Below are 56,752 nucleotides of genomic sequence, written 5' to 3'. Positions count from 1 at the left end.
GCCAGTACGTGGTGCGCTTCAAGAACCTGGACACCGGCGAGGTCTACGCCGACCGCGTGCCGGGCGTCTCCCCCGAGGTGGTCTGGGCCGACGACAACCAGACCCTGTTCTACGTCGAGAACGACCCGGAAACGCTGCTCACCGTGCGGGTCAAGAAGCACGTGCTGGGCACGCCGGCCGCGCAGGACGCGTTGGTCTACGAGGAAAAGGACGACAGTTTCTACATGGGCCTGGGCCGCACCCGCGACGACAAGTACATCGTCATCGGCCTGGAAAGCACGGTGTCCTCGGAGCAGCGCTACGCGCCGGCCGCCGATCCGCGGCATTTCACCGTGCTGGCGCCGCGCGAGCGCGACGTCGAGTACGGCGCCGACCACTTCGACGGGCGCTGGGTGATCCGCACCAACTGGAAGGCCAAGAACTACGCGCTGATGACCGCGCCCGACGGCGCCACCGCGCGTGCGCAATGGCAACCCTGGCTGCCCTACGACGAAACGGTGTTCATCGACGGCTTCGAACTGTTCGACGGCTTCACCGCGATCGCCGAGCGTTCCGATGGCCTGGAGCGGATCCGCCTGCACTTCGCCGACGGCAAGGAGGAGTACGTCAAGGCCGACGAGCCGGCGTATTCGATGGGCCTGTCGGTCAATCCCGAGCCGGACACGCCGTGGCTGCGCTACGGCTACACCTCCCTGACCACGCCGGCCACCACCTATGAACTCAATACCGGCACCGGCGAGCGCCGGCTGCTCAAGCAGCAGCCGGTGCTCGGCTACGACGCCGGCAAGTACCGGACCGAGCGCGTGTGGGTGACTACGCGCGATGGGGTCAAGGTGCCGGTGTCGCTGGTGTACAGGAAGGGCTTCAAGAAGGACGGCACCGCGGCGCTGTACCAGTACGCCTACGGCAGTTACGGCATGTCCACCGATCCCAACTTCAACCTGCCGGTGGTCAGCCTGCTCGACCGCGGCGTGGTCTACGCCATCGCGCACATCCGCGGCGGCCAGGAGATGGGCCGCGACTGGTACGACCGGGGCAAACTGCTCCACAAGAAGAACACCTTCACCGACTTCATCGACGTGACCCGCGGCTTGGTCGCGCAGGGCTATGCGGCGGCGGATCGCATCGCCGCGGCCGGCGGCAGCGCCGGCGGGCTGCTGATGGGCGCGGTGGCGAACATGGCGCCGCAGGACTACCGGGTGCTGGTGGCGCAGGTGCCGTTCGTCGACGTGGTCACCACCATGCTCGATCCGAGCATCCCGCTGACCACCAACGAATACGACGAGTGGGGCAATCCGGAGCAGAAGAAGTACTACGACTACATGCTCGGCTATTCGCCGTACGACAACGTGGCGCGCCAGGCCTACCCGGCGCTGTTCGTCGGCACCGGCCTGTGGGATTCGCAGGTGCAGTACTGGGAGCCGGCGAAGTGGGTGGCCAAGCTGCGCGACGCCAACACCGGCAACCGGCCGATCGTGTTCCGGGTCAACATGGAAGCCGGCCACGGCGGCAAGTCCGGGCGCTTCCGCCGCTACCGCGAGCAGGCCGAGTCGTACGCGTTCGTGCTGGACCAGCTGGGCGTTCAGCACGCGGCGGAGTAGGCGCTGTCCGCGGGCGGCTGCGCTCCCGGTGATGGCGGCGCCGGTCGGCGGGGGAGGGTGGGGGGAGGCGGTCGCGGCCGAAGCCGCTCCTACAGGGGGGGCTGCATCGCCGCGTCGGGGTTCGCCCTCGGCTTTATGATGCGCCGATGGAATCGCCTTCCCGTTTCCGCTGGGCCTGGTGGCTGTTGGCCTACGTCAGCCTGGCGACGGGCATCGTCGGCATCTTCGTGCCGGGCTTGCCGACCACGGTGTTCGTGCTGATCTCGGCCTATGCCGCCTCGCGTGGCTCCGAGCGCCTGCGCCGTCGGCTGCTGGAAGACCCGCGCTTCGGCGCCAGCATCCGCGACTGGGAAGCGCACGGCGCGGTCAGTCGCCGCGGCAAGTGGATGGCCACGTTGACCATGGCGGTGTGCGCGCTGCTCCTGCTGCTGCTCGTGCACAGATTGTGGGTGCAGGTGCTGGCGATCGGCTGCATGAGCGGCGTGGCGCTGTGGCTGTGGCTGCGCCCGGAGCCGCCGCCGCGCGGGTGAAGGCGCGCTCGACGCGCCGCGCGGCGCCGCATGCGGCACAGCCGGTTCATGGCCTTATACTTCGGCGCATGAGCACATCGTCCCGTCATCCGATCCGTATCGCCCTGTTCGGCGCCGCCCTGCTGGCGCTGGCCGGGTGCGGCAACAAAGGTCCGCTGGTGATGCCGCAGAAGCCGGTTCCGGTGGAAGCCGCGCCCGACGCGACGCCGCCGGCCAGCACCGATCCCGCCGGCCAGGCGCAGCCGGTCCATGGCCGGCAGCAGCCGGTCGACGACACCACGCCCGCGCCCACCGATGGGAACGAGTGAGGCCAACGCCGCGTCGCGCCTGCGTTTTTCCAAGATGCAGGGCGCGGGCAACGATTTCGTGGTGCTCGACCTGCGCGACGGCGGCTCGCCCCCGGACGCCGGCCTGGCGGTGCGCCTGGCCGACCGCCATTTCGGCGTCGGTTGCGACCAGATCTTGACCATCGAGGCGCCGCGCAGCGCGGACGCGGTGGCCAGCTATCGCATCTGGAATACCGACGGCAGCCTGGCCGGGCAGTGCGGCAACGGCGCGCGCTGCGTCGCCGCGTGGCTGGTGCGCGACGGCGCCGCCGGCGGCGACGCGTTCACCGTCGACAGTCCGTTCGCGTCGCATCGTGTCGAGCGCGGCGTCGACGGCCAGTTCGCGGTGGCGATGGGCGTGCCGCGCTTCGCCCCGCAGCAGGTGCCGCTGGTCGGCTTCCCGCACGCGCGCGCCGAGTACCTGCTGCCGCTGCAGGGCGAGAGCGTGCGCTTCGGCGCGGTGTCGATGGGCAATCCGCATGCGGTGCTGGAAGTGGGCCTGGTCGACGCGGCGCCGGTCGAGCGGCTGGGGCCGCTGCTGCAGCAGCACGCATCGTTTCCCGATTCGGTCAACGTCGGCTTCGCTCAGGTGATCGACCGCGGCCGGCTGCGTCTGCGCGTGTACGAGCGCGGCGTCGGCGAGACCCTGGCGTGCGGCAGCGGCGCCTGCGCGGCCGCGGCGGTGCTGATGCAGCGCGGCCGCGTGGATCGCGACGTGCGCGTGTTGCTGCCCGGCGGCGCGCTGCGCATCCGCTGGCCGCACGATCAGGCGCAGTTGGTGATGTCCGGGCCGGCCGCGTTCGTTTTCGATGGGGAGTGGATCCGATGAGCGAGACCCAGGAAAAGATCGGCGCGCACGAGATCGCCGCATGGCTGCGCCGCCACCCGGCGTTCCTGAAGCAGTTTCCCGATCTGGCGCTGACCCTGGTGGTACCGCGCGACGACGGCCCGACCGCGTCGCTGGCGAGCTACCAGCTGGAAGTGCTGCGCGACAAGAACCGCGAACTGTCGCGGCGCCTGTCGGACCTGGCGGCCAACGCCCAGGTCAACGAGCGCCTGGCGGTGCGCACCCACCAATTGACCCTGGCGCTGATGCGGCAGACCAGCGCCGCCGACAGCGTGCGCGCGATGGCCGCCTCGCTGCAGGAGGATTTCCAGGGCGATCTGGTCAGCATCGTGCTGCTGCGGCCGCTGCCCGGGCTGGAACAGGCGCGATGGCTGCAGATCCTGGCGCAGGACGATCCGCAGCTGGCCCCGTTCCGCGACTGCCTGAAGGACGGCGAGCCGATCTGCGGCCGCCTGCAGCCGGAAAAGCAGGCGTTGCTGTACGCCGGCCGCGTCGAAGAGGTGCAGTCCAGCGCCCTGCTGCCGCTGCCGGGCCTGGGCCTGATCGCGGTCGGCAGCCGCGATCCGAACCGTTTCTATCCCGGCATGGGTACCTTGTTCCTGCGCATGATGGGCGAGTCGCTGACGGTGGCGCTGCAACGATGAACGCGAAGGTCGGGACGCGGGACGCGGGACGTGTGACTCGAAAAGCGCAGTCCGGCGCGTCGGTCGATGCCGCCGGTGTTGAAACCGCGTCCCGCGTCCCGGGTCCTGCGTCCCGTTTCCTGGACTACCTGCAGGTCGAGCGGCGCATGTCCGCGCATACCCTCGACGCGTACCGCCGCGACCTGAGCGCGTTGTCGGCCTGGGCGGCGGACAACGCGGGCGGCGAGATAGTGGCGCTCGGCGCCGAACAGCTGCGCCGTTTCATTGCGGCCGAGCACCGTCGCGGCCTGTCGCCGAAGAGCCTGCAGCGACGCCTGTCGGCGTGCCGCAGTTTCTATGCGTGGTTGCTCCGGCATGGCCGCATCGGCGCCAGCCCGGCGGCCGCGCTGCGCGCGCCGAAGGCGCCGCGCAAGCTGCCGCAGGTGCTGGACGCGGATGAGGCGGTGCGCCTGGTCGAGGTCCCCACCGACGCGCCGCTGGGCCTGCGCGACCGCGCGCTGCTGGAACTGTTCTATTCCTCCGGGCTGCGCCTGAGCGAGCTGTGCGCCTTGCGCTGGCGCGATCTGGATGTCGCCGGCGGCCTGGTCCGCGTGCTCGGCAAGGGCAACCGGCAGCGCCTGGTGCCGGTCGGCGCGCATGCGCGCAAGGCGTTGCTGGAATGGCACGCGCAGACCGCGGCCGCCGCCGCGGCGCCAGTGTTTCCGGGACGCGGCGGCGCGCCGATCGGGGCGCGCGCGGTGCAGATCCGGATCAAGCAGCTGGCCGCGCGCCAGGGCTTGTTCAAGCATGTGCATCCGCACATGCTGCGGCACAGTTTCGCCAGCCACATCCTCGAATCCTCCGGCGACCTGCGCGGCGTGCAGGAGTTGCTCGGCCACGCCGACATCGCCACCACGCAGATCTACACCCACCTGGATTTCCAGCACTTGGCCAAGGTCTACGACGCCGCGCATCCGCGCGCCAAGCGCAACCGCTGACGCCTGAACGGGCGCGGGACCGCCGCCCGGTCCGCGCCTGCGCTGCCTTCGGTCGGCCGCGCCGCGGACGCCGCCGCGGGCACGCGGTGGACGTTCTGAATGCGGCAATGGCTGGCGCGCGCCATGCACCCGCCGCCGCCGCAGGACGAGGACCGCTGCGCGGCCTTGGGCATCCATGCGAACGGCGAGCGGCCGGCCGGCGGCGCTTGAACGGGTCGCGGCCTGCCCCCACACCTGAGCAATCGTCCCGGAGGCCGCATGGATCCCAGTCAGACTCCCACCGTTTTCCACGCCACCACGATCCTGTCGGTGCGCCGCAATGGCCATGTCGCCGTCGCCGGCGACGGCCAGGTGACGCTGGGCCATACCGTGATGAAGGGCAATGCGCGCAAGGTGCGCCGCCTCGGCCGCGACGGCCAGGTGCTGGCCGGTTTCGCCGGTGCCGCTGCCGACGCGTTCACCCTGTTCGAACTGTTCGAGGCCAAGTTGGAAAAGCATGGCCAGCTGACCCGCGCCGCGGTGGAACTGGCCAAGGATTGGCGCACCGAACGCCGCCTGGGCAAGCTCGAGGCGCTGCTGGCGGTGGCCGACAAGGAAACCTCGCTGATCATCAGCGGCACCGGCGACGTGATCGAACCGGAGGACGGCATCATCGCCATCGGCTCCGGCGGGTCCTACGCATTGTCGGCCGCACGCGCGCTGCTCGGCCACACTGCGCTCGACGCCAAGACCATCGCGGTCGAAGCGCTGAACATCGCCGGCGACATCTGCATCTACACCAATCGCAACGTGGTGGTCGAGGAGCTGTGATTCGGGATTGGGGATTGGGGATTCGCCAAGGCGCTCCTTTCCCTGTGCCCCGACACGCATCGATCGTTCCCATTCCGCTTCTACCAATCCCGAATCCCCAATGCCCAATCCCGACACCTCCACCATGACCCCGCGCGAGATCGTGCAGGAGCTGGACCGCCACATCGTCGGCCAGCACGACGCCAAGCGCGCGGTGGCGATCGCGCTGCGCAACCGCTGGCGGCGCATGCAGCTGCCCGACGCGCTGCGCGACGAAGTGATGCCCAAGAACATCCTGATGATCGGCCCCACCGGGGTCGGCAAGACCGAGATCGCGCGGCGCCTGGCGACGCTGGCCAACGCGCCGTTCGTCAAGGTCGAGGCCACGCGTTTCACCGAGGTCGGCTACGTCGGCAAGGACGTGGAGCAGATCGTGCGCGACCTGGCCGACACCGCGGTCAAGCTGTACCGCGAGCAGGCCAAGGTGCGCGTACGCACCCAGGCCGAGGACCGCGCCGAGGACCGCATTCTCGACGCGCTGCTGCCGCGGCGCAGCGCCGGCATCGGCTTCGATCCGGAGGCCGCGCGCAACGAGCCCTCGGCGCAGGACACCGACACCCGCAGCAAGTTCCGGCGCATGCTGCGTGCCGGCGAGCTGGACGAGCGCGAGATCGAGCTGGACCTGGCGGTCAACGTCAACATGGACATCATGACCCCGCCGGGCATGGAGGAAATGGGCCAGCAACTGCGGCAGATGTTCTCCAACCTGGGCGGCGGCAAGGCGCAAACGCGCAAGCTGGCGATCAAGGCGGCGCGGCCGCTGCTGATCGAGGAAGAGGCCGGCAAGCTGGTCAACGAGGACGAGGTGCGCGCCGCGGCGATCGAGGCCTGCGAGCAGCACGGCATCGTGTTCATCGACGAGATCGACAAGGTCGCCAAGCGCGGCGACAACGTCGGCGGAGGCGATGTCTCGCGCGAGGGCGTGCAGCGCGACCTGCTGCCGCTGGTCGAAGGTTCCAACGTCAGCACCAAGTACGGCACGGTCAAGACCGACCACATCCTGTTCATCGCCTCCGGCGCGTTTCATCTGGCCAAGCCCAGCGACCTGATCCCGGAACTGCAGGGCCGCTTCCCGATCCGGGTCGAGCTGTCGGCGCTGTCCAAGGACGATTTCATCCGCATCCTCACCGAGCCGAAGGCGGCGCTGAGCAAGCAGTACGAAGCGCTGCTGCTGACCGAAGGGGTGACCCTGAGTTTCACCGACGATGCGATCGACCGCCTCGCCGAGATCGCGTTCCTGGTCAACGAGCGCCAGGAGAACATCGGCGCGCGGCGCCTGCACACCGTGCTCGAGCGCCTGCTCGACACGCTGAGCTTCGAGGCGCCGGACCGCGACGGGCAGCGCGTCGCCGTCGACGCCGCGTACGTCGATGCGCACCTGGGCGAGTTGGTGCGGGATCCGGACCTGAGCCGCTACATCCTGTAGCAGTGGCACGGCGGCCGCCCTGCCGCGCGTGGTCACGCGCGGCAGATGCGGCTGTCGCGGCTGGTGGCCCGAGGCCACCCGGAGCCGCCCTACAGGGTTGAAGCTGCGTGCCCGGTACAGCGGCGTTCCCACTCCCACTTGGTACGCGGCCACGAACGCCTGCCAGTCCAATTGCACCTGCGCCGCGTCGTCGTAAGGCGAACTGGTGCAGTTCCGACTTCGGTCAGCCCGATCAGCAGCAGGCGCGGCAGGCGGATCGGGATCGCAGGTCTCCGGGAGCGGACAGGGTGGTCGGCCGACCATGCCGGCATGGCGCGGCGATGAAATACCGCCGCGCCGCCCGCCGCTCCGGCCCGCCCACCCATGCGGTCACAGGTAGCGCAGCCAGGCCAGGTCGCGGCGCCGCGCCTTCAGCCGCGCGAACGCAGCGGTCGGCCAGTACAGGGCCAGGCCCAGCAGCGCGGCGATCGCCCACAACGCGGCGACGCTGTCCACCCCGAACAGCGCGCCGTGATTGGCGCCCCAGTAGGCCAGCGCCGCCAGCGACAGCAGCTTCAGCATGTACAGGTGCAGCAGGTAGAAGAACATCGGCGCCGCGCCGATCGCCGCCAGCGGCGCCAGCGCCCTGGCCAGCGGCGGGGATTCGTACAGGCGCAGCAACAGCAGGCCCACGCCCAGGGTCAGCAGCAGAAACAGCAGCGACGGCGGGTACTTGGTCACGTTGAAGAAGCTCATCGCGGTATGTGCGAGGTCGGCATGCTCGCGCCATGGCGCGTCGCCGTAGCCGTTGTGCCAGCGCAGCAACTGGAACAGCACCAGCGCGCCCAGCCCGTATCCGAGCAGGCGGCGCTGCCGCTGCGCCGGCGTGGTCGCGGCGCCGTACCAGGGCCCGGCCGCGTAGCCGAGCGCGATCACCCCGATCCACGGCAGCAGCGGATAGGAGGTCCGCAGGCGCAGATGCTCGCCGAACTGCAGCCAGCCGCGCTCGTGCAGGACCGTCCAGGCCGCCGCCAGCGCGCCGTCGCCCGGCACGTGCAGCGGATCGAGCAGGTTGTGGCCGGCCACCAGCGCTGCGCCGAGCAGCGCCAGCGCCGCGCGCGGCAGCCACAGCAGCGCCGCCAGCGCGAGCATGCTCAGGCCGATCGCCCAGATCACCTGCAGGTACAGCACCTGCGGCGGAAACGCGAAGGTCCAGGCGAAGTTGACCAGGGTCAGTTCCAGCACGATCAGGAACAGTCCGCGCTTGAGCAGGAACGCTGCGGCCGCGGCGCGGCGGCGCGGCTGCCGTGCCGCATACAGCCAGGCCGACAGTCCGGTCAGGAACACGAACACGGGCGCACACAGGTGCGCCAGCGCGCGCGCCACGAACAGCGCCGGCGCGGTGGCGTCCACGTTCATCGGATCGCCGATCTGGTGGTGCAGGTAGAACGTCTCGCGCACGTGGTCGAGCAGCATCAACAGCATCACCGTGCCGCGCAGCAGATCGATCGAGGCCAGCCGCGAGGAAGCCGATGGCGGCGCCAGGCAGGCCGGAGACGCCAAGGAAGTGCGGAAAGCGGAGGGCATGCGCGACAATCCGTGCCAATATTGTAATGATATAATATTGGTTTTCAGGTGCGCGCTCCATGCCGCCACGTTCGCCGCGTCCCCTGCCCTGCGCCGTTGCACTGCTGGCCGGCCTGTGCGCCGGTCCGGCCGATGCCGATCCGGTCTCGCGTGGCGGCGCCGCGCCGCAACCGGCCGAGCTGGACGCGGTGCGCGTGGTCGGTCGCCGCGATTCGGGCCCCTATCAGGCCGACGAAGTCGAGGGCAGCAAGACCGGCCTGGACCTGCGCCACCTGCCGCAATCGGTGCGGGTGCTGCCGCGGCAGGCGATCGACGACCTCGGCGCGACCCGGCTCGACGCCACCCTGGACTACGTCGGCGGGATCTCGCGGCAGAACGGATTCGGCGGGCTGTGGGACAACTTCGCGGTGCGCGGCCTGCCCGGCAACGAGAACACCGGCAGCGCGACCCTGCTCAACGGCCTGGCCGCCAATCGCGGCTACAACGCGCCGCGCGATACCGCCAACATCGAGGCGATCGAGTTCCTGAAAGGCCCGGCGGCGGCGCTGTACGGCAGCAGCGAACCCGGTGGGACGCTCAACATCGTCAGCAAGCGCCCGCAGTGGCGGCCGGGCGCGGCGCTGGAACTGTCCGTCGGCAGCCACGACGCCTACCGCGTCGCCGCCGACGGCACCGGTCCGCTCGGCGCGGCGCTCGCGTACCGGCTCAACGTCGCGCTCGAGGACAAGCGCAGCATCCGCGCATTCGTGCGCAGCCGGCGCCGCTTCGTGGCGCCGGCGCTGGCCTGGCGCCTGGGCGAGGCGACCACGCTGCACTACGACGGGGAATGGCTGCGCCAGCGGGTGCCGCTGGATCGCGGCGTGGTCGCAGTGCGCGGCGAACTGGGTGCGATCCCGCGCTCGCGTTTTCTCGGCGAGCCGGGCGACGGCGATGTGCAGGTGGACAACCGCAATCACCAGTTGCGCCTGCAGCACGCATTCGGCGATGCCTGGCAGGGCGTCGCCGCCGCCTCGCGCCGCGACGGCGGCCTGCGCGGCTATTCCACCGAGCCCAGCGCGCTGCGCGAGGACGGCCGCACGCTGTGGCGACAACGGCGCTGGCGCGATTTCGCCTCGCACGACACGGCGCTGCAGGCCGAACTGCGCGGCCAGCTGGCCGCTGGCGCCTGGCGCCACGACCTGTTGCTCGGCGCCGAGGCCTACGACTTCGTGCTCGACCAGCGCATGTTGCGGATCCGCCCCAGCGCGGCCGCGCCTTACGCGCTGGACCTGTTCGCGCCGGTCTACGGGCAGGCGCCGCCGACGCCGCTGCCGTTCGTCGACACCCACGAGCGCCAGTGCAACCTGGCGCTGTACCTGCAGGACGCGGTGGCGCTGAACGCGCAGTGGACGCTGCTGCTCGGCCTGCGCCACGACCGCTACCGGCAGACGTTGCGCGACGCGCGCAGCGGCGGCCGCTATGCGCAGACCCCGGCCAAGACCACGCCGCGGATCGGGCTGAGCTATGCGCCGGGCGAGCAGTGGTCGTGGTACGCCAACGCGGGACGCACGTTCCGCCCCAACACCGGCTCCGACGTGTGGACCGGCACCGGCACCGCGCGCGCACCGGCGCCGGAAAGCGGCCGCGCGCTGGAACTGGGCGGCAAGTGGCAGGCGCGCGACGGCCGCCTCGGCGGCACCCTGGCGCTGTACGAGATCGTCAAGGACAACGTGCTCACCGGCGATCCGCTCAATCCGGGCAACCAGATCGCCGCCGGCCGCGTGCGCAGCCGCGGCGCCGAGGCCGACTTCTCCGGGCAGTTGGGCGCGCACTGGCGGATCAACGCCAGCGCCTCGTGGAACCGGGTACAGGTGCTGCGCGACAACACGCTGCAGGTCGGCGGCAGCCTGATCAACGTGCCCAGGCTCAACGGCAGCGTGCTGGCGGTGCACGAGACGCCGCTGCGCGGCGGCGGCCTGCTCGGCCTGGGCGGCGGCATCACCCATACCGGCGCACGGCTGGCCGAGGCCTACACCCAGGCGCAGGCCGACGCCGGCATCGCGCCGGCGCGGCTGCCGGCCTACACCGTGGCCAAACTGCTGGGGTACTGGCGCATCGACGAGCGGCTGCGTGTGTCGCTGGACGTGGACAACGTGTTTGACCGGAGCTACTACACCAGCTCGGTCGCGGCGACGCCCTGGGTGGCGGTGGGCGCGTCGCGCACGCTCACCGCCGGCGTGCAGTACCGGTTCTGAGCCGGCGGCGCGTCAGTCCTCGCCGATGTCCTCGTTCCACACGTCCGGGTTGGCCGCGATGTAGCCGCCGAGCAGGTCGATGCATTCCTGGCTGTGCAGGTCGATCACATTGACTCCATTCTCGCGCAGCCAGTCGATGCCGCCTTGGAAGGTCACCGATTCGCCGACCACCACGGTGCCGATGTTGAACTGCCGCACCAGGCCGCTGCATTACCAGCACGGCGCCAGCGTGGTGACCATGATGGTGTCCCTGTAGTGGCGCTGGCGGCCGGCCTTGCGGAACGCATCGGTCTCGCCGTGCACCGACGGGTCGCCTTCCTGCACCCGGCGGTTGTGGCCGCAGCCGAGCAGGCGGCCGTCGTTGTGGTACAGCGCCGCGCCGATCGGGATGCCGCCCTCGGCCAGGCCCTGGCGGGCCTCGGCGATGGCGGTGTCGAGCAGGACGCGGTAGTCGGGCGTGGTCGGCATGCTGGGGCCAATGGCGAACGTTGTCCCCGAGTCTGGCGCAGGCGACGGGCGGCTGTCACCCCGGCACCGCCGCGCCGCGGCCGCGGTGCCGGGCTCCGCCAGGCCGGGCCGGGACGGGGAACCACCCGCCGCGCATGGCCTGCAGCCTCCGCGCCGGCACGGCGCCAATGCCGCGGCCGCGGCCGCTTCACCGCCACGTGCCGCCCGGCAGTGCGATAATCCGGCCATGAGCGAATCCCCCTACACGTCAGGCACCACCCATTTCGGCTTCCGCGACGTCGCCGCCAAGGACAAGCAGAAGCTGGTCGGCGAGGTGTTCACCTCGGTCGCCGGCAACTACGACCTGATGAACGACCTGATGAGCCTGGGCATCCACCGGGCCTGGAAGCGCTACTTCGTGGCCACCGCGCAGGTCAAGCCGGGCGACCGCGTGCTCGACCTGGCCGGCGGCACCGGCGACATCGCCGCGCTGCTGAAGGAGCGGGTCGGCGACGAGGGCGCGGTGGTGCTGGGCGACATCAACGCCGGCATGCTGTCGGTGGGCCGCGACCGGCTGACCAACCGCGGCCTGGTCGCGGGCCTGGACTACGTGCAGTGCAATGCCGAAGCGCTGCCGTTCCCGGACCAGAGCTTCGACCTGGTCACCATCGCCTTCGGCCTGCGCAACGTCACCGACAAGGACGCGGCGCTGCGCGAGATGTACCGGGTGCTGAAGGTCGGCGGGCAGGCGCGGGTGCTGGAGTTCTCCGTAGTCACCGCCGACTGGTTCAAGCCGATCTACGATTTCCATTCGTTCAAGATACTGCCGCGGCTGGGCCGGCTGTTCGCCAAGGACGCCGACAGCTACCAGTACCTGGCCGAGAGCATCCGCAAGCATCCGCCGCAGGACGCGCTGAAAGGCATGATGGCCGAGGCCGGCTTCGCCCGCAGCCACTACAAGAACCTGACCGGCGGCATCGTCGCGATCCATTCGGGCTACAAGGTCTGAGCTCGGGATCGGTTGCCACCCGCTGCAGGCGGCTTCGCTTCGCTGCGACCCCTGCCAGGGTATTCGGGCGTGACGCCTTGCGGGGTCCGCAGCGACGGTCCGTGCGGCCATAAGCGAGCGCGATCAAGCAAGTATGCGGAGCAGGTGATCCCGTTCGCTGCGCGCCGCAACGCACCAGCCACCACCATCACCGCGCCGAGCCGAGCCGAGCCGAGCCGAGCCAGCGTCAGCCACGCGCCGCGCTTGCCGCTGCGCATGCTGCCGGCTCGAAAGCGGCCAGCCGCAAAGCAGCCGGCAGACATGATGCATTTGCAGGGAAAAAGCTGTCGCGGCGCCGACGAATTCGATGGGGTCGCGATTCTTGCGATGTGTGATTGCGCAGTGAAGCCGGGCGGATGCGCGACCGCCATGAATGCATGCGAAACTGAGCGGACTTTACCGGTAGGGCTCCGATATTATCGATTGCCGGCATGCCATAATCTACCGGTGCAGGTTGGTTGGCGCTGATGCTCCTGGTCCAGCGAGGATGACAGATGACATTATCTCCGGTTATGGGCATCTGCGATGTCTTCGAATGGTTGGCCGTCATGGACGTCATCAGTTTCGAGGATTTCGAATTCGCCGCTGTTCTCCATCTACTGGTGCCCCAGGTGTTCGGCATTGCGCATTCGTGCCTGCGTGAGTTCAGGCTTGCGAGCGACAAGCGTTTCTTTCTGATTCACGGAAGCGATGCAGGAGGCCACGTTCGGTTTTGCGCCGCCGATATCGCCTGCATCTATTCGTCCACGCCGCTGCTGCCTGGGGCGGCGCTGGACGATGCGGCGCGTTGCTTCAGCGCGGTGGCCGGGCAGGGCGCGCGCACCTGCCTTCTCTATACGTGCGAAGGGACCGCACTCGGCCGATCCCTCGCGGAAAAATCCGGCGCCGCCGCGTGTATCGAGTGGATGGCGCTCGGCCCGAACGCTAAGCGCCAGTGGAGAAGCGGATTGATTCTCTCTTCGAATTGGAGAGAGGGAGTTTCCGGGCACGCGATTAAGACGATTTCCAACTATATGCAAACGCATGCGCGGTCTGGGCGCGCGTCCGCACCCGAAGATCTGCGAGGAAAAGGTTGACCCAAGATGAGCACTTCCCTTCATTTGATATGGGGTCCTACGTGTAGCGGCAAGACGGCGGCATCCGTGGCCTTGGCCGAGCGAAGCGGATGGCCGGTCATTGCACTCGATCGGATCCAATGCTACCCCGAACTGGCCACCGGCAGCGGGCGGCCGCTGCTCTCCGAATTGAGAGCCACGCGCAGGATCTATATCGCCTCGCGCAGGCTGTCCGACGGAATCATTGCGGCGAATGAGGCCAACGCGTTGCTCAAACATGCCGTCGATCGGCATGGCGGCGATGGCGCCGTTATTCTCGAGGGAGGGTCGATTTCCCTGCTGAAGGAAATGATGGCCGATCCTTACTGGGCGAGCGGATTCCGCTGGAGTTCGCACAGGTTGCAGCTGAGCGACCCGGATGCCTTTCTGGACACGGCCAGACGCCGCGTCGAGCAGATGCTGTGCGCGGGCGAAGCACACCCTTCTCTGCTGGAAGAGCTGGTTGCGCTATGGCCCGACCCTGCGCTTCGCCCGATTCTCGAGGGCGTGGACGGCTACCGGCATGCAATACGCTTTGCGCGACAGTGGGGCGTGCCCGTCACCCGGTTGCCGCACATGGATGCCGACTTGAAGCATCGGCTGGTCCACGGGATCGCGCAGGAGTACCTCGGGCATGCCCAATGGCAGGAGCAGGATTTTGGCAAGCTTCCGGCGGGTTGGCAGCTGGCAACTGAGGAAATGCCTGCGTAGCAGCGCCTGCGTTCCGGTGCGGCGGACCTGCGTGGCGACCGTCTGCATTCGTGGTGCGGCCGAAGGCGCGTTGCCGGATTCGCTTTTGCGGCATCGGTAACCGCGATCTGCAGGTTGCTCTCGGCTTGGCATCGCCGGCACGGGCCGATGGCTTGCGCAACCTGCACAACGCGCTGCGCTAGAATCCCGGCTTCCCCATGATCCGGCGCCGTCCATGCGATCTCCGTTCCTGCTGCTGTCCCTTGCCGTGGCGATCGCCGTGGCCGGTTGCTCCAAAGAGTCGGCCCCGCCGGCAGCGTCCCCCGCCGCTTCAAGGCCCGCCGCCGCCGCGAAACTCGCCGACCGCAGCCACGACGAAAGCTCCTACGCCGAGCCGGACAAGGTTGTGATTAAGGATCTGGCGCTGGACCTGAAGCTGGATTTCGACAGCAAGCAGATCGGCGGCACCGCCACCTATACGCTGCACTGGAAGGACAAGGGCGCCAAGCAGCTGCTGCTGGACACGCGCGAGCTGACCATCGAGCAAGTGCAGGGCGACGACGGCAAAGGCAACCTGGCGCCGCTGCAGTACACGTTGGCGCCGGCCGACAAGATCTACGGCAGCAAGCTGACCATCCAGACGCCGAACCAGCCGCAGAAGGTCAGCATCGCCTACCACACCGCCGCGACCGCCTCGGGCCTGCAATGGCTGGAGCCGTCGATGACCGAGGGCAAGCAACTGCCCTTCATGTTCAGTCAGTCGCAGGCGATCCATGCGCGCAGTTGGGTGCCGCTACAGGACACGCCGAGCGTGCGCTTCACCTACAGCGCGCACGTGACCTCGCGTCCGGACGTGATGGTGCTGATGAGCGCCGACAACGATCCGAAGGCGGCGCGCGACGGCGACTACACGTTCAAGATGCCGCAGCCGATTCCGTCCTACCTGCTGGCCATCGCCGCCGGCGACCTGGTGTTCAAGCCAATTTCCGAGCGCTCCGGCGTGTGGGCCGAGCCGGCCATGGCCGACAAGGCGGCCAAGGAGTTCGAGGACACCGAGAAGATGATCGTCGCCGCCGAGACGCTGTACGGTCCGTACCGCTGGGGTCGCTACGACATGCTGGTGCTGCCGCCGTCGTTCCCGTTCGGCGGCATGGAGAACCCGCGCCTGACCTTCGCCACCCCGACCGTGATCGTCGGCGACAAGTCGCTGGTGTCGCTGATCGCGCACGAGCTGGCGCACAGCTGGTCCGGCAACCTGGTGACCAACGCCAGCTGGAAGGACATCTGGCTCAACGAAGGCTTCACCACCTACGTGCAGGCGCGCATCACCGAGGCGCTGTACGGCGCCGAAGCGGCGGAGATGGAGCGCGAGATCGACCAGACCGACCTGCTGGCCGAGGTCAAGGACATGCGCCCGGCCGACCAGGCGCTGGCGCTGCCGCCGCTGACCGAGCGCGATCCGGACGACGCGCTGAGCCAGGTCGCCTACGTCAAGGGCGCCTGGTTCCTGCAGTTCCTGGAGCAGCGCTTCGGCCGCGCCACCTTCGATGCGTTCCTGCGCGGCTGGTTCGACGACCATGCCTTCCAAAGCGCCAACACCGACCAGTTCGTCGCCTATCTGAAGAAGCACCTGCTGGCCAAGAAGCCCGATGCGGTCAGCGAGCAGGAATTGCACGCGTGGCTGGACGAGCCGGGCATCCCGGCATTCGCACAGAAGGCGCGTTCGCGCAATTTCGCGATGGTCGATACCGCGCGCATCGCCTGGGCCGGCAGCGGCACCCTGCCGACCAAGCAGATCACCGACGCCTGGAGCACGCAGGAGTGGGTACATTTTCTCAGCGGCCTGGGCGCCACGCTCACCCCTGCGCAGCTCAAGCAGCTCGACGCCGCGTACCGCTTCACCAGCACCGCGAACGGCGAGATCGCCATGCGCTGGTATCCGCTGGCGATCCGCAGCGGCGATGTCGGGGCGCGTCCGGCCGCCGGCGAGTTCATCGCCCGTGTCGGTCGGCGCAAGCTGATCCTGCCGATCTATGCCGAACTGGTGAAGACCCCGGACGGCCTGGCCTTCGCCAAGCAGGTCTTCGCCCAGGCCAAGCCCGGCTACCACCCGATCACCGCGGTGTCGGTGCAGGACATGCTGGCCACGGCCGACGCGGGCGCCGCCTCGCACTGAGGCCGGCACGCCATAGATGCAACACCTGTGGGAGCGAGTTCAGTCGCGACGGCTTTACCGTTACCTGATTCCCCCCATCGCGCATCCAACGTTGCGAGCCGATAGGGCCGCGGTGGAGGGTGGAGGACGGCGCAGATCGATCGTGGGACCCAGGCCGCCAGGTCCACGCGTCGGTTGAAGCGATGGCAGAACGCGCTCAGGTAGCGCTGTAGGGACTTCGGGGGCAAGGCGTGATAGGTGCCAGGCCAGGCATTCTGGATGGTGCCCAGCAGGGTGTCGACCCGGATGAGCGCCGGCTCTGTTGGCAGCGGCCGGCCCCGCGGTGTCCTCGCTCACTCCGAGCTGCCGGCGCAGCGCCAGGGCCGGGATGCCGTTCCGTGCTGGCTGAGCGAGTAGATCGCCAGGAACCAGCTGCGCAACGGCGATGTGGCATCGGCGAACAAGGTGCCGCGCGTCGAGCAGGCCTGCTGTTGGCAGCGATTGCATTGGAGCAGGTCGCGGCTGTGCAACGGGCAAGACCGCCGATGTCCACACGCTGGGCAAAAGAAGCCTTGCGGCCATCGTTGTTCAAGTACGGCTTGCCGGCATCGGGCCTGGCTCCCCTAGGACCGCAAGAGCGCCGGCAGGCCCATGCCCGCTTGGAACCGGATCGGGTGCTTCTTGGCCATCGTCGCACCGCCTCTGTCGAATCAGCGGCTTGCCGCATCGACCCTCTCCGGCCCAGCGGAGGCGACGGATGGGGAATCAGGTCCGGGAAAACCTGAGTGTCGATCCCGCGTTGCGCGTCTTTGAATTGAATACGGTGCTGCTCCCCGACTCGGCCAACACCTGGGACAGCCTGGCTAAGGCCTATGTCGTAAGGGGCGACTCAGAAAAGGCCAGCGCGTTGTACGCAAGAGCGCATCGTCTTTTCAGTTCGGCCGAAGGTGACGGAGGACGACTGATCGATGTGGCCGAAAACGGCATTCGCGCGTCTCGCCGGGGTGCACGGCGATCGATGCTCGCGCCGGCATGGGTCGACCGTTGCGAAGGCGGCCGGAGCGAAACGGCGATGGGCGCCGATGGCGCCCGCTGGGCGGCGCGTTCACGGATGTACAGCCGCTCTGGCCGCGATCGTCGGCCACGGCCCGACGGCTTGGCCGACGCCGAATACGCGCTCCATCGCGACACCGCCTCGACAGGCGGGGGCAGATAGTGGATCGCGCCACCAGGGCGGAGCGTTCCGCGGTCCGTGGCGAAGGCGCGCGTCGCCCCATCCCTTCCTTCCACCATGAGCCGCTCATGTATCCCCAGACAGCATCGCGTCGTTCCGTTGTGGCCAACGCCGTCTACGGATTGTTCAACCCCATCCCGTTCGGTTGCTTCGTGGCCGCGCTGATCTTCGACATCGTCTACGCGCGCACCGGCGTGATCCTCTGGATGAAGGCGGCGGCGTGGTTGATCGCGATCGGCCTGGTCATCGCCATCGTTCCCCGCCTGGTGAATTTGGCGCAGGTCTGGATCACGGCGAGGCGGTCCGCCGTGACTGCGGACAGGCTCGATTTCTGGCTGAACCTGTTTGCCATCGTCGCCGCCATCTTCAACGCGTTTGTGCACAGCCGCGATGCGTATGCGGTCGTCCCCGCGGGCGTCTGGCTCTCGGTCGTCACGGTCGCGTTGCTGGCGGTTGCGCATGTGGTCGTGGCCGTCCGCAACACCACCCTGGAGGGCCACGCGCATGGCTAAGCACTTTTCCAAGTCCGTCCTGGTGCTGACCTGTGCCGCGGCCTTGGCTGCATGCGGCGGCAAGGCGTCGCTCGAGCCGGCGCAGCAGTCTGGACAGTCGCCGTCGCTGCCGAGTGCGAAGGATTTTCTGGTGCCGCCGATGCAGGTCCCGCGGGGGGTGGGCTGGAAGGACGGCAAGATGCCGACGGTGGCGGCCGGCCTGAAGATCGAGAAGATCGCCGGCGACCTGATGCACCCGCGCCAGCTCTACGTCCTGCCCAACGCCGACGTGCTGGTCGTCGAATCCAACGGCCCGGGCCTGGAGCCGGTCACCACGCCCAAGCAGCTCATCGCCGGCGTGATCAAGGACCGCTCAGGCAAGGGCGGCAAGGGCGGCAACCGCATCACCCTGTTGCGCAAGGGCGCGGACGGCAAGTGGGAAAGGCACGTCTTCCTGAAGGGGCTGCACTCGCCGTTCGGCGTGCAGTTGATCGGGGATGCGCTGTATGTCGCCAACACCGACAACATCATGAAGTTCGCCTATACCCCGGGCCAAACCGAGATCACCGCGCCCGGCACGCTGTTTGCCGACCTGCCGGGCACGATCGAGCATCACTGGACCAAGGCGCTGCTGGCCAGTCCCGACGGCAGCAAGCTGTATGTCGGCGTGGGCTCCAACAGCAATATTGGCGAGAACGGCCTGGACGTGGAGTACCGCCGCGCAGCCGTCCTCGAAGTCGATGTGGCCTCCGCCAGCAGCCGCATCTTCGCTTCGGGCATCCGCAACCCGACCGGGCTGCAGTGGGAACCGCAGAGCGGCAAGCTGTGGGCGATCGCCAACGAGCGCGACGAAATCGGCGCGGACCTGGTTCCCGACTATCTGACCTCGGTACAGGAGGGCGGCTTCTACGGGTGGCCATACAGCTACTACGGGCAGAACGTGGACCGCCGGGTGAAAGAGCAACGGCCCGACCTCGTCGCCAAGGCGATCAAGCCGGATTATGCGTTGGGCTCGCATGTGGCCGCGTTGGGCCTGTGGTTTTCCCGCGGCGCTGCGCTTCCCGCCAAGTACCAGGGCGGCGCCTTCGTGGCCGAGCACGGCAGCTGGAACCGTTCGCCGCTCAGCGGCTACGAGGTGGTCTATGTGCCGTTCCAGCAGGGCAGGCCCTCAGGCCCGCCGCAAACCCTGGTGAGCGGCTTCTACTCCGAAGACCAGAAGCAGTTGTACGGTGCGCCCGTTGGCCTGGCCCAGGACAAGGACGGTGCGCTGATGATTGCCGATGACGTGGGCAATACCGTCTGGCGGGTGCGCTTTTCGCCCTGACAAGGACGCCGGACCGGCAGTCATCCAATGAGGCGGCTGCCGGTCCGCATGTGCCGGTCGATTGCGCAAGAGCGCTCGCGAACCAGGGGAATCGGCTCGACCCCGTGGCTGCGGCGCGGCATTGCGAGGGTCCACAGCAGGCCTGATGCGCCTCGGCCGCGGATTCAGGCAGCCGCGGCGGCATCCGGCATGCCGCCGCCGTTTTCGGCCCGCCTGCGATCCTTTCGGCGCCGGACTTCAGAACTGCCGCCAGTGCGCTCCGTTTTCGATGCTCGCCGCCTTGCCGGACACCGCGCGTATCGGCGCCGCGCTGCGTCTGGCTGGCCCGGCGTTCGCTTCCGCCAGCGGCGCTGCGCTGGACTTGACCAACGCCAGTGCGGCGCCGGTAGCGGCGTTGTCGAGCCTGAACAGGGCCACGGCCTCGGTGAGCTGGCCAGCCTGTTCCTCCATCGAGCGCGCCGCCGCGGTGGCTTCCTCGACCAGCGCCGCGTTCTGCTGGGTGGCCTCGTCCATCTGGGTGACGGTCTGGTTGACCTGCTCGATGCCGGCGTACTGCTCCTGCGAGGCGGCGGAGATCTCGCCCATGATGTCGGTGACGCGCTGCACCGAGGACACGATCTCCTGCATGGTGCGCCCCGCGTCGTCGACCAGCGCCGAGCCTTCGGCGACGCGGGCGACCGACTCGTCGATCAGGCCCTTGATCTCCTTGGCGGCGCCGGCTGAGCGCTGGGCCAGCGTGCGCACTTCGCTGGCGACCACGGCGAAGCCGCGGCCCTGCTCGCCGGCGCGCGCGGCCTCCACCGCGGCGTTGAGCGCCAGGATGTTGGTCTGGAAGGCGATGCCGTCGATCACCGAGATGATGTCGGCGATCCTCTTCGAGGAGGCTTCGATCCCGCTCATGGTGCTGACCACCTGACTGACCGCCTCGCCGCCCTTGGAGGCGACGGACGCGGCGCCGACCGCGAGCTGGTTGGCCTGGCGCGCATGCTCGGCGTTCTGCTTGACGGTGGAGGTCAGTTCTTCCATCGAGGCGGCGGTTTCCTCCAGGCTGGCGGCCTGCTGCTCGGTGCGCCGCGACAGGTCGTCGTTGCCGGTCGCGATCTCGGTGGCCGCGGTACTGATGCTCAGCGCCGCATGCTGGATGCGGCCGACGATGTCGGCCAGTTGTCCGGCGGTGGTGTTGGCATCGTCGCGCATCCTGGCGAAGACGCCTTGAAACTGGCCGCTCATGCGTGCGGTCAGGTCGCCGGCGGCGATGGCCTGCAGCAAGGTGGACAGGGAGTGCAGATTGCCGTCGGCGGTGGCCATCAGTTGGTTGAGGCTGTCGACCATGGCGCGGAAGTCGTACTGGAAGCATTGCGCGTCGCCGCGCACGCTGAAGTCGCCGGCCGCGGCCGCGCCGGCCAGGTGATTGATCTCGCGGTTCATCGCGCTCAGGTTCTGCTTGACCGTATCCATGGTCTCGGTCAACACCGCCTTCTCGCCGGGCAGCCGGTCCATGTCCTCGCTGAGGTCGCCGATCGCGTAGCGGCCCATGATCTGGGCGAGGCGCATGGTGACCTCGATGTGCGACGTCGCCAGCATGTTGCTGTCGTGGACCATGCGTCCGTAGTCGCCCGGGAACGCCGCCGCGTCCATGCGGTAACTGACCTGGCCTGCATCGTGGCGCCGCGCCATTTCCGCCTGGGCCGCCAGCACCGACTGCAGCTGGCGTTGCATCTTGCTCATGCACTGCAGCAGGCGGCCGGTCTCGTCGCACGCATCGCTGTCGATGGCGTTGTCGAGCTTGCCGGAGGAGATGTTTTCGGCGGCGCGGGTCGCCAACCCCAGCGGCCCGGTCAGGCTGCGGGTGATCAGCCAGGCCAGCAAACCGCTGATGAGGACCACGGCGATGCCGCCGCCGATCAGCATGCTGCGGCCACGCGACATGGCGTCGATCGCGGCGGCGTAGGCGAGCAGGCTCTGTCGGTCCTGCAACGTGACGTTCTTGCGTATCGCGGTCTGCCATGCATTCATCACCGTACCCGACTGCGCCAGCAACAGGTCCTGGGCCTGGTCGGCGTGGCCGTTCCCGACCAGGGTGATGATGTCGTCGTTGACGTGGCGCGCCACTTCCCGCCTTGCATCGATCTGCTTGCGCAGCTGCACGCCGCGCGGGCTGGCGGGCACGGTGTCGAGCGCCTTGCGCGCGTCCGCGTAGGACTTGCGGTTGTCGGAGATGGACTTCAGCGCGTCGGCGCGCTGCTGCTCGGTGTCGGCGATGGACAGATTGCGCAGCGCATTGGCAATGCCCCAGTTGGCATCCAGCATCACGTTGGAAAGCTGGATCTTCTTCAGGTTGACCTCGACGATAGCGTCTATCTGGCTGCGTGCAGTGCCCATGCTCTGCAAGCCAATGGCGATCAGGCTGCCCGACAGCAAGATCAACACGCTGAAGGCCACGGCCAAGCGGGGACCAACGTTGTAGCGCTGGAGCATCGAATTCACGGCGAGTTCTCCTAGATGATGGAGCAACAACAAGAAATTGCGTGGCAACAGCAGGTGCAAACGCCGTGGACAATGGTTGTGAACGCGTCGTTGTGTACGAGTGACTGAGGCCCTAGATAGCGGCGCGAATCAGGCAGGCTTTAGGTGGCCGTCGCGCGGCCGGCATCGCCAGCCAGTCGTGTCCATCGCATGACACTGCGTTCGCACGCGCACCCGGCGGCACCGGCGAGCGGGTCGATCGCCGCCCACGGCGAACCGTGCGTGTCCTGGTGCTCCAGCACCATCGGCACCGACCGCTCCCGTACATCCGGGGAATACTTCACTGGCTTGCTCATGACTCCATCCTCTCAACGGTTGGAGTCTCCTGGAATCCCGGGGCGGTTCATCCTGATGGGGGATGGTGGTCCGGCGTACCGGTCGGGCATCGGCCACGTGCCCGATCATGGCGGCGATGTGGTGTTGCGCCTGAGCGCCATGGCGTTGGAGCACCCGGGCCCGACAGCAAGCCGCTGGACCGGCTGCCGCGCCTGCGGCGCTCGCCGGTGGGGCAGGCGCAGGGTTGGCTGGCGCAAGTGCGCGATGAACATGGCCGCATCCCGGTCCAGGTCTGCGCGCTGAAGACGTCGCCACGGCAGTGGCGCATCTGCGAAGAGAAGCTGCAGCGCACCGCCAAGCGCAAGGGATGCAAGCGGCGGGCCCGGACCATGGAGAGAGGGCCGGCGAGGTGGTCGTGGTCGCTCCATTGTGCGCTGAGTCGCCGCAACGTTTGCTGGAGTCGTCTCGGCATCGCTGGCAGATCGAACTGGCGTTCAAACGACTGAAGTGGCTCCTGCCGTTGGGGCATCCGAAGAAGACCGACCCGGAGGGTGCCAAGGCCTGGCTGCAGGGCGAGGCGTTCGTCTCGACCCTGATCGAAAGCGTGCTCGCGGTAGGCGAGCGTTCTCCCCCCTGGGGCCGCTTCCTGCCCCGTGCCGAAGACGCCACGACGATGCCGCCGGCGCGGGACCGCGCGGATGCGCCGCCTGCTGCTGCAGGTCATCGATCCGGTCCTGTCGCGACCGCATGGCCTGCGTGGCTGGAATGGGATTGCCGCCGATCTGCGCGAACGACCTGGACGCAGACAGTATCGGCAGCACGCGCTGTTCGATATTTTCAGTTGGCGCTTATGGGATGAAGCCCCCCAGGCCGGCACCGGGCTGTCCACGGCGAACGGGCGATCGAGCCGGTTCCCGGCCGGCGATGCCGGCTGTCGGTGGTCCGGGGCATGGAGCGGCCCTTGGCCTGCCGCGCAAGCCTTCCGCGCGCCGCCACCGGGCCACGCGCTTATGACCCACCGCGTGGGCGCAGGCGCGCCGCGCCCTGACCCTGCGTGGACGGGCAGAGGGTAGGATTTCGCGCTCCATCTTGAGCGTGGCGTTCCCGGCCCGCCGGCGGGCCAACGCGCTCTCCAGGTCGGTGACCGGCGAACGGCTGGGCCAACTCAGCGAGCGACCGGCGCGCGAAGCATCCAGCCAGTTGCCTAGCGTCTTGACGGACATGTCCAACGGCCGGGCCGCCTTGGCCCGACCGACCGACTCGGCCAAGACAACGGCCTGGGCCTTGAAATCGCTGGGGAACCGACGACGGGAAAGACGTTGCATGGGAACCTCCAGGGCACGATGAAAGGATCGCTTCCTGGCGTCCGTTTCAGCGGCGCAGGGGCAACACAGCGCTTCTGATCCAGCGGCGTGGGCGCAAGGCCCGTCTTTTTTACCGGAGACGGCCATGGCACGAGGGCGCGGCAAGCGCGCTGAGGCTCGAAGTCAGGCGATGCCGAACGCGGCGCGCGGCCGGCGCCGGAGGTTGCCGGCATTGCGGCGGTGCAGCGCACGGCGAGGCCATGCCTGTCCATGCGCAAGGGGGCGATGCAGTGCAGGCGCCGTCCGCCGGGCGGTTCTGGCCAGCGGCGACGGGCCGCGCGGCATCCTGTGCGGGAACAATGCAGCGCATGCCGCGGTACGGTCGCACGGCCGCGGCGAGGCCGGCCTGCGCGGTGTGTCTAGGCCGCGGTCAGTCCCATCAGGTTTTCCGCCTGTTCGCGCCAGCCCGGCAGCTTGCCCAGGGTGCCGGTCTTGGCCAGGTAGTCCTCGTCGACCTCCGAGCCGCTGGCCAGCGCCATCGCCACGTGCACCGCACCGGTGACCCAGAAGCTGCGGGTGCTGGACCGCTGCGGCTGGCGGTGGAACGCCACCGCCTCGATGATCGGCATCGGCAGGCCCCACAGGCCGAGCAGGTAGGCGCCCGCCTCGGCATGACCGGGGCGCTCGTTGTCGCCCTCGTCGGCAACCGGCTCGCGCTCGTTGCGGATGCCCGGCAGCAGCAGGCCGATATCGGCCAGCAACGCCGCGGTCGCGCCCAGTTCGGCGCTGGAGGCGGGCAGCATCTTCGAGGCCAGCTTCGAGGCGAGCAGCGAGCGCTGCTGCAGCGCGTTGCGTTCAGCGTTGGACAGCGCCTGCACCGAGAACACTTCGCTGGCCAGGACCAGGTCGCGCAAGGTGCCGATGCCAAGCCGGGTCACCGCGGTGCGCAGGTCGGAAATCGTGCGGCTGTTGGAAAAGTACGCCGAGTTGCACAACTGCAGCACCTTGGCCGCGATCGCCGGATCGGCCGAGACCAGCTTGGCCAGGTCGGCGGCGTTGCTGCCGTCGTCCTGCTCCAGCGCATGCATCAGGTTCAGGTACAGGTGCGGCGGCGAAGGCAGCTTCTCGATGCGACCGATGCTGGCACGCAGCTTGGGATTGCCGAGCAGTTCCTGCAGTTCCTCGATGCTGGTGACCGCCTCGAGCAGCATCTCCGGCGACAGCGGCAGCGGCAGGAAGCGGTGTGCCACGCCGATGATCCGCGCCGGCGGGGCGCGCTTGCTCTGCTCGGGATCGATCAGCGCGATGCGGATGGTTTCCGGGCTCAGGGTGCGGATTTGGCCGAGCAGGGTGGCTGTGGTCAGGTCCGGCAGCGCCGATGCGGCGATCACCGCATCCAGGTGCATGGTCGCGGCGGCGGCAATGGCGGCATTGCCGTCGAGCACGGTCTGGACCTGCCAATCCTCGTCCAATTCGCGGATGTATGCGGTGACTTCGGCCGGCAGGCTCGCCTCGTCGCCGACGAACAGGATACGCAAGAGACTACCCCTCAAGAAGGACCGGTTCACGCTCGACCGGCCCGCACATTCGACCCGCAATGTACCCCAAACCCCCAGAATGTTGCACCGTTCCCGGTCGTAAAACGTGAAGCGGGTCAGTCGTGGCGGGCTGGCGCCCGCCGCGCCGACTGGTTCAGGCGCCGGCCTGATAGCGCTCGACTGCGTCGAGCAGGATCTGCTTGGCCTCGGCGGCGTTGCCCCAGCCGTCCAGCTTGACCCACTTGCCCTTCTCCAGGTCCTTGTAGTGCTCGAAGAAGTGGCCGATGCGCTCCATCCAGTGGCCGGAGACCTGGGCGATGTCCTCGATGTGGCCGTAGCCTTCGAACACCTTGGCCACCGGTACCGCCAGGATCTTCTCGTCGCTGCCGGCCTCGTCGCTCATCTTCAGCACGCCGACCGGGCGGCAGCGCACCACGCAGCCGGGCACCAGCGGCAGCGGCAGCACCACCAGCACGTCGGCCGGATCGCCGTCGCCGCACAGGGTGTTGGGCACATAGCCATAGTTGCACGGATAGCGCATCGGCGTGGACAGGATGCGGTCGACGAAGATCGCGCCGCTGGCCTTGTCCACTTCGTACTTGACCGGCTCCGAATCCTTGGGGATTTCGATGACGACGTTGATTTCTTCCGGCAGGTTCTTGCCGGAGGTGACCAGTTCCAGACCCATGCGCTAGCTCCAGTGGAGTGGCTTCTCAAAGAGGGCCGTATTCTAGTCGCTTGGCTGTTGCAATGCAGCGCGGGCGGCTAAGCCTATCCCTACAAGGTTTTCGGACTCCGTACCTGCCCGCATGGGAAGGTTTCCGATAGCGCACGGCCAGCCGCAGCGCGACGCTGTGTCCACTGTCCGTCCCAAGGAGCAAGGCGATGAAAGAAATCCGGTTTTCGATGGGCGCGCTGCTGACGGCCGCGCTGCTGGCCTGCGGCGCGCCCGCGGCGCAGGCGCAGCAGGTCTACGTGGATGCGCTCGACTATCCGACCCCGGCCGCGGGCTGGGAGGCGTTCCACGACCTGGAGCAGCGGCTGGCCGAGGATTTCGACCAGATCTGCGGCGACACCTTCTGCGAGGGCGAGTACAGCGACTACCGGCCGCTGCGCTACCGCTGCTCGGTCCGCCAGCGCGACGGGGTGCTCGGCCAGTGCGTATGGACCTTCGCCGCCAGCGAAGCCAGCGTCGACCCGGCCACCGGCCAGGTGCAGGTCGACGCGAAATTGTGGCAATGCCCCACGCCGCTGCTGCCGCAGACCCGGGTGGCGGCGCTGTACACGGCGCTGGCGGGGCCGCACCCGCTGTTCGCGCCGCTGCCGCACAGCCAGCGCAGCGTCAACGACGGCCTGATCGATTGTCTGTAGCAGCTGCATGCCGGCGCCGGCCGGCCACCAGCGCCGGCGCCGGGCCGCTCACAGCAGCGGCACCATCAGCAGCGCGACGATGTTGATGATCTTGATCAGCGGATTGATCGCCGGCCCGGCGGTGTCCTTGTACGGATCGCCGACCGTGTCGCCGGTGACCGCGGCCTTGTGCGCCTCGCTGCCCTTGCCGCCGAAGTGGCCGTCCTCGATGTACTTCTTGGCGTTGTCCCAGGCGCCGCCGCCGGTGGTCATCGAGATCGCCACGAACAGCCCGGTGACGATGGTGCCGATCAGCAGGCCGCCCAGCGCGCGCGGGCCGAGCAGCAGCCCGACCACCACCGGCACCGCCACCGGCAGCAGCGACGGCACGATCATCTCGCCGATCGCCGAGCGGGTCAGCATGTCCACCGCGCGGTCGTACTGCGGCTTGCCGGTGCCTTGCATGATGCCGGGGATCTCGCGGAACTGGCGCCGCACCTCCTCGACCACCGCGCCGGCGGCGCGGCCCACCGCTTCCATCGCCATTGCGCCGAACAGGTAGGGGATCAGGCCGCCGAGCAGCAGGCCGATGATCACCGTATGGTCGGACAGATCGAAGGCAAAGCGCTCGCCGGGATGGGCGGCGCGCAGGTTGTGCGTGTAGTCGGCGAACAGCACCAGCGCGGCCAGCGCGGCCGAACCGATCGCATAGCCCTTGGTCACCGCCTTGGTGGTGTTGCCGACCGCGTCCAGCGGGTCGGTGACCGCGCGCACCTCCGGCGGCAGCTCGGCCATCTCGGCGATGCCGCCGGCGTTGTCGGTGATCGGCCCGTAGGCGTCGAGCGCGACGATCATGCCGGCCATCGACAGCATCGCGGTGGCGGCGATGGCGATGCCGTACAGGCCCGACAGCGCGAACGCGCCCCAGATCGCCACGCACACCGCGAGCACCGGCAGCGCGGTCGATTTCATCGAGATGCCGAGCCCGGCGATGATGTTGGTGCCATGGCCGGTGGTCGATGCCTGCGCCACGTGCCGCACCGGCTTGTACTGAGTGCCGGTGTAGTACTCGGTGATCCACACGATCAAGCCGGTCAGCACCAGACCGATCAGCGCGCAGCCGTAGAGTCTGGTGGCTCCGGCGGCGGTATCGCCCATCAATTGCTGGGTCACCGGCCAGAACGCCAGCGCGGCGAGCACTGCCGACACCAGCACGCCCTTGTACAGCGCGCCCATGATCGAGCCGCCCGGTCGCACCCGTACGAACAAGGTGCCGACGATCGAGGCCACGATCGACACACCGCCGAGCACCAGCGGATACAGCACCGCGTTGCGTCCGGCCTCAGCCGCCATCAACCCGCCGAGCAGCATCGTGGCGATCACGGTGACCGCGTAGGTCTCAAACAGGTCTGCGGCCATGCCCGCGCAGTCGCCGACGTTGTCGCCCACGTTGTCGGCGATCACCGCCGGGTTGCGCGGATCGTCCTCGGGGATGCCGGCCTCGACCTTGCCGACCAGGTCCGCGCCGACGTCGGCGCCCTTGGTGAAGATGCCGCCGCCGAGCCGTGCGAAGATTGAGATCAGCGAACTGCCGAAGGCCAGGCCGACCAGCGCATGCAGGCTTTCCTCGACGCTGCGCCCCAGCCATTGCAACACGCCGTAGTAGCCGGCCACCCCGATCAGGCCGAGTCCGACCACCAACATGCCGGTGATCGCGCCGCCGCGGAACGCCACGTCCATCGCCGGCCCCAGCCCGCGCCGTGCCGCCTCGGCGGTGCGCACGTTGGCGCGCACTGACAGGTTCATGCCGATGTAGCCGGCCGCGCCCGACAGCACCGCGCCGATCGCGAAGCCGCCGGCGGTGTACCAACTCAGGAAGAACCCGACCAGCAGCAACAGCGCCACGCCGGCGACGGCGATGGTCTGGTATTGGCGGTTGAGGTAGGCGCGCGCGCCTTCCTGGATCGCATCGGCGATGTGCCGCATGCGTTCGTTGCCGGCTGGCTGCGCCAGTATCCAGCGCGTGGATACGACGCCATAGAGAATCGCCAAGACCGCGCACGCTAGTGCCACGGTGACCGCATATCGTTCCAGCATGACCCCTCCCAAGGATGTGGATGTCGCCCAAGCGGTGGGACGTACAGCGGCATCACACCGAAAGGAGTCCGACGCATGCAACGACTCCGCGGCAGCAACGCGCCAGTGGTGCGTATCGCAATGTTCGACCTGACCTGAACCGGGCCGAGTATGCGCCTGACCCCTGGCCATCGCCAGCCGCGTGCGTACCTTTGCACTCGGTTCAGTCTGCGCATGGCAGCGTTGCACATTGCTTTCAAGGAGCAAACCGATGCAATCGACGATCCCTGCGCGCGCGTTCGCTTCGGCGTTCGGCCTGTGCCTGTGCGCCTGCGCGGCACTGGCGGCCGATCCAGTGCCGGAACTGCAACGCCAGCCGGGGACCGCACAGGCGGTCGGCGTGGTGCACACGATCCGGCAGATCCCCGAGGCCTGCGTGCGCTTCGAAGGAATCTACACCGGCGATGCGGCGCAGCCATACCGGCTTTCCGCGGTCCGCAGCAGCCCCACCTGCCAGCCGCGCGCCAAGCTGGTGGAGTTCGACCAGGCCAGGCCCAGCGAAGCGGCGGGCTGGAAATTCAATGATCTGATCCGCGTGCCCAGCGCCGGATGCCCGACCCAGCAGGCGGTGGTGCGGGTCTGGCGCAAGCCGGCCGACGGCAAGCCGGCCCTGGACGGACAGGGCCAGTCGCGCATCTATCTGGAAGAGGCCAAGCGGCAGGCCATCGCCGGCAAGATCGCACAAGTGCCGATGTACGCGGTGCAGATGCAGGTGGAAGGCAAGGCCTGCCGGTAAGCCGGGCTCGGGCCCGGGCGGCCGTCCGGGCGGACCCGCCTGAAGTGGAGTCAAGTCCGAAGCAGACTCGGGAGCGTCGTGGTGCCGGCGTACCTGCGACCCTGCTTAGAACCTGTTCACGATCTTTTGAGTAGTAGTGTCAGGCATGCCAGGTGGATGAACTGCAAGCTGGTGTTGAGCTTGCGCTCGCAGTTCTTCCATAGCCTTCGGTTCTTTTCCAGCCACGCAAAGCTGCGTTCGACGCTCCAGCGCTTGGGCATGACCTTGAAGGTGTGCAGTTCGCTGCGTTTGGCGATCTGCACCGTGACTTGCTTGCCCAGGATCTCTCGTACGCCTTCGGCGAATGGTTCTCCGGTATAGCCGCTATCGCACAACAGGCTTTGCACGTGTCCCAGGTTCGGCTTGCAACGATCCAGGGATTGGAGCGCGCCTTTGCGGTCGGTCACTTCCGCCCTCGTCACCGCGACCGCATGCGGCAGGCCTTGGGTATCGACGGCGATGCGACGCTTGATCCCCGAGACCTTCTTGCCCGCGTCATAACCCTTCTGGCCGGCCGTGTCCGTGTTCTTCACGCTCTGTGCGTCCACGATCAAGAACGTGCTGCAAGCGTTGCGCCCCTGTCTCTGGCGGGCCGCGCCAACCTGATTTTTTGAGCGCCCGCTCCAGCAGGCTCACTCCTTCATCGTCTGGTTCGCTCCACTCGACGTCCCCCCGGTTTTGAGTAGCACGGCGATTTGGAGTCCAATCCCCAACGAGACGGAGATTGGACGTGAAGAAGCGCTTTTCCGAAGAGCAGATCATCGGCTTCCTGCGTGAGGCCGAAGCCGGCGTGGCGGTGAAGGACCTGTGCCGGCGGCACGGGTTCAGCGAGGCCTCCTACTACCTGTGGCGCAGCAAGTTCGGCGGCATGAGCGTGCCGGAGGCCAAGCGGCTCAAGGAGCTGGAGGCGGAGAACACGCGGCTGAAGAAGCTGCTGGCCGAGCAGCTGTTCGAGAACGACGTCATCAAGGACGCCCTGCGAAAAAAGTGGTGACCGCACCGGCGCGCAGGATGCTGGTGCGGCACCTGATGGAGCGCGGGCTCCCTGAGCGGCGGGCGCTGGCCGTGGTGCGGATGAGCGCCAGCGCGCTGCGCTACGTCCCACGTCCGGATCGCAACGTCGAGCTGCGCGAGCGGATCCTGGCGCTAGCGCAGCGGTACAAGCGCTACGGCGTCGGGATGATCTATCTGAAGCTGCGGCAGGAGCAGTGGCCGGTGAACTACAAGCGGGTGGAACGGCTGTATCAGGAGGCCAGGTTGCAGGTGCGCCGGCGCAAGCGGAAGAAGGTGCTGCTGGGCGAGCGCCAACCGTTGCTTCGGCCTGGAACCGCCAACCAGGTCTGGTCGATGGACTTCGTGTTCGACCGCACCGCCGAGGGCCGGGTGCTCAAGGCCCTGACCATCGTCGACGATGCCACGCACGAGGCGGTGGCGATCGAGGTGGAGCGGGCCATCTCCGGCCACGGCGTGGCCCGGGTGCTGGATCGGCTGGCGCTGACACGGGGTCTGCCGCAGGTGATCCGCACCGACAACGGCAAGGAGTTCTGCGGCAAGACGATGGTGACGTGGGCCCACGAGCGCGGTGTGCAGCTGCGCTTGATCCAGCCAGGCAAGCCGAACCAGAACGCCTACATCGAGAGCTTCAACGGCCGCCTGCGCGACGAATGCCTCAACGAGCACTGGTTCCCGACGCTGCTGCACGCCCGCACCGAGATCGAGACCTGGCGACGGGAATATAACGAGGAGCGACCGAAGAAGATCTTGGGCGGCCTGACCCCGGCCGCCTATGCCCAACAGCTAGCGGCCAAAGCCGCTACGATGAAACCCGGACTCTAAGGATGGTCTGAACAACTCCCTCTGATCCTGCGACAATCGTACAAAGCCCAACAGGACAACGACGATGCAATTGTCTTTCGGCGACGCGGAGTACAACGGCAAGCGCAAGCAGACGCGGCGCGAAAGGTTGCTGGCCGAGATGGATCAGGTGGTGCCGTGGAAAGACCTGCTGGCGCTGATCGCGCCGCACTATCCGAAGTCGGGCCATCCGGGCCGTCAGCCGTACCCGCTGGAGACAATGCTGCGCATCCACTTTCTGCAGCAGTGGTACGCACTGAGCGACCCGGGCGCGGAAGAAGCCTTGTACGACACGGCGTCGATGCGCCGTTTCGCCAGGATCGGCGGGTTGGATGAGGTGCCGGACGAGACCACGATCCTCAACTTCCGCCGGTTGCTGGAGACGCACGATCTGGCGCGCACGCTGTTCAACCGGGTCAACGCGCACCTATCGCGCAAGGGCCAGAGCCTGCGCGGCGGCACCATCGTGGACGCCACGATCATTGCCGCGCCCAGCTCGACCAAGAACAAGAACGGCGAGCGCGACCCGGAAATGCACCAGACCAAGAAGGGCAATCAGTACTACTTCGGGATGAAAGCGCACATCGGCGTGGACGATGAGTCCGGGCTGGTGCACCACTTGGAATGCACGGCGGCCAACGCCGCAGATATCACCCAGGCGCACAAGCTGCTGCACGGCAAGGAAGACACGGTATGCGGCGACAGCGGCTACACCGGGCTGGCCAAGCGCGAGGAGATGGCGAGCAAGCGCAAGCTGCGCTATCTGATCGCGGAGAAGCCCTCGAAGCTGAAGCAGATCAAGAGCAAGCGCGAATTGAAGTGGGCACAGCGCTGGGAGCACGCCAAGGCCAGCCTGAGGGCGAAGGTGGAGCATCCGTTCCGGGTGATCAAGCGCCAGTTTGGCTACGTCAAGGTGCGCTATCGCGGCCTGGCGAAGAACACGGCGCAAGTGCTGACGCTGTTTGCGCTGTCGAACCTGTGGCTGAAGCGAAAGCAGTTGCTGCCTGTCGTGGGGAGGGTGTGCCTGTAATCCGGGAAATACCCCGGAAATGCGCCGGAAACGGCGAAAAACCGAGGGTCTGAGCGCCGTGGGCGTGGTCGATATGGCTTGCCTCATCCTCCGACCGCGTTGATCAGACTATCCCTAAAGAGCCCCGCTACTGAAGCGGGGGGACGTCGGGGCAGCGACAGGGCGACGAACCGGTGATCTTGCATTCGGATAGAGGCAGTCAGTTTCGAAGCGGTGACTATCAGACGTATTTGCTGACCAACACCCTGGTGTGCTCGATGAGCGCCGTGGGTCACTGCGCAGACAACGCCGCATGCGAGGGCTTCTTTGGCCTGCTCAAGCGCGAACGGATCTACCGCATGACCTATCCGACACTCGATGCGGCAAGAGCCGATGTGTTCCAATACATCGAGCGGCGCCACAACCCAAGGATGCGGCGAAGGATTGACAGAGAGGATTTGAAGTTTTCCACCCTTTCACAACCGGCCGTGATTTCGGGGTAGAACCCGAACCTGGGACACGTGCAAAGCCTGTTGTGCGATAGCGGCTATACCGCAGAACCGTTCGCCGAAGGCGTACGAGAGATCCTGGGCAAGCAAGTCACGGTGCAGATCGCCAAACGCAGCGAACTGCACATCTTCAAGGTCATGCCCAAGCGCTGGAGCGTCGAACGCAGCTTTGCGTGGCTGGAAAAGAACCGAAGGCTATGGAAGAACTGCGAGCGCAAACGCAACACCAGCTTGCAGTTCATCCACCTGGCATTCCTGACACTACTACTCAAAAGATCGTGAACAGGTTCTCAGCAACCTCTCAGCCGACCTTCTCGACCAAGAAGCGGACGTCGCGGTCCGCATGTACCGCCCGCGTCAGGAGGCGCTGGTCGCCCGGCATGTCGGCGCCATCCCACTGCGCTTGTTCGCGCATCGCGCCTATATCGCGCGGCACGGTCTGCCGAGGTCCGTGGCGGATCTGTCCGACCATGCGCTGATCGGTCCGGATCGTGCGGCGGGCGATCTCTCGATCGTGGCGGCGCTCGACACGGCCTTGTCGCGCGCCAGCTTTGCGATCCGCACGGACAGCCATGCCGCCCAGGCTGCGGCGATCCGGGCCGGTCTCGGGATCGGTGTCCTGCACGCACCGATCGGGGACGCTGGCATCGATCTCGTCGCGGTGTTGCCCGATCTGACGGTCCACGCGTTCGACACCTGGATCGTGTCGCATGAGGATCTCCGTCGGACACCGCGAATCGCCACCGTCTTCGACCATCTCGTGACGGCTTTCCGCGCCTACACTGGGGGCGGGAACCCCGATGCCTGATCGCAGCGCCGACATTCGCACGCCAGCCTGCGATGTTTCCCGACCACCTTTGAAAACGTCCTCCGCCCGCGTCGACCTTGCTCCGGAAAGGAGCAAACGCCCGTGTCCGCGACGAAAATTCTCTGGGTCGCATTACCTTTGTCTTCCTGATCGTGCTCGCCTGCGTGTGGGGTACGGCCATGCGGTGATCCGGAAGCGGATCAAGGCACAGGAAGGCACCACCCAGGTGGACGCCGAGGCCAATGCGTCGCAGTGCGAGGACGCGGCCACCAACGTGGTCGATTTCATGTGGTGGTTGCAGAAGCGCCTGGGCGCCAACCGCCGCGCCCCGGCCCAGCGCGGAGTCGGTGCCGGTGGGCAAGACGGCGAAGCGGCCGGCCAGGAAAGCGACCAAGAAGGCGGCCAAGGACATGGCCAAGAAACCCGCCAAGTCCGCAGCCAAGTCCGCGGCCAAGACCAGGCCGGCCAAGGCGGCCAAGGCGGCGCGGCGCAAGGCGGGGCAGGGCGCGCCACGCGCGATCCGCAGCGGATCAGCTGGCGAACTTCTTCGCCCCGGCCACGCACAGCACCGTGCCCAGCGCCACCGCCAGCATCGCCGCGCTGACCGCCTCGTGCAGCAGCAGTGCGGCCAGGGCCAGGCCGAGAAAGGGCTGCAGCAGCTGCAGCTGTGACACCGCCGCGATACCGCCCTGGGCCAGCCCGCGATACCAGAACACGAAGCCGATCAGCATGCTGAACAGGGCCACGTAGCCCAGCCCGATCCACGCCGGTGCACCGACATGCGCGAACGAATCCGGCATGGTGAGCAGGGTGGCGGGCAGCATGACCGGCAGCGCCAGCAGCAGCGCCCAACTGATGACCTGCCAGCCGCCCAGGGTGCGCGCCAGGCGTGCGCCTTCGGCATAGCCGAGCCCGCACACCACCACGGCGGCGAGCATCAGCAGATCGCCGTGCCGCGCCGCGCCGGCGCCGTGCATGGCCGCATAGCCGGCCACCAGCCCGCTGCCGAGCAGCGAGAACAGCCAGAAACCCGCCCTGGGGCGCTCGCCGCCGCGCAGCACGCCGAACAGCGCGGTGCACAACGGCAGCAGCCCGACGAACACGATGGAATGCGCGGAGGAGACGTGCCGCAAGGCCAGCGCGGTCAGCAGCGGGAAGCCGATCACACAGCCCAGGGAGACGATCGCCAGCGCCGGCAGGTCCGCCGCCGCCGGGCGTCGCTGGCGCAGCGTGAGCAGGCAGGCCAGTCCGGCCAGGGCGGCGATGCTCGCCCGTGCGCAGGTCAGGAAGGTCGGGTCCAGGTCCATGACCGCGGCGCGCGTGGCCGGCAGCGAGCCGGCGAAGATCGCCACGCCGATGAAGCCATTGCGCCATCCGTTCCAGTGCGTTGCCATCGCCGTCTCCGTGCAGGGGGAGGACAGTAGAGCACCGGCGGCCGCGGCGGCGACAGGTACGGTCCAATACAATCGGAGATAACTGTTAGGCTTCTGCGGCCACTACAGTTGAGGTCGCCATGGCGCAGGACAGCACCCGCATCGCCGCGGTGATGGCCCAGATCCGCTCCCGCATCGCCGCCCGCAGCTACCCGCCGGGGACGCGCCTGCCGTCGGTGCGCGCGCAGGCACGGGCCATGCGGCTGTCGGTCTCGACCGTGGTCGAGGCGTACGCGCGGCTGGTGGCCGAGGGCGAGCTGGTGTCGCGCCCGGGTTCTGGCTACTACGTGACCGGGCCGGCGGCGCCGCTGGCGCTGGCGCGGCTCGGGCCGCACCTGGACCGGCAGATCGATCCATTGTGGGTGTCGCGGCAGTCGCTGGAAACCGATGCCGGCACGCTCAAGCCGGGCTGTGGCTGGCTGCCGCCAGCGTGGCTGTACGAGGACGGGATGCGCCGCGCGCTGCGCGCCCTGGCCCGCGCCGAAGCGCCGGCATTGACCGAGTACGCCACGCCGCTGGGCGATCCGCTGCTGCGCCAGCTGCTGGCCCGGCGCCTGGCGGCCAACGGCGTCGAGGCCGCGCCCGAACAGATCATGCTCGCCGAATCCGGGACCCAGGCCATCGATCTGATCTGCCGGTTCCTGCTGCAGCCCGGGGATACGGTGCTGGTGGACGATCCCTGCTACTTCAACTTCCACGCCCTGCTCAAGGCGCACCGGGCGCGGCCGATCGGCGTGCCGCACACCGCGCACGGACCCGACGTGGCGGCGTTCGCGGCCGCGTTGCAGGCGCATGCGCCCAGGCTCTACATCACCAATTCGGGCATCCACAATCCCACCGGCGCGGTGCTCTCGCCGGCGATCGCGCACCGGGTGCTGACGCTGGCCGGCAACGCCGGCCTGATCGTGGTGGAAGACGACATCTTCGCCGACTTCGAATCCACCGCGGCGCCGCGGCTGGCCGCCTTCGACGGCCTGGCGCGGGTCATCCAGATCGGCAGCTTTTCCAAGACCATCTCGGCCGCACTGCGCTGCGGCTACATCGCCGCGCGCGCCGACTGGATCGAGGGCCTGGCCGACCTCAAGATCGCGACCAGCTTCGGCGGCGGCCGCATCGCGGCCGAGCTCCTGCTGGCGGTGCTGACCGACAGCGGCTACCGCCGGCATCTGCAGACGCTGCGGCAGCGGCTGGCACAGGCGATGCCATACACCCTGGCCCGGCTCGCGCCGCTCGGGATCAGCCCCTGGCTGGTGCCGCGCTCGGGCATGTTCGTCTGGTGCCAGCTGCCGCCCGGCGTCGATGCCGCCGCGCTGGCCCGCACCTGCCTGCGCGAGGGCGTGGTGCTGGCGCCGGGCAACGCCTTCAGCCAATCCTTGCGCGCCGGCCGCTTCCTGCGCTTCAACGTCGCCCAATCCGGCGACGATCGGATCTATGCGGTGTTGGCGCGGGCGCTGGCGGCGCCGCAGGCCGTCGCGCCGTAGCGGAGCCGCTGCGGGCCAGCGCTGCGCCGCAGGCTCGCGCCCGCCGGCCAGCCGCGGCGCTCGCGCTGCATGCGCGGCACGCGCCGGCGCAGCGCGCGCGCTTTACGCGGCCGCGGCCACGCGCTCGGCCTGCGCCAGCGCGTCGCGCGAGATCGCGGCGATGGAGTCGGCGCCGGTCAGGGTCATCGCCACGCGCATTTCCTGTTCCATCAGCGCCAGCAGGTTCTCCACCCCGGCCTGGCCGGCCGCTGCCAGCGCATAGACGAAGGCGCGGCCGAGCAGCACCGCGTCGGCGCCGAGCGCGAGCATGCGCACCACGTCCAGGCCGCTGCGGATGCCGGAGTCGGCCAGGATCTTCAACTGGCCCTTGACTGCATCGGCGATGGCCGGCAGCGCGCGCGCGCTGGACAGCACGCCGTCGAGCTGGCGCCCGCCATGGTTGGAGACGATGATGCCATCGGCGCCGAAGCGCACCGCCTCGCGGGCATCGGCCGGGTCGAGGATGCCTTTGATCAGCATCGGCCCGCTCCAGAACGCGCGGATCCATTCCAGATCCTTCCACGTGATCGACGGGTCGAAGTTGGCGCCGATCCAGCCGATGTAGTCGGCCAGCGCAGTCGGGTGGCCGCGGTAGGTGGAGATGTTGCCCAGGTCGTGCGGCCGCCCCAGCAGGCCCACGTCCCAGGCCCAGCGCGGGTGGGTGGCGGCCTGCAGCAAGCGCCGCAGCGTCGCGTTGGGCCCGCTCATGCCCGAATGCGCGTCGCGGTAGCGCGCGCCGGGCGTGGGCATGTCCACGGTGAACACCAGCGTGCGCACGCCGGCGGCCTTGGCCCGCTCCAGCGCGTTGCGCATGAAGCCGCGGTCCTTGAGCACGTACAACTGGAACCATAGCGGCCGGTCGATCGCCGGCGCCACTTCCTCGATCGGGCACACCGACACCGTGGACAGGGTGAACGGCACGCCCTTGGCCGCCGCCGCGCGCGCCGCCTGCACTTCGCCGCGGCGCGCGTACATGCCGGTCAGGCCGACCGGGCCCAGCGCCAGCGGCAGCGCCAGACGCTCGCCGAACAGCTCCGTTTCCAGGTCCAGCGTGGCCATGTTGCGCAGCACCCGCTGGCGCAGCGCGATGTCGGCCAGGTCGGCGACGTTGCGCCGCAGCGTGCGCTCGGCGTAGGCGCCGCCGTCAATGTAGTGGAACAGGAACGGCGGCAGCCGGCGCTGCGCGGCGGCGCGGTAGTCGGTGGTGGAGGAGACGATCATCCGGAGGTGCCGGCAGCGGGAGAGGGAAGACGCCAGGCGCGGACGCGGCGCGCCTCGTCCTCGTCGAGCGTGCGCAGTGCGGTGTGCACGAACGCCAGGTGCGCGTGCGCGGCGTCGCGCGCGCGCTCCGGCGCACCGGCCAGGATCGCGTCGCGCAGCGCGCGGTGCTGCGCCAGCAATGGGGCGACGGTGCGCGGCGAGCGGAACAGCGTCTGCCGGCTCTGCGAAATATTGCTCTGCAGCAGGTCGAACAGGCCGCGCATCACCTGCAGCAGCACGCGGTTGTGCGCGGCCTCGGCGATGGTCAGGTGGAAGTCGGCATCGGCGCGCGTCTCGGCGGCCGCGTCGCCGCGCGCATGCGCCTGCCGCATCGCTTCGAACGCGGCGGCGATGCGCGCGCGGTCGGCGTCGGTGGCGCGCAACGCCGCATGCCAGGCGGTGGCGCCTTCCAACGCATGGCGGGTTTCCAGTACATCGAAGCGGTACTCCGGATCGCCCTGCAGCAGCGGCAGGAACGGTTGCAGCGGCGCCACCACCTGCTCCTCGGGCGTGTGCGGCCGCTGCACGTAGGTCCCGCCGCCGGCGCGTGCGCGCAGCAGTCCCTGGCTGGCGAGTTGGGCGATGGCCTCGCGCAAGGCAGTGCGCGACACGCCCAGCTCCAGGGCCAGCGCGCGCTCGGCCGGCAGGCGCGCGTCCGGCTGCAGTCCGCGCTGCGCGATCAGCACGCGCAGTTGCGCGGCGACGCGGTCGCTGAGGCCGCCGCCGCCGCGGGCGCAGGCGGCTTCCCCGGGTGCAGGAGCGGCTCGGCCGCGGGGCGAGCCGCGTCCAGGTCCGGCGAGCGGTGGTGTCGTTGAAATGGTCATACCAATTCTGGCCCAAACAAGACGACGCCGCCATTAAGCTGCGCCATGCTACCGCTTTGTCAATGCCAGGACCATCGTCGACCCGGATATTGGTCATACCAATCGCCAGCACCTGGCGCAGCCGTCGCGGCCGCACCTCACCACACGAACGGCAGCAGCCGCCAGCTGTGCGCGGCGTAATCCGGGTACTCGCGCGGGAACGCCTGGGTCAGCGCCGCTTCCTCCACGCGGATGCGGCGCAGGAACGCCCAGGTCACCGGCAGCACGATCACCGGCAGCGACAGCAGGTTGCCCAGCCCGATCGCCAGTCCGTAGAACGCCAGCAGCGCGCCGGTATAGGACGGGTGGCGCAGGCGCCGGTACGGTCCGTGGCGGATCAGCTGGTGGCCTTCCTGGATGGTCACGTCCACCGTGAACCAGCGCGCCAGCACCCGGATCGCCCACACCCGCAGCGCCAGGCCGCCGGCCAGCAGCGCGCAGCCCAGCCAGCGCGCCGGCGCCTGCAGCGCAGGCGCGTAGCGCCATATGCCGAGCAAGGACAGCAGCACCGCCACCGCCAGCGCCGCGTACAGCACGCGCCACAGCAGCTGCAGCGTGCCCTGGTCGCGGGCGCCGCCGTCGGCCGCGCGGCGGCGCCGCCCGAGCAGCAGTTCGTAGCCGCCCCAGCACGCGCCCAGCAGCATGAACAGCAGATCGGGATGGCGCAGCGTGAAATGCATCGTGGTTTCTTCGTGCAGCACCAGTGACGGTTTACGCCATCGCGCCGAAAGCCAGGTGAACGCCGCGCCGCCGCCGCCGCGCGCGCGACGGGAGCGATGTCGCGACGGCCGGCGATGGCGCCGCCGCCGGCCACGCCTGTCCGTACGATGGCGTCTGCTGCAGCGGGCCTTCTGCGCGCGGCGCGCAGACATTAAGATGCCGCGGGGGCATCTTGCCGAGAGGACACCACGTTGATCATCCACCCGAAAGTTCGCGGTTTCATCTGCATCACCACGCATCCGCTCGGCTGCGAGCGCAACGTGCTCGAGCAGATCGCCGCCACGCGCGCGCGCGGCGTACGCCGCGACGGGCCGAAAAAGGTGCTGGTGATCGGCGCGTCCAGCGGCTACGGCCTGGCCTCGCGCATCACTGCCGCGTTCGGCTTCGGCGCCGACACGCTCGGCGTGTTCTTCGAGAAGCCGGGCAGCGACAAGAAGGCCGGTACCGCCGGCTGGTACAACTCGGCCACGTTCGATAAGCACGCCAAGGCGCAGGGGCTGTACAGCAGGTCGATCAACGGCGATGCGTTCTCCGACGCCGCGCGCGCGCAGGTGATCGAACTGATCAAGGCCGAGATGGGCGGCCAGGTCGACCTGGTGGTGTATTCGCTGGCCTCGCCGGTGCGCAAGCTGCCCGACAGCGGCGAAGTGAAGCGGTCGGCGCTCAAGCCGATCGGCCGGACCTACACTGCCACCGCGATCGACACCAACAAGGACGCGATCATCGAGGCGTCGATCGAGCCGGCCACCGAGCAGGAGATCGCCGACACCGTCACCGTGATGGGCGGGCAGGACTGGGAACTGTGGATCGACGCGCTGGAAGGCGCCGGCGTGCTGGCCGCCGCTGCGCGCACCGTGGCCTTCAGCTACATCGGCACCGAGATCACCTGGCCGATCTACTGGCACGGCGCGCTGGGCAAGGCCAAGGTGGATCTGGATGAGACCGCGCAGCGCCTGGACGCGCGCCTGCGCGTCCACGGCGGCGGCGCGAACGTGGCCGTGCTCAAGTCGGTGGTCACCCAGGCCAGCGCCGCGATCCCGGTGATGCCGCTGTACATCTCCATGGTCTACAAGATCATGAAGGAGAAGGGTCTGCATGAAGGCACCATCGACCAGCTCGACCGCCTGTTCCGCGAGCGCCTGTACCGCGAGGATGGCCAGCCGGCGGCCACCGACGAGCAGAACCGCCTGCGCCTGGACGACTGGGAACTGCGCGACGACGTGCAGGACGCGTGCAAGGCGCTGTGGCCGCAGGTCACCACCGAGAACCTGTTCCAGCTCACCGACTACGCCGGCTACAAGCACGAGTTCCTCAAGCTGTTCGGCTTCGAGCGCAAGGACGTGGACTACGACGCCGAGGTCGATCCGGACGTGAAGTTCGACTGCATCGAGCTGTAGTGGGAAGGCCGGGATTGGGGATTGGCCGTGATGTCGCTGCTGCGCTTTCAGGGGATCTTGTCCTTGGCCGCCGCCGATTTTCCGGTCGCGGCTGAAGCCGCTCCGACACAAGCGCGCAATCCCTGTAGGAGCGGCTCTGGGCGGCCTCGGGCCATCAGCCGCGACCGGAATGACACGCCGACACCGCAGGCTACGCGCGGCAACCGCCGCCCCAGCGCGTTCGCCAATCCCCAATCCCGACTCCCCCATCCCCGCCCTCGACGCTTCGCATCGAACCGCGACGACCCCACGCAGGCCTGCACGTCGGTCTCGCCCAGCGGGCGGACGTTGCCCGGCACCCAATGCTTCAGGCAGCCGGCGGCCAAGCGGATCGCGGCGATGTCGTCCCAGCCGGCTCAGGCCTTGCAGCACAATGAAGCGAAGGCGGCGAGACAGGAACCGGCACCGGCATGCGCCATACGACAATCCTTGTCATGATCCGTCCCGGATCCTGGATGACGATGATCTCGACGCTCACACGCGATCCCATCGGCCTTCTGGTGCAGGTCGCAGCCAGAGACAATGCGGCTGCCATCGCTTGGCGGCGCCCAGGGCGGTAGTCGGCGCCGCAGACGGCAACCAGGGAGGGCGCCATCGGCGAGGCGTCAGCGCGCACCATCATCAATCGACCACCGCAGTCCAGCACCCCATGCCCGAACTCCCCGAAGTAGAAACCACCCGGCGCGGCCTGGAGCCGCATCTGCTCGGGCGCCGCATTCACGAGGTGATCCTGCGCCGGCCGGACCTGCGCTGGCCGATCCCGCCGGAGGTGGCGCGGCGGCTGCCGGGGCAGCGTATCGACGGTATCCGCCGCCGCGCCAAGTACCTGCTGCTGGATACCGAGGCCGGCAGCGCGCTGCTGCACCTGGGCATGTCCGGCAGCCTGCGCGTGCTGCCGGGGGACACTGCGCCGCGGGCGCACGACCATGTCGACGTCAGCCTGGAAGACGGCAGGGTGCTGCGCTTCAACGATCCGCGCCGGTTCGGCTGCCTGCTGTGGCAGCCGCCGGGCCAGACCCATCCGCTGCTTGGGGAACTCGGGCCGGAGCCGCTGTCGCCGGAATTCGACGGGGACTACCTGTTTCGGCGCAGCCGTGGCCGGAGTGCGCCGGTCAAGACGTTCCTGATGGACCAGCGCATCGTGGTCGGGGTCGGCAACATCTATGCCGCCGAGAGCCTGTTCCAGGCAGGAATCAGGCCGCTGCGCGAGGCCGGGGAGGTCACGCGGGCACGCTATGCGCGCCTGGCCGAGGCGGCCAAGGCGATCCTCGGCTATGCCATCGCCCGCGGCGGCACCACGTTGCGCGATTTCATCAGTCCCGATGGCGCGCCGGGCTATTTCGAGCAGGAACTGGCGGTCTACGGCCGCGAGGGCGAGGCCTGCAAGCGCTGTGGGCGGCCGCTGCGGCATGCCAGCATCGGCCAGCGCGCCAGCGTCTGGTGCGGGAGCTGCCAGCGCTGACGGACGCCAGCCGATGGCCACCGGCGCGCGCGATGGTCGGCGCGATTCCCGGCCTCGCCCGGCGGGCTGGAACAAACCGGCGGTCGGCGACAGCGCGCGACCGATCGCCGGCGCGCGCGCCGCACTGGGCGAACCGCGGCAGGCCGACGTACTGCGCGCAGGCGCCGCACCAAGACCGGCGACGGCCCGATCCGCCCGCGCACCGTGCCGGGCGCCGGGCGTGGGCGCGCAACCTGGGCCGGCTGGCGACGACCGAGAAGCGCACGCTGCGGCCTGCGAGGGTCGGGCGACGTTGACCGCCGTTCGCTGGGTCCGGTCCGCGCGCCGCGTCATCCTGGTCAGGTGCCACGCCCACAGGGATGGCGCGCGCCGCACTCCGGTTGACCGCACCGCACCGGTTGCACCGCTGGCGCTTTCGCGCCGCGGCGAACCGCCACCGTGCCCGGAGAGCACGGCGCCGCGCCCGCTGTCACGGATCTGGCGCAGCGGTCACAATCGCGCTTCCCTGCCCCGATCGCTGGACGCCATGCAGACACCGCGTGCAGAACGGACGGCGGCGCCCAACGTGGGGCGCCGCTCGCGCTCCTGTGCGCCTGGCCGTTGCTGGCGGCGCCCGGCGCCGCGGCGCAGGCGCCATGGGTCATGGACCGTGGCGTGCCGGCTCACGGTCATCCCGACCCTGCGCGGGCGCGTGCCGGGTTTCCAGCGCAGCGGCCGGCCGACCCTGGTCAAGATCGCCGACGCGGTACAGCGCCAGCCGGCACCGGCGGTCGATGCCGCTGCCGACGACATTGCCTATTTCGGCCACGACGTGTGGGTCGGGCCGTAGAGCGCGTGGCGGCTGCACCAGCAGGCCAACCCGGCGCGGCAGCGGCGTTTTCTGTACCGGCACGCCGCGGCGCCGGCGCTGGCGCTGGCCGGCGCCTGTACCGCGCCACAGCTCTCGCATTCAACGCCGCTTGGCTATGATGGGGTTCCTTTCCGCTTCGATCCGGCCCATGCAACGACGCGATTTCCTCAAGAACGCCGCCGCCGCCTTCGCCGCCATGGGCTTGCCTGCGATGCCGATGCTCGGCCAGGCCGCGCCTGCGGTCGGCCTGCGCCGCCTGGGCAAGCCGCAGCCTTTCGACTACGCCTGGCTCAAGGGCCATGCCCGGGCCATGGCCCAGGCGCCGTACCAGAGCCACAAGCGGGTGCTGCCGGGACCGCTGGAAGCGTTGAACTGGGACCAGTATCAGTCGATCCGCTATCGCCAGGACCATGCGCTGTGGGCGGTGGACAAGGAGTCGAAGTTCCAGGTCAAGTTCTTCCACCTGGGCCTGTACTTCAAGTCGCCGGTGCACATGTTCGACCTGGTCGACGGGCAGGCGCAGGAACTGGCCTACGACGGCGCCGCGTTCGACTACGGCAGCAGCGGCCTGCAGGGCAAGCACCTGCCCAAGGAGCTGGGCTTCGCCGGCTTCCGCCTCAACACCAAGCAGGACACCGACCGCGACTTCGCCGCGTTCCTCGGCGCCAGCTATTTCCGTGCGGTGGGCAAGGAAGGCCAGTACGGCCAGTCCGCGCGCGGCCTGGCGATCGATACCGGCACCGGCGGACCCGAGGAGTTCCCGGACTTCATCGCCTACTGGCTGGAGCAGCCCAAGGCCGGCTCGGACACGCTGGTGGTGTACGCGCTGCTGGACTCGCCGAGCGTGGCCGGCGCCTACCGTTTCGCGATCACCAACGGCGAGGTGCTGCTGATGGACATCGACAGCGCGCTGTATCCGCGCAAGGCCATCGAGCGGCTGGGCCTGGGGCCGTGCACCAGCATGTACCAGGTCGGCGAGAACGACCGCCGCGTGGACTGGGACTGGCGCCCGGAAATCCACGACACCGACGGCCTGGCGATGTGGACCGGCGGCGGCGAGTGGCTCTGGCGGCCGCTGTGCAACCCGCCGCAACTGCGCTTCAACATGTTCGTCGACGATAATCCGCGCGGCTTCGGCCTGCTGCAGCGCGACCGCAACTTCGACCACTACCAGGACGACGGCGTGTACTACGAGAAGCGCCCGTGTCTGTGGGTGGAGCCGAAGCAGGGCTGGGGCAAGGGCTCGGTGCAACTGGTGGAGATCCCCACCATCGACGAGACCTTCGACAACATCGTCGCGTTCTGGAATCCGCAGGACAAGCCGCAGCCCGGCCAGGAGCTGCTGTTCGGCTACCGCCTGTACTGGGGCGCGCAGCCGCCGGCGTCCTCGCCGCTGGCGCAGTGCGTGGCCACGCGCACCGGCCTGGGCGGCGTGGTCGGACAGAAGCGCAACCACTTCTCCTGGCGCTTCGCGGTGGACTTCGTCGGCGGCGAACTGGCCAAGCTCGGCAAGGACAAGGACGCCAAGGTCGAGGCGGTGCTGCAGCTGAGCCGCGGCCGCACCGAGATCGTCTCGGCGCGGCCGTTGCATGAGTTTTCCGGCTATCGCGCGATGTTCGACGTGGTGCCGCCGGATGAGGGCACGCAGCAGATCGACATCCGCCTGTTCCTGCGCAGCGGCGGCCGGCCGTTGACCGAGACCTGGCTGTACCAGTGGACGCCGCCGCCGGCGGCCGAGCGCAAGCTGTACTGAACGCGCCGGCGGGTGGGTTGCCTGTAGGAGGACTTCAGTCCCGACGCTTTTCCATGCACTGCGGGGCCGCCGGCTCCGCACGTCGCGGCTGATGGCCCGAGGCCGCCCGGAGCCCTCCTACAGGAAGCGTTGCGCCGCAGCGGCGGGGGCGCGGTAGGTGCCGCCGACCGCTCCGCAGCCGGGCGTGCGGCTGCGACGCGGACGGCGGCACGCCGGGCTAGCGCGGCAGCGCGGCCTGCAGCGGATCGATGCGGCCTTCGCCGCGCATGATCTTCTTGAACTCGGCGCGGCTCACCGACACGTAGCGCTCGTTGCCGCCGATCTCCACCTGCGGCCCGTCCTGCACCGCGTGGCCGTCGGCATCCACGCGCACCGTCATCGTCGCCTTGCTGCCGGTGTGGCAGATGGTCTTGATCTCCTGCAACTCGTCGGCCCAGGCCAGCAGGTACTGGCTGCCTTCGAACAGCTCGCCGCGGAAATCGGTGCGCAGGCCGTAGCACAGCACCGGAATGCGCCGCCGGTCGACCACCTCGCTGAGCTGCCAGACCTGCGCGCGGCTGAGGAACTGGGCCTCGTCCACCAGCACGCAATGCAGCGCGCCGTCGCGGGCGACGTCGTCCTGCAGCAGCGCCAGCAGGTCGGTGTCCGCCACGAAGGTGCTGCCGTCGGAGCGCAGGCCGATGCGCGAGGCGACCACGCCGCTGCCGTCGCGGTGGTCCAGGCGCGGGGCCAGGATCGCGGTGCGCATGCCGCGCTCGCGATAGTTGTGCGCCGACTGCAGCAGCGTGGTGGTCTTGCCGGCGTTCATCGCCGAATAGTAGAAATACAGTTTCGCCATGGCGCGGATTCTAGCGCGGTGGCCGGCCGCGCCGCAGGCCGGATGCGGCTGGGAAAACCCGTTCAGCGGGTGCGCCATGCCGCGGCCCTCGCCATCGGCCGACGCCGCTACAATGCGCGGCCCAGGGAAGTCTTCATGCACGGTCTCAATCCTCCCCAACGCGCCGCGGTGCTGCATTGCGAAGGCCCGTTGCTGGTGCTGGCCGGCGCCGGCAGCGGCAAGACCCGCGTGATCGTGGAGAAGATCGCGCAACTGATCGCCAGCGGCCGCTATCCGGCCAAGCGCATCGCCGCGATCACCTTCACCAACAAGTCGGCTAAGGAAATGCGCGAGCGCGTGGCCAAGCGCATCCGCGGCGACGCCGCCGACGGCCTGACCATCTGCACCTTCCATGCGCTGGGGCTGAAGTTCCTGCAGATCGAGCACGCCGCGGCCGGCCTGAAGCGCGGCTTCTCGATCTTCGACGCCGACGATGCCGCCGCGCAGATCAAGGACCTGATGCACGGCGCCAAGCCCGATGCGATCGACGACGCCAAGAACCTGATCTCGCGCGCCAAGAACGCCGGGCTGTCGCCGCAGCAGGCGATGGCCGCCGCGCGCAGCGATCGCGAGCGGGAAGCGGCCAGCCTGTACGCGCGCTACCAGGCGCGGCTGAGCACGTTCAACGCGGTGGATTTCGACGACCTGATCCGCCTGCCGGTGCAGCTGCTGGAGGAGAACGCCGACATCGTGACGGCCTGGCGCGAGCGCATCGGCTACCTGTTGGTGGACGAGAGCCAGGACACCAACGACGCGCAGTACCGGCTGCTGAAGATGCTGGCCGGCCCGCGCGGCAACTTCACCTGCGTGGGCGACGACGACCAGAGCATCTACGCCTGGCGCGGCGCCAATCCGGAAAACCTGTTGCAGATGGGGCGCGACTACCCGGCGCTGCAGATCGTCAAGCTGGAGCAGAACTACCGCTGCTCCAACCGCGTGCTGCGCGCGGCCAATGCGCTGATCGCGCACAATCCGCACGAACACCTGAAGACCCTGTGGAGCGACCAGGCCGACGGCGAGCGCATCCGCGTGTGGGAATGCCGCGACAGCGAGCACGAGGCGGAGAAGGTCGCCGCCGAGATCGCCTACCTGGGCACCGCCAAGCAGGTGCCGTGGAGCGATTTCTGCGTCCTGTTCCGCGGCAACTTCCAGTCGCGGCCGCTGGAAAAGGCCTTGCAGATGGCCGGCGTGCCGTACCACATCACCGGCGGCACCGCGTTCCTGGAACGCCAGGAGGTCAAGGACGTGCTGTCGTGGCTGCGGCTGCTGGTCAATCCCGACGACGATGCCGCGTTCCTGCGCGCGGTGCAGGCACCCAAGCGCGAAGTCGGCGCCGCCTCGCTGGCCAGGCTGGCCGAACTGGCCGCGGCCAAGCACCTGCCGATGTCGCGTGCGGCCGAGTCGCTGGGCGCGCTGCAGCAGCTGCCGCCGCGCGCGGCCAACGGCCTGAGCGACTTCGTCGACATCCTGCACGGGTTGCGCAGCGCCTCGGCCACGCTGTCCTCGGCCGAGGTGGTGCGCCGGCTCGCCGAACAGTCCGGGCTGATCCGCGAACTGCGCAGCCAGTGCAAGGACGAAGCGGGCTTCCAGCGCCGCCGCGGCAACCTGGAGGAACTGGCCAAGTGGTTCGAGGGCGGCCCGCGCGGCGCCACGGTCGGCGATCTGGCCGCGCAGCTGGCGCTGCTGTCGCGCAACGACAAGGACGACGGCGGCAACCAGGTGCGGATGATGACGATGCATGCGTCCAAGGGCCTGGAGTTCCGCTACGTGTTCATCGTCGGCTGCGAGGACGGCGTGCTGCCGCACGAGGTCAGCCTGGAGGAAGGCAACCTGCAGGAAGAGCGGCGCCTGTTGTACGTGGGCATCACCCGCGCCAAGGAGCAGCTGTGGATGAGCTACAGCAAGCTCACCCGCAAGTTCGGCGAGCACATCCGGCTCAAGCCCAGCCGCTTCTTCGACGAGATCCCGGCCGAGGAGATGCAGCGCGACGGCGCCGACCCGGTGGCCGACGCGGCGCGCAAGCAGGAGCGCGCCAATGCCGGGCTGGCGGCGATCCAGGCGTTGTTCGATTGAGGCCGGGATTCGGGAGTGGGGAGTAGGGCTTCGGTAACGGCGGTTGTGCGCCGCGCCGTCCGTGGCAGACCTGGGCGCGGTGCGCTCCCTTGCCTGCATTTCCCTTCTCCCCGCGCGACCACTGCCCCTGTTAGCGGGAAGCTGCCCCGAAGGGGCGGGTGAGGATGGGGCGACGCCTCGTGTACCGAAACGCCGCGAGACGCTTCGCGCCGTCCCCTCACCCCCACCCCTCTCCCGGTGGGAGAGGGGTGGGGCGACACAGGCGCTCGTACACGACCGGCCGGGTGCACCTGGGAGGGACGTCAGTCCCGGCGCTGTTGCACTCGGCCGTGGGGTTGCCGGTTCCGTTCGTCGCGGCCGGTGGCCCAAGGCCACCCAGACGCGCTCTCATGAAAGAAGAAGAGGCCGCTTTCGCAGCCTCTCCATACATCCATCGGCCGCGCCGCTTACGAGGACAGGTGCTCGATCGCCGCGACGCTGCCGAGGCGGTCGCCCAGGCGCTTGAGCAGGGCCAGGCGGTTGCCGCGGAGCGCCGGGTCGTCGACGTTGACCATCACCCCGTCGAAGAACGCGTCCACCTGCGGCCGCAGCCGCGCCAGGAAGTCCAGCACGGTGACGTAGTCGTGCTGGCGCAGCGCGCCGTCGGTTTCCGCGATCGCCGCTTCCACCGCGTCGGCCAGCGCGCGTTCGGCCGGCTCGCGCAGCAGCGTGGCGTCGATCTGCGCCGGGATCGCGCCCTCGGCTTTGCGCAGGATGTTGCGGATGCGCTTGTTGGCCGCGGCCAGCGCCCCGGCCTCCGGCAGCGTGGTGAAGAGGCCGATCGCGTCGATGCGGCGGTCGAAGTCGTACAGCGATCCGTGCGCAGTGATCGCGGTTGGAGCCGCCCCTGCAGAAGTCGCGGTGCTTTCTGTAGGAGGTGCTTCAGCCCCCACCGAGAACAGCGCGGCCACCGCATTGAAATGCGTCGCCGGCACGCCCTTGTCGGCGTAGTAGCCGCGTAGGCGGTCGAGAATGAAGTCGAAAACTTCCGCGGGCCTGGGATCAGGCGAAACTTTGGCCGCGCCGACAGCCTGGACGCCGCCTTTGCTGGATGCGTTCCTTTCCAACGCGTCAAGCATGCTTTTGTCCACTGCTTCGAAAGCTGCCTGAAGAAGCGCATGCAGATCCAGCGAGAACCCACTCTCGATCACCGTCCGCGCCAACCCCAGCGCATTGCGCCGCAGCGCGAACGGATCCTTGTTGCCGGTCGGCTTCAGGCCCGCGGCGAAGCCGCCGGCCAGGGTGTCCAGGCGCTCGGCGATGGCCAGCACCTTGCCCAGCGGTGACAGCGCGATGTCGTCGCCGGCCAAGCGCGGCCGGTAGGCCTCGTCGATCGCCAGCGCGATCTCGCCCGACTCGCCGGCGGCCTTGGCGTAGTGGCGCCCGGCGATGCCCTGCAGTTCGGGGAACTCGTTGACCATGCGCGATTGCAGGTCGTTCTTGCTCAGCTCGGCCGCGCGCCGCGCCTGCGCCGCGTCCACGCCGACCAACGGCGCGATCGACTCGGCCAGCGCGGCCACGCGCCGCACCTTGTCGGCGATGCTGCCGAGCCTGGTCTGGTAGGTGACGCTGGCCAGGCCCGCGCCCATCGCCTCAAGACCTTGCTTGAGGTCCTCGTCGAAGAAGAACTTGGCGTCGGCGAAGCGCGGCCGGATCACCCGCTCGTAGCCCTTGGCCACTTCGGCCACGTCGCGCGAGACGATGTTGGCGATGCCGATGAAGTGCTCGGTCAGCTTGCCGCCGTCGTCGAGCACCGGGAAGAACTTCTGGTTGCTCTCCATGGTTTGGATCAGCGCTTCCTGCGGCACCGCCAGGAACGCCGGCTCGAAATGGCACAGCACCGCCGACGGCCATTCGACCAGGTTCACCACCTGCTCCAGGTTGTCCTCGGCGACGCGCGCGCTGCCGCCGGCCTGGCGCGCGGCCTGCTCGACCTCGGCGACGATGCGCGCGCGGCGCGCGTCCGGGTCGACCAGCACCTGCGCCGCCTGCAGCGCGGCCACGTAGTCGCCCGGCTGCGCCAGCGCGACGGGCGCGTCGTGCAGGAAGCGGTGGCCGCGGCTGTCGCGGCCGGCCTGCACGCCGAACAGCTGCACCGGCACCACCTCGCCGCCGAACAGCAGCACCAGCCAGTGCACCGGCCGCGCGAAGCCGTAGTCGTGGTCGCCCCAGCGCATCGGCTTGGGGATCGGCATCGCCGCGATCGCCTCGCGCAGGATCTCCGGCAGCAGCGCCTCGGTGCGCGCGCCGGTGCTCACCGCGCGATGCACGAAGCGCTCGCCCTTGGCGTCGCGGGTGCGTTGCAGCGCGGTCCAATCGATCCCGGCCTTGGCGGCGAAACCGGCCAGCGCCTTGGTCGGCTGGCCGTCGGCGTCCAGGGCGATGTTGAGATAGGGGCCGAGCACTTCCGAACGCTGCGCCGGCTGCTCGGCGGCCACGCCCGGCAGCAACACCGCCAGCCGCCGCGGGGTGGACAGCGGCTTGGCGTCGCCGCGTTCGACCGCGATGCCGCGCTTGTCCAGCCCGGCGACCACGCCGTCGAACAAGGCCTGCGCCAGGCCCGGCAGTGCCTTGACCGGCAGTTCCTCGGTGCCCAGTTCGATCAGCAGGGGATGCATGCGCATATCACGTCCTTCCGGGTCGCCAGCAGGTCGCCGCGCCCAATCGATTTGTCTTTCGACTTGCCGCGGCCATCGCGGTCGTCGCCATGGATCGCCAGCAGCCACAGCCCGGCCGTCGGCAGCAAGAGGAATCCGAACAGGAACCAACCCACCGCGCTGCGTCCACGCTGCTGCGCCCACCAGGCGCAGAAATAGCCGAACGCCAGCGGCGCCGACCACAGCACGCCCAGCAGCAGGAACAGTTCGCTGTTCGGCCGCATCGGCCGCGGCCTCAGCGCTTCACGCCGGGGAAGCCCAGCTTGTCGCGTTGTGCGTGGTAGGCCGTGGCCACCGCCTGCGCCAGCGCGCGCACGCGCAGGATGTAGCGCTGGCGCTCGGTCACCGAGATCGCGCGGCGCGCGTCGAGCAGGTTGAAGGCGTGGCTGGCCTTGGCGACCTGTTCGTAGGCCGGCAGCGGCAGACCGACCTCGACCAGTGCCTGCGCCTCGCGCTCGCAGGCGTCGAAGCGGTGGAACAGCTCGGCCACGTTCGCATGCTCGAAGTTGTACGCGCTCTGCTCCACCTCGTTCTGGTGGTAGACGTCGCCGTAGGTCACCGGCGTGCCGTCCGGGCCGTAGGTCCACACCAGCTCGTAGATGTTGTCGCAGTGCTGCAGGTACATGCACAGCCGCTCCAGGCCGTAGGTGATCTCGCCCAGCACCGGCTTGCACTCCAGGCCGCCGGCCTGCTGGAAGTAGGTGAACTGGGTGACCTCCATGCCGTTGAGCCACACCTCCCAGCCCAGGCCCCAGGCGCCGAGCGTGGGCGATTCCCAGTTGTCCTCGACGAAGCGCAGGTCGTGCACCAGCGGGTCGATGCCCAGCGCCTGCAGCGAATCCAGGTACAGCTGCTGGATGTTGTCCGGGTTCGGTTTCATCGCCACCTGGTACTGGTAGTAGCGCTGCAGGCGGTTCGGATTCTCGCCATAGCGGCCGTCGGTGGGCCGGCGGCAGGGCTGCACGTAGGCCGCGTTCCACGGCTCGGGCCCGAGCGCGCGCAGGAACGTGGCCGGGTGGAAGGTGCCGGCGCCCACTTCCAGGTCCAGCGGTTGGATCAGCACGCAGCCGTGCTGCGCCCAGAACTGGTTGAGGGTCTGGATCAGGCCCTGGAACGTGATCGGAACGGACCGGGAGACGGGCATGCAGCAAAGGCCGGCAAAGGGGTGCGCTAGTATAGCGACCGACCTGCGGGGACTTCCGCGTACCGGACTCGGACCATGGATTCGCGACCTGCCGCGCTGCCGTCGACGCTGCCTGCACCCGGCGTCGTGTCGCTGCCGCCGGGGCGGCTGAGCTTCGAGCGGGTCGCCGCGGCGCTGCTCGCCGACGGTCTGGTGGCGCCGGCCGAGCGCGGCCGCGTGCAGTTCTCGGCGCAGACCGCGCGCACCGTCAGCGACGTGCATCCGCTGGTGCTGCTGTCCAACCTGAAGCTGCCCGCAACCCATCCGCCGGGCAGCGAGCTGGGCCTGGAACGGCTGACCGAATGGCTGGCGCAGCGTTGCGGCCTGCGCTACCTGCGCATCGATCCGACCCGGGTCGACGTGGCCGCGGTGACCGCCGTGGTCTCGCACGCCTACGCCCGCCGCCACCGCATCCTGCCGCTGGCGCTGGAGCCCGAGCGCCTGCTGGTGGCGACCAGCGAGCCGCTGGCGCTGGACTGGCTGGCCGACCTGCAGCACCTGGCGCGGCGCCGGATCGAGATCGCGCTGGTCAACCCGCTGGACCTGCACCGCTACACCATGGAGTTCTTCGGCGTGACCCGCTCGGTGCGCGGGGCCAGGGACGGGCGCAGCGAGCAGAGCAGCGGCCTGCCCAGCTTCGAGCAACTGGTGGAACTGGGCCGCGGCGGCGATGTCAACGCCGACGACCACCACATCGTGCACATCGTCGACTGGCTGCTGCAGTACGCCTACGAGCAGCGCGCCAGCGACATCCACCTGGAGCCGCGGCGCGAGGCCGGGCGCATGCGCTTCCGCATCGACGGCGTGCTGCACAAGGTGCTGGAGGTGCCGCCGGCGGTGATGACCGCCATCGTCAGCCGGATCAAGGTGCTCGGGCGCATGGACCTGGCCGAGCGCCGGCGCCCGCAGGACGGGCGCATCAAGACCCGCTCGCCGGGCGGGCGCGAGACCGAGATGCGCCTGTCCACGATGCCCACCGCGTTCGGCGAGAAATGCGTGATGCGCATCTTCGACCCGGATGCGGCGTTCAAGAGCGTGGACCAGCTCGGCTTCAGCGCGCAGGAGGCGGCCGGCTGGGCGGCGCTGGTCGAACGCCCGCACGGCATCGTGCTGGTCACCGGCCCGACCGGCTCGGGCAAGACCACCACGCTGTATTCCACGCTCAAGCGCCTGGCCACCCCCGAGGTGAACGTGTGCAGCGTCGAGGACCCGATCGAGATGATCGCGCCGGAGTTCAACCAGATGCAGGTGCAGACCAACATCGACCTGGACTTCGCCAGCGGCGTGCGCACCCTGCTGCGGCAGGACCCGGACATCATCATGATCGGCGAGATCCGCGACCTGGAGACTGCACAGATGGCGGTGCAGGCCTCGCTGACCGGGCACCTGGTGCTGTCCACCCTGCATACCAACGACGCGCCCTCGGCGATCACCCGCCTGCTCGACCTGGGCGTGCCGCACTACCTGGTCGCCTCCACCCTCAACGGCGTGCTGGCGCAACGCCTGGTGCGCACCCTGTGCGGCCATTGCAAGCGCCCGCACACGCTGGACGCGGTCGAATGGGACGCGCTGCGCGAGCCGGGCGAGGCGCTGCCGGACGCGGTGCAGGTCCACGCCCCGGTCGGTTGCCTGGAATGCCGCCGCACCGGCTACCTGGGCCGGGTCGGCCTGTACGAACTGCTGCCGGTGACGCCGCGCCTGCGCGCGCTGATCCGCGCCGACATGGACCTGGCCGGCTTCGGCCGCGCGGCGCAGGCCGAAGGCGTGCGCAGCCTGCGCCGCGCCGGGCTGGAAAAAGTCGCCGCCGGCCTGACCACCATCGAGGAAGTGCTGTCGGTGCTGCCGCCGCGCGAGTGAGCGGCGCGCCGGCCTGATGAGCCGGGTTTGCATCGCGATGCCATCGGCACCGGCGGGGTTCGAACAAAGCGGGACGCTGGCGTCTGGAATCGGGCATATGCCGTTGCGCCCGCCCGTACTGCCCGCTGCGCCCTTGCTGATCCTCGAAACCGGCCGGCCGGTGGCGACGATGCGGCGCTACGGGCGCTTCCCGCACTGGATCCGGGTCGCCGCCGGGCTCGCCGAATGCGACACGGTGGCCGCCGCCGGCGCCGCGCTGCCTGCACGCGACCGCTTTGCCGGGATCATCGTCACCGGCTCGGCCGCCTTCGTCACCGACCGCGCAGACTGGAGCGAGCGCTCGGCCGCCTGGCTGCGCGAGGCGGCCCACGACGGCACCCCGCTGCTGGGCATCTGCTACGGCCACCAGCTGCTGGCGCATGCGCTGGGCGGGGAAGTCGCCTACAACCCGGCCGGGCGCGAATCGGGCACCGTGCACATCGACCTGCACCCGCCGGCGTTCGAGGACCCGCTGTTCGCCGGCCTGCCCGGGCGCTTCCCGGCCCACGCCACCCACCTGCAGACGGTGCTGCGCGCGCCGGCCGGCGCCACCGTGCTGGCACGCTCGGCGCAGGACCAGTGCCATGCCTTCCGCTGGGGCGAGGCGGCCTGGGGCGTGCAGTTCCATCCGGAGTTCGCCACCCACCACATGCGCGGCTACGTGCATGCCCGCGCCGACTGTCTACGCAGCGCCGGGCGCTGCGCCCGTACCATCGCCCGCGAGGTCAGCGCCGCGCCGCTGGCGCGCAAGCTGCTGCGGCGCTTCGTTCAGCACGCGCGCGGCCAGCAAACCGCCGGTGGCCGGGCAAAACCGCGATAATCTGTGCAAGCGCCGCGCCGTACGGCGTCCCCACTTCGGATTGGCAATGATCGAGATTCGCAAGCTGCCGGCCTCGGCCGGCGCGGAATGGCTGTTGACCGGGATTTCGCTGCTGCGCCGCGCGCCGCTGGCGCTGGGCCTGCTGGGCGTGATCTGGGGCCTGGCGGCGCTGCTGGCGCTGCTGGTGGGCGCGCTGAACCCGACCCTGGGCCTGCTGGCGCAATTGCTGCTGGGCCTGGCCGGGCCGCTGCTGTTCGGCGGGCTGGTGTGGGCGGTGCGCGAGGTCGACCAGGGCCGCGCCGCGCGGCCGGCGCACCTGCTGCAGGGCCTGCACGATGGCCGCGCGCGGAGTTTGCTGGCGGCGCTGCTGCCGCAGGTGCTGGTCGGCCTGGCGCTGGGCGCCCTGGCCCTGCTGGTGGTCGGCCAGACCGGGTGGGAGCAGCTGGGTACGGTGATGAACAAACTCAACGCACTCGGCCAGTCCAAGACGCCGCCGGATTCGGCGCAGGTCGAGCAGCTGGTGGCCACGCTGCCGGCGCTGCGCATCCTGCTGTGGTTGCTGCTGGTGTTGGTCGGCTTCGTGGCGGTGACGCTGACCCTGTTCGTGCTCGCCCCGCAGGTGATGTTCGACGGCCGCAACGGCCTGGCGGCGATGCGCAACAGCCTGCGTGCCTGCCTGCACAACGCACCGGCGATGCTGGTGTTCTTCGTGCTGGCCTTCATCGCCATGTTCGCGCTGTACTTCGCGCTGGCGGTGGTGGTCCTGCTGGTGCAGGCGATCGCCGGGCCGACCATCGCCGCGTTGGTCGCGCAGTTGCTGCTGATGGCGCTGGCGATGCCGACCCTGGCCGGCGCGGTGTATGCGGCCTGGAAGCGGATGTTCGTGCATTCCGGCGATGCGGCGTCTGCGGCGGCGCCGCCGAACGTGTTCGCGGCGTGATGGAGAGCCGGGACCCGGGACGCGTCAAGGCAAGAACGAGGGCAGTGCGGCGAATGTCGTTACCGCTTTTATGCGGTGTCGCATCCCGGACGATGACAGAGACCCCAAGCGCTATTCCCTGTTCATGGCCAGATCCGTTTTCCAGGAGTCGATAGAGTCCTTGCAATCGATCCGGGAAGCGACTCCATGCTGATAGCCCTGCACAAGAACGCCCGCACCACGCCTGCGGTGCGGGCCGAGATCGCTGCCGGTCGCGAGACGGCAAGTGTCTCGGCCCAACGGTTTGGTGCACCGAGCAGACGGTCTACAAGTGGAAGAAGCGCGAGGTGTTCGGGGATCGCTCGCATACGGCCCATCACCTGCAGACGGCGCTCACGCCGGCCCGGGAAGCCATCGTGGTCCACCGACGGCGAACCTTATCTGGACGGCTACCGCTCAATCCATCCTCGACAAGACATCGGCGCGCGCCGATGCGGCGGGCGAGGGCGGTCTTGCCGGCGATCAGCACGCGCTGCGGCACGAACGGCAGCCGGTCATCCGCGGAAAGCATCGGCTGTCCTGGCGCGCTCACCGGTACGGGCCTGGCCCGCTCCACACTAACTCGCCGCGGCGGTAGACCTGGATCATGTCGATGACCTCGCGGGCGTCGCCGATGGCCTTCAGTTCCGGCGAGTCGGGGGCGACCAGCCGGCATTTACCGGAACCGCGGTCCAGCGCGACCTGGGCCGGGCAGACCATGTAGTACTGGGTGCCCGGCAGTGGGATCGAGAGTTCCTTCATGCCCTGGTCCATCCAGGCGCGCAGCTGGGTGGCGCTGCGCAGGCCGTACCAGACCTGGTAGCCGCCCACTTCCAGGCTGGCCTGGGCGGCCTGCGGGTCGTTGCGGCGGCCGCGGTCGATGGACGTGCCGCGGGCCGAGCCGTCGGCGGTGTCCTCCTCGAGCATGCCCGGCGGCCGCCCGGTCCAGGTCTCGGGGTGGCGCTGGGTCGGCGGCGGACTGGCGGCCGGCGTCTGCGCCTGGCTCTGGGTGGCCTCGTCCAGGGTGGGCGGCGGCTCGACCGGCGGTGGGGTCGGGCGCTGCCGCGGCGGGCGCCGCTGCGCCGTGGTGTCGGGGGCGTCGTCGGCCTGCGGCGGCGCCGGGTCCTTGGCGTGCTCGACCAGCGTGGACTGCACGCGCGAGGCGGCGGGGCGCGTGCGGGCAGGCTCGGGTTTCTGCGGCGGCGGCGGGCTGGGCGGCGCCTTCACCGGGCGCACGGGCTGGCGTGTCTGGCCGACGAAATCCACTTTCACCCGGCCGCCGCTGGTCGCGCCCTGCGGCGCGGTCAGGCTGGGCTTGGAGGCCAGCAGCAGGAGCAGCAGCATCAGCAGGTGCAGCAGCGCGCTGACGCACGCCGCGATCCAC

The 56,752-nt window shown here is 69.1% G+C and carries 47 protein-coding genes and 7 pseudogenes (2 of these 54 running past the window's edge); 34 read left to right on the top strand and 20 right to left on the bottom strand.

From position 1 onward, the window contains the following. The 8 genes from G4Q83_RS15810 to hslU all read left to right on the top strand — a co-directional run. On the top strand, positions 1-1,601 hold the 3' portion of the coding sequence (locus tag G4Q83_RS15810) for a S9 family peptidase (RefSeq protein WP_185817230.1). 487 nt of this gene lie to the left of the window's left edge; the window shows 1,601 of its 2,088 coding nt (coding positions 488-2,088); its start codon lies beyond the left edge, outside the window; it ends in the stop codon at positions 1,599-1,601. Positions 1,602-1,747: 146 nt separating this feature from the next. After that, positions 1,748-2,131, top strand: coding sequence for a YbaN family protein (locus G4Q83_RS15805; protein WP_128421280.1), 384 nt, complete (start codon positions 1,748-1,750; stop codon positions 2,129-2,131). A 68-nt stretch (positions 2,132-2,199) separates the two neighbouring features. Further along, a complete protein-coding gene (gene lptM, locus G4Q83_RS15800) occupies positions 2,200-2,439 on the top strand; it encodes an LPS translocon maturation chaperone LptM (protein ID WP_128421281.1) in 240 nt (79 codons plus the stop codon). Continuing rightward, positions 2,426-3,286: a diaminopimelate epimerase gene (gene dapF / locus G4Q83_RS15795; protein WP_128421282.1), complete on the top strand. Its 861-nt coding sequence runs from the start codon at positions 2,426-2,428 to the stop codon at positions 3,284-3,286. The genes lptM and dapF overlap by 14 nt, the downstream gene beginning before the upstream one ends. After that, the gene (locus G4Q83_RS15790; protein WP_128421283.1) at positions 3,283-3,948 is read left to right on the top strand and encodes a DUF484 family protein; all 666 of its coding nucleotides are present in this window, start codon (positions 3,283-3,285) and stop codon (positions 3,946-3,948) included. The genes dapF and G4Q83_RS15790 overlap by 4 nt, the downstream gene beginning before the upstream one ends. 146 nt (positions 3,949-4,094) lie before the next feature. After that, the gene (xerC, locus tag G4Q83_RS15785; RefSeq protein WP_246432121.1) at positions 4,095-4,925 is read left to right on the top strand and encodes a tyrosine recombinase XerC; all 831 of its coding nucleotides are present in this window, start codon (positions 4,095-4,097) and stop codon (positions 4,923-4,925) included. A 258-nt stretch (positions 4,926-5,183) separates the two neighbouring features. After that, on the top strand, positions 5,184-5,735 hold the full coding sequence (hslV, locus tag G4Q83_RS15780) for an ATP-dependent protease subunit HslV (RefSeq protein WP_128421285.1): 552 nt from the start codon (positions 5,184-5,186) through the stop codon (positions 5,733-5,735). Positions 5,736-5,835: 100 nt separating this feature from the next. Then, a complete protein-coding gene (gene hslU / locus G4Q83_RS15775; protein WP_128421286.1) occupies positions 5,836-7,200 on the top strand; it encodes an ATP-dependent protease ATPase subunit HslU in 1,365 nt (454 codons plus the stop codon). A 369-nt stretch (positions 7,201-7,569) separates the two neighbouring features. Here the strand turns inward: hslU and G4Q83_RS15770 are convergent, their stop codons facing one another. Then, entirely contained in the window at positions 7,570-8,766 is a 1,197-nt protein-coding gene (locus G4Q83_RS15770) for an acetyltransferase domain-containing protein (RefSeq protein ID WP_128421287.1), read from the bottom strand. Between the two features lie 59 nt (positions 8,767-8,825). Here G4Q83_RS15770 and G4Q83_RS15765 point away from each other — a divergent pair, with 59 nt between their 5' ends. After that, positions 8,826-11,000 (top strand): TonB-dependent siderophore receptor, encoded by a 2,175-nt coding sequence (locus tag G4Q83_RS15765; RefSeq protein WP_128421288.1) that lies wholly within the window; start codon positions 8,826-8,828, stop codon positions 10,998-11,000. 12 nt (positions 11,001-11,012) lie between these two features. Here the strand turns inward: G4Q83_RS15765 and G4Q83_RS15760 are convergent. Beyond that, positions 11,013-11,468 (bottom strand): annotated as a pseudogene (locus G4Q83_RS15760) (nucleoside deaminase). A gap of 226 nt (positions 11,469-11,694) precedes the next feature. Between G4Q83_RS15760 and ubiE the strand changes: the two are divergent. The 4 genes from ubiE to G4Q83_RS15740 all read left to right on the top strand — a co-directional run bounded on the left by ubiE (position 11,695) and on the right by G4Q83_RS15740 (position 16,455). Then, positions 11,695-12,456 (top strand): bifunctional demethylmenaquinone methyltransferase/2-methoxy-6-polyprenyl-1,4-benzoquinol methylase UbiE, encoded by a 762-nt coding sequence (ubiE, locus tag G4Q83_RS15755; RefSeq protein WP_128421289.1) that lies wholly within the window; start codon positions 11,695-11,697, stop codon positions 12,454-12,456. Between the two features lie 533 nt (positions 12,457-12,989). Continuing rightward, positions 12,990-13,571, top strand: a complete 582-nt coding sequence (locus G4Q83_RS15750; RefSeq protein ID WP_128421290.1) for a hypothetical protein — start codon at positions 12,990-12,992, stop codon at positions 13,569-13,571. A 66-nt stretch (positions 13,572-13,637) separates the two neighbouring features. Further along, positions 13,638-14,300, top strand: a complete 663-nt coding sequence (locus G4Q83_RS15745; protein WP_246432120.1) for an isopentenyl transferase family protein — start codon at positions 13,638-13,640, stop codon at positions 14,298-14,300. A gap of 214 nt (positions 14,301-14,514) precedes the next feature. After that, entirely contained in the window at positions 14,515-16,455 is a 1,941-nt protein-coding gene (locus tag G4Q83_RS15740; protein WP_128421292.1) for a M1 family metallopeptidase, read from the top strand. Positions 16,456-16,787: 332 nt separating this feature from the next. Here the strand turns inward: G4Q83_RS15740 and G4Q83_RS24725 are convergent. Further along, positions 16,788-16,994, bottom strand: a pseudogene (locus G4Q83_RS24725) (hypothetical protein); the annotation flags it as partial. 197 nt (positions 16,995-17,191) lie between these two features. Here G4Q83_RS24725 and G4Q83_RS15730 point away from each other — a divergent pair. The 3 genes from G4Q83_RS15730 (at position 17,192) to G4Q83_RS15720 (ending at position 19,483) form a co-directional block, all read left to right on the top strand. After that, positions 17,192-17,650, top strand: a complete 459-nt coding sequence (locus G4Q83_RS15730) for a hypothetical protein (RefSeq protein ID WP_128421848.1) — start codon at positions 17,192-17,194, stop codon at positions 17,648-17,650. A 119-nt stretch (positions 17,651-17,769) separates the two neighbouring features. Beyond that, a complete protein-coding gene (locus tag G4Q83_RS15725; RefSeq protein ID WP_246432119.1) occupies positions 17,770-18,180 on the top strand; it encodes a DUF2231 domain-containing protein in 411 nt (136 codons plus the stop codon). Then, complete coding sequence (locus tag G4Q83_RS15720; protein ID WP_128421846.1) at positions 18,173-19,483, top strand: PQQ-dependent sugar dehydrogenase; 1,311 nt, start codon at positions 18,173-18,175, stop codon at positions 19,481-19,483. Before G4Q83_RS15725 ends, G4Q83_RS15720 begins: the two co-directional genes overlap by 8 nt. A 237-nt stretch (positions 19,484-19,720) precedes the next feature. Here G4Q83_RS15720 and G4Q83_RS15715 read toward each other — a convergent pair whose 3' ends face one another. Next, on the bottom strand, positions 19,721-21,970 hold the full coding sequence (locus G4Q83_RS15715) for a methyl-accepting chemotaxis protein (RefSeq protein ID WP_146095477.1): 2,250 nt from the start codon (positions 21,968-21,970) through the stop codon (positions 19,721-19,723). Between the two features lie 140 nt (positions 21,971-22,110). Continuing rightward, positions 22,111-22,305, bottom strand: a complete 195-nt coding sequence (locus G4Q83_RS15710) for a hypothetical protein (RefSeq protein WP_128421845.1) — start codon at positions 22,303-22,305, stop codon at positions 22,111-22,113. 389 nt (positions 22,306-22,694) lie between these two features. On the opposite strand from G4Q83_RS15710, the gene G4Q83_RS15705 reads away from it, so the two are divergent. After that, positions 22,695-23,144 (top strand): transposase, encoded by a 450-nt coding sequence (locus G4Q83_RS15705; RefSeq protein WP_146095496.1) that lies wholly within the window; start codon positions 22,695-22,697, stop codon positions 23,142-23,144. Here G4Q83_RS15705 and G4Q83_RS24245 read toward each other — a convergent pair. From G4Q83_RS24245 to ppa, 3 genes are all read right to left on the bottom strand, one after another. After that, positions 23,134-23,610, bottom strand: coding sequence for a transposase (locus G4Q83_RS24245; protein WP_343068353.1), 477 nt, complete (start codon positions 23,608-23,610; stop codon positions 23,134-23,136). The two genes, G4Q83_RS15705 and G4Q83_RS24245, sit on opposite strands and share 11 nt — an antisense overlap. A gap of 398 nt (positions 23,611-24,008) precedes the next feature. Further along, positions 24,009-25,127, bottom strand: a complete 1,119-nt coding sequence (locus G4Q83_RS15695; protein ID WP_128421790.1) for an HDOD domain-containing protein — start codon at positions 25,125-25,127, stop codon at positions 24,009-24,011. Between the two features lie 154 nt (positions 25,128-25,281). Continuing rightward, the gene (gene ppa / locus G4Q83_RS15690) at positions 25,282-25,815 is read right to left on the bottom strand and encodes an inorganic diphosphatase (protein WP_128421789.1); all 534 of its coding nucleotides are present in this window, start codon (positions 25,813-25,815) and stop codon (positions 25,282-25,284) included. Positions 25,816-26,012: 197 nt separating this feature from the next. Here ppa and G4Q83_RS15685 point away from each other — a divergent pair, with 197 nt between their 5' ends. Next, positions 26,013-26,498 carry a hypothetical protein gene (locus G4Q83_RS15685; protein WP_128421788.1) on the top strand — a complete coding sequence of 162 codons (486 nt, stop codon included), beginning with the start codon at positions 26,013-26,015 and terminating at the stop codon, positions 26,496-26,498. A 48-nt stretch (positions 26,499-26,546) separates the two neighbouring features. On the opposite strand, the gene G4Q83_RS15680 is transcribed toward G4Q83_RS15685, so the two are convergent. Next, entirely contained in the window at positions 26,547-28,574 is a 2,028-nt protein-coding gene (locus tag G4Q83_RS15680; protein WP_128421787.1) for a sodium-translocating pyrophosphatase, read from the bottom strand. Positions 28,575-28,824: 250 nt separating this feature from the next. On the opposite strand from G4Q83_RS15680, the gene G4Q83_RS15675 reads away from it, so the two are divergent. Beyond that, positions 28,825-29,349 carry a hypothetical protein gene (locus G4Q83_RS15675; protein WP_128421786.1) on the top strand — a complete coding sequence of 175 codons (525 nt, stop codon included), beginning with the start codon at positions 28,825-28,827 and terminating at the stop codon, positions 29,347-29,349. A 116-nt stretch (positions 29,350-29,465) separates the two neighbouring features. Here the strand turns inward: G4Q83_RS15675 and G4Q83_RS15670 are convergent. After that, positions 29,466-30,051 (bottom strand): annotated as a pseudogene (locus G4Q83_RS15670) (IS5 family transposase); the annotation flags it as partial. A gap of 67 nt (positions 30,052-30,118) precedes the next feature. On the opposite strand from G4Q83_RS15670, the gene G4Q83_RS15665 reads away from it, so the two are divergent. From G4Q83_RS15665 to G4Q83_RS15645, 5 genes and pseudogenes are all read left to right on the top strand, one after another. After that, positions 30,119-31,224 (top strand): IS3 family transposase gene (locus tag G4Q83_RS15665; RefSeq protein ID WP_185817443.1). Its coding sequence is split into 2 segments (ribosomal slippage): positions 30,119-30,377 and positions 30,377-31,224, totalling 1,107 coding nucleotides; the frame shifts between segments, so codons are not numbered across the junction. Between the two features lie 64 nt (positions 31,225-31,288). After that, positions 31,289-32,272, top strand: a complete 984-nt coding sequence (locus G4Q83_RS15660; RefSeq protein WP_185817191.1) for an IS5 family transposase — start codon at positions 31,289-31,291, stop codon at positions 32,270-32,272. 152 nt (positions 32,273-32,424) lie between these two features. After that, positions 32,425-32,754: pseudogene (locus G4Q83_RS15655) on the top strand (IS3 family transposase); the annotation flags it as partial. 9 nt (positions 32,755-32,763) lie between these two features. Further along, positions 32,764-33,042 (top strand): annotated as a pseudogene (locus G4Q83_RS15650) (transposase); the annotation flags it as partial. A gap of 25 nt (positions 33,043-33,067) precedes the next feature. Continuing rightward, positions 33,068-33,568 (top strand): annotated as a pseudogene (locus G4Q83_RS15645) (LysR substrate-binding domain-containing protein); the annotation flags it as partial. Between the two features lie 530 nt (positions 33,569-34,098). Here the strand turns inward: G4Q83_RS15645 and G4Q83_RS15640 are convergent. Next, on the bottom strand, positions 34,099-34,962 hold the full coding sequence (locus G4Q83_RS15640; RefSeq protein ID WP_128420063.1) for a DMT family transporter: 864 nt from the start codon (positions 34,960-34,962) through the stop codon (positions 34,099-34,101). A 119-nt stretch (positions 34,963-35,081) separates the two neighbouring features. Between G4Q83_RS15640 and G4Q83_RS15635 the strand changes: the two genes are divergently transcribed. Beyond that, on the top strand, positions 35,082-36,482 hold the full coding sequence (locus tag G4Q83_RS15635; protein ID WP_128420062.1) for an aminotransferase-like domain-containing protein: 1,401 nt from the start codon (positions 35,082-35,084) through the stop codon (positions 36,480-36,482). Between the two features lie 102 nt (positions 36,483-36,584). On the opposite strand, the gene lldD is transcribed toward G4Q83_RS15635, so the two are convergent. The 3 genes from lldD to G4Q83_RS15620 form a co-directional block, all read right to left on the bottom strand. Then, positions 36,585-37,742: an FMN-dependent L-lactate dehydrogenase LldD gene (lldD, locus tag G4Q83_RS15630; protein ID WP_128420061.1), complete on the bottom strand. Its 1,158-nt coding sequence runs from the start codon at positions 37,740-37,742 to the stop codon at positions 36,585-36,587. Continuing rightward, complete coding sequence (locus G4Q83_RS15625) at positions 37,739-38,473, bottom strand: FCD domain-containing protein (protein ID WP_128420066.1); 735 nt, start codon at positions 38,471-38,473, stop codon at positions 37,739-37,741. The genes lldD and G4Q83_RS15625 overlap by 4 nt, the downstream gene beginning before the upstream one ends. A gap of 269 nt (positions 38,474-38,742) precedes the next feature. Next, positions 38,743-39,324, bottom strand: coding sequence for a methyltransferase family protein (locus tag G4Q83_RS15620; protein WP_128420060.1), 582 nt, complete (start codon positions 39,322-39,324; stop codon positions 38,743-38,745). A 231-nt stretch (positions 39,325-39,555) separates the two neighbouring features. Between G4Q83_RS15620 and fabV the strand changes: the two genes are divergently transcribed. The 4 genes from fabV to G4Q83_RS15600 all read left to right on the top strand — a co-directional run bounded on the left by fabV (position 39,556) and on the right by G4Q83_RS15600 (position 44,865). Further along, entirely contained in the window at positions 39,556-40,761 is a 1,206-nt protein-coding gene (gene fabV, locus G4Q83_RS15615) for an enoyl-ACP reductase FabV (RefSeq protein WP_128420059.1), read from the top strand. A gap of 688 nt (positions 40,762-41,449) precedes the next feature. Continuing rightward, complete coding sequence (gene mutM, locus G4Q83_RS15610; protein ID WP_128420058.1) at positions 41,450-42,262, top strand: bifunctional DNA-formamidopyrimidine glycosylase/DNA-(apurinic or apyrimidinic site) lyase; 813 nt, start codon at positions 41,450-41,452, stop codon at positions 42,260-42,262. 649 nt (positions 42,263-42,911) lie between these two features. Continuing rightward, complete coding sequence (locus G4Q83_RS24240) at positions 42,912-43,091, top strand: DUF4380 domain-containing protein (RefSeq protein WP_386273024.1); 180 nt, start codon at positions 42,912-42,914, stop codon at positions 43,089-43,091. Positions 43,092-43,260: 169 nt separating this feature from the next. Continuing rightward, the gene (locus G4Q83_RS15600; protein WP_128420056.1) at positions 43,261-44,865 is read left to right on the top strand and encodes an OpgD/OpgG family glucan biosynthesis protein; all 1,605 of its coding nucleotides are present in this window, start codon (positions 43,261-43,263) and stop codon (positions 44,863-44,865) included. A 217-nt stretch (positions 44,866-45,082) separates the two neighbouring features. Here the strand turns inward: G4Q83_RS15600 and G4Q83_RS15595 are convergent, their stop codons facing one another. Continuing rightward, positions 45,083-45,703 (bottom strand): thymidine kinase, encoded by a 621-nt coding sequence (locus G4Q83_RS15595; protein ID WP_128420055.1) that lies wholly within the window; start codon positions 45,701-45,703, stop codon positions 45,083-45,085. A 135-nt stretch (positions 45,704-45,838) separates the two neighbouring features. Here G4Q83_RS15595 and G4Q83_RS15590 point away from each other — a divergent pair, with 135 nt between their 5' ends. Continuing rightward, positions 45,839-47,815, top strand: coding sequence for a UvrD-helicase domain-containing protein (locus G4Q83_RS15590; RefSeq protein ID WP_128420054.1), 1,977 nt, complete (start codon positions 45,839-45,841; stop codon positions 47,813-47,815). A 446-nt stretch (positions 47,816-48,261) separates the two neighbouring features. Here G4Q83_RS15590 and glyS read toward each other — a convergent pair whose 3' ends face one another. From glyS to glyQ, 3 genes are read right to left on the bottom strand one after another with little or no spacing between them, the layout of a single operon-like run. After that, the gene (gene glyS, locus G4Q83_RS15585; protein ID WP_128420053.1) at positions 48,262-50,478 is read right to left on the bottom strand and encodes a glycine--tRNA ligase subunit beta; all 2,217 of its coding nucleotides are present in this window, start codon (positions 50,476-50,478) and stop codon (positions 48,262-48,264) included. Next, positions 50,457-50,735: a hypothetical protein gene (locus G4Q83_RS15580; protein ID WP_128420052.1), complete on the bottom strand. Its 279-nt coding sequence runs from the start codon at positions 50,733-50,735 to the stop codon at positions 50,457-50,459. The genes glyS and G4Q83_RS15580 overlap by 22 nt, the downstream gene beginning before the upstream one ends. Positions 50,736-50,746: 11 nt before the next feature. Next, positions 50,747-51,655: a glycine--tRNA ligase subunit alpha gene (gene glyQ, locus G4Q83_RS15575; protein WP_128420051.1), complete on the bottom strand. Its 909-nt coding sequence runs from the start codon at positions 51,653-51,655 to the stop codon at positions 50,747-50,749. Between the two features lie 75 nt (positions 51,656-51,730). On the opposite strand from glyQ, the gene G4Q83_RS15570 reads away from it, so the two are divergent. From G4Q83_RS15570 to G4Q83_RS15555, 4 genes and pseudogenes are all read left to right on the top strand, one after another. Beyond that, entirely contained in the window at positions 51,731-53,551 is a 1,821-nt protein-coding gene (locus tag G4Q83_RS15570) for a GspE/PulE family protein (protein WP_128420050.1), read from the top strand. Positions 53,552-53,648: 97 nt separating this feature from the next. Next, a complete protein-coding gene (locus G4Q83_RS15565; RefSeq protein ID WP_386273026.1) occupies positions 53,649-54,410 on the top strand; it encodes a glutamine amidotransferase in 762 nt (253 codons plus the stop codon). Positions 54,411-54,456: 46 nt separating this feature from the next. Continuing rightward, on the top strand, positions 54,457-55,350 hold the full coding sequence (locus G4Q83_RS15560; protein WP_128420049.1) for a BPSS1780 family membrane protein: 894 nt from the start codon (positions 54,457-54,459) through the stop codon (positions 55,348-55,350). 186 nt (positions 55,351-55,536) lie between these two features. Next, a pseudogene (locus tag G4Q83_RS15555) lies at positions 55,537-55,790 on the top strand (IS481 family transposase); the annotation flags it as partial. Here G4Q83_RS15555 and G4Q83_RS15550 read toward each other — a convergent pair. Then, positions 55,706-55,900 (bottom strand): hypothetical protein, encoded by a 195-nt coding sequence (locus G4Q83_RS15550; protein WP_170069156.1) that lies wholly within the window; start codon positions 55,898-55,900, stop codon positions 55,706-55,708. The pseudogene G4Q83_RS15555 and the gene G4Q83_RS15550 overlap by 85 nt on opposite strands. Positions 55,901-55,917: 17 nt before the next feature. Next, on the bottom strand, positions 55,918-56,752 hold the 3' portion of the coding sequence (locus G4Q83_RS15545; RefSeq protein WP_128420048.1) for a type II toxin-antitoxin system RelE/ParE family toxin. It continues 62 nt past the right edge of the window; only the last 835 of its 897 coding nucleotides appear in the window; its start codon lies beyond the right edge, outside the window; its stop codon occupies positions 55,918-55,920.

This window comes from Xanthomonas theicola, assembly GCF_014236795.1.
Lineage (GTDB): Bacteria > Pseudomonadota > Gammaproteobacteria > Xanthomonadales > Xanthomonadaceae > Xanthomonas_A > Xanthomonas_A theicola.
The sequence above is the reverse complement of the archived record's forward strand: the minus strand, read 5'-3'. Positions and strand labels throughout refer to the sequence as shown.

What these genes read in the sequence shown, in the direction of transcription:
- G4Q83_RS15620 (WP_128420060.1), bottom strand. Translation starts at nt 39,324, where the DNA reads ATGCATTTCACGCTGCGCCATCCCGATCTGCTGTTCATGCTGCTGGGC.
- G4Q83_RS15565 (WP_386273026.1), top strand. Translation starts at nt 53,649, where the DNA reads ATGCCGTTGCGCCCGCCCGTACTGCCCGCTGCGCCCTTGCTGATCCTC.
- G4Q83_RS15710 (WP_128421845.1), bottom strand. Translation starts at nt 22,305, where the DNA reads ATGAGCAAGCCAGTGAAGTATTCCCCGGATGTACGGGAGCGGTCGGTG.
- G4Q83_RS24245 (WP_343068353.1), bottom strand. Translation starts at nt 23,610, where the DNA reads ATGCAACGTCTTTCCCGTCGTCGGTTCCCCAGCGATTTCAAGGCCCAG.
- glyQ (WP_128420051.1), bottom strand. Translation starts at nt 51,655, where the DNA reads ATGCCCGTCTCCCGGTCCGTTCCGATCACGTTCCAGGGCCTGATCCAG.
- dapF (WP_128421282.1), top strand. Translation starts at nt 2,426, where the DNA reads ATGGGAACGAGTGAGGCCAACGCCGCGTCGCGCCTGCGTTTTTCCAAG.
- mutM (WP_128420058.1), top strand. Translation starts at nt 41,450, where the DNA reads ATGCCCGAACTCCCCGAAGTAGAAACCACCCGGCGCGGCCTGGAGCCG.
- G4Q83_RS15640 (WP_128420063.1), bottom strand. Translation starts at nt 34,962, where the DNA reads ATGGCAACGCACTGGAACGGATGGCGCAATGGCTTCATCGGCGTGGCG.
- G4Q83_RS15590 (WP_128420054.1), top strand. Translation starts at nt 45,839, where the DNA reads ATGCACGGTCTCAATCCTCCCCAACGCGCCGCGGTGCTGCATTGCGAA.
- G4Q83_RS15550 (WP_170069156.1), bottom strand. Translation starts at nt 55,900, where the DNA reads ATGCTTTCCGCGGATGACCGGCTGCCGTTCGTGCCGCAGCGCGTGCTG.
- G4Q83_RS15570 (WP_128420050.1), top strand. Translation starts at nt 51,731, where the DNA reads ATGGATTCGCGACCTGCCGCGCTGCCGTCGACGCTGCCTGCACCCGGC.
- G4Q83_RS15765 (WP_128421288.1), top strand. Translation starts at nt 8,826, where the DNA reads ATGCCGCCACGTTCGCCGCGTCCCCTGCCCTGCGCCGTTGCACTGCTG.
- G4Q83_RS15805 (WP_128421280.1), top strand. Translation starts at nt 1,748, where the DNA reads ATGGAATCGCCTTCCCGTTTCCGCTGGGCCTGGTGGCTGTTGGCCTAC.
- G4Q83_RS15660 (WP_185817191.1), top strand. Translation starts at nt 31,289, where the DNA reads ATGCAATTGTCTTTCGGCGACGCGGAGTACAACGGCAAGCGCAAGCAG.
- G4Q83_RS15770 (WP_128421287.1), bottom strand. Translation starts at nt 8,766, where the DNA reads ATGCCCTCCGCTTTCCGCACTTCCTTGGCGTCTCCGGCCTGCCTGGCG.
- ppa (WP_128421789.1), bottom strand. Translation starts at nt 25,815, where the DNA reads ATGGGTCTGGAACTGGTCACCTCCGGCAAGAACCTGCCGGAAGAAATC.
- G4Q83_RS15580 (WP_128420052.1), bottom strand. Translation starts at nt 50,735, where the DNA reads ATGCGGCCGAACAGCGAACTGTTCCTGCTGCTGGGCGTGCTGTGGTCG.
- G4Q83_RS15600 (WP_128420056.1), top strand. Translation starts at nt 43,261, where the DNA reads ATGCAACGACGCGATTTCCTCAAGAACGCCGCCGCCGCCTTCGCCGCC.
- G4Q83_RS15790 (WP_128421283.1), top strand. Translation starts at nt 3,283, where the DNA reads ATGAGCGAGACCCAGGAAAAGATCGGCGCGCACGAGATCGCCGCATGG.
- hslV (WP_128421285.1), top strand. Translation starts at nt 5,184, where the DNA reads ATGGATCCCAGTCAGACTCCCACCGTTTTCCACGCCACCACGATCCTG.
- lldD (WP_128420061.1), bottom strand. Translation starts at nt 37,742, where the DNA reads ATGATCGTCTCCTCCACCACCGACTACCGCGCCGCCGCGCAGCGCCGG.
- lptM (WP_128421281.1), top strand. Translation starts at nt 2,200, where the DNA reads ATGAGCACATCGTCCCGTCATCCGATCCGTATCGCCCTGTTCGGCGCC.
- G4Q83_RS15720 (WP_128421846.1), top strand. Translation starts at nt 18,173, where the DNA reads ATGGCTAAGCACTTTTCCAAGTCCGTCCTGGTGCTGACCTGTGCCGCG.
- xerC (WP_246432121.1), top strand. Translation starts at nt 4,095, where the DNA reads ATGTCCGCGCATACCCTCGACGCGTACCGCCGCGACCTGAGCGCGTTG.
- G4Q83_RS15685 (WP_128421788.1), top strand. Translation starts at nt 26,013, where the DNA reads ATGAAAGAAATCCGGTTTTCGATGGGCGCGCTGCTGACGGCCGCGCTG.
- glyS (WP_128420053.1), bottom strand. Translation starts at nt 50,478, where the DNA reads ATGCGCATGCATCCCCTGCTGATCGAACTGGGCACCGAGGAACTGCCG.
- ubiE (WP_128421289.1), top strand. Translation starts at nt 11,695, where the DNA reads ATGAGCGAATCCCCCTACACGTCAGGCACCACCCATTTCGGCTTCCGC.
- G4Q83_RS15740 (WP_128421292.1), top strand. Translation starts at nt 14,515, where the DNA reads ATGCGATCTCCGTTCCTGCTGCTGTCCCTTGCCGTGGCGATCGCCGTG.
- G4Q83_RS15595 (WP_128420055.1), bottom strand. Translation starts at nt 45,703, where the DNA reads ATGGCGAAACTGTATTTCTACTATTCGGCGATGAACGCCGGCAAGACC.
- G4Q83_RS15675 (WP_128421786.1), top strand. Translation starts at nt 28,825, where the DNA reads ATGCAATCGACGATCCCTGCGCGCGCGTTCGCTTCGGCGTTCGGCCTG.
- G4Q83_RS15680 (WP_128421787.1), bottom strand. Translation starts at nt 28,574, where the DNA reads ATGCTGGAACGATATGCGGTCACCGTGGCACTAGCGTGCGCGGTCTTG.
- hslU (WP_128421286.1), top strand. Translation starts at nt 5,836, where the DNA reads ATGCCCAATCCCGACACCTCCACCATGACCCCGCGCGAGATCGTGCAG.
- G4Q83_RS15635 (WP_128420062.1), top strand. Translation starts at nt 35,082, where the DNA reads ATGGCGCAGGACAGCACCCGCATCGCCGCGGTGATGGCCCAGATCCGC.
- G4Q83_RS15730 (WP_128421848.1), top strand. Translation starts at nt 17,192, where the DNA reads ATGGGGAATCAGGTCCGGGAAAACCTGAGTGTCGATCCCGCGTTGCGC.
- G4Q83_RS15750 (WP_128421290.1), top strand. Translation starts at nt 12,990, where the DNA reads ATGACATTATCTCCGGTTATGGGCATCTGCGATGTCTTCGAATGGTTG.
- G4Q83_RS15560 (WP_128420049.1), top strand. Translation starts at nt 54,457, where the DNA reads ATGATCGAGATTCGCAAGCTGCCGGCCTCGGCCGGCGCGGAATGGCTG.